Origin of the sequence: Leucobacter sp. CX87, assembly GCF_018682295.1 — a bacterium.
Classification (GTDB): Bacteria; Actinomycetota; Actinomycetes; order Actinomycetales; family Microbacteriaceae; genus Cx-87.
On the sequence record NZ_JAFIRI010000005.1, the window covers coordinates 56684 to 114354 of the forward strand.

Below are 57671 nucleotides of genomic sequence, written 5' to 3' on the forward strand. Positions count from 1 at the left end.
CCAATGTTGTCGCATTCAGGCCTCCTTGACTCATGCGCTGAGTGCCACAATAACGGAAACATAATTTCATGTCCACAAACAAACTGTGCGGAAGTGGTTGAAGTTCCCGCTTTGTGTCGATAGCCTTTCGTAATATTGGAAGTACTTTTCCATTTGACGGAGGTGTCTGGATGAACGAGATTGCTCGAGCCGAGCAGCGGTTGGCTGGTCGCTTAGCGCTCGATGACGCACGCGTGGGAGCTGAGCGTCGCGCAGAGCGCCTGCCACGTATTTCGCCGCACGTCGCGTACGTGCCGGCTGATCAGTTTCACTCGCGAATCTCACACGAATGGGCTGCAACTGCTCACGCTGCAGTGCAAAGAGCCGGCGGCTATGAACGACTGGGCGAGGCGTTGGGATCATGTGAACGCGCACGCGCAGGTGTCGCTGCGCGCGTGGAAGCCAAGATGCTGGCGGGGGGAATCGAAGATCTGCGAGTCGACTTCGAAGACGGATACGGGACACGTCTCGACGAAACAGAAGACCTCCACGCGCAGCAAGCCGGGGCTGAAGCGGCGAAACTGGAGGACTATCAGCATCAGGTTGGTCTGCGGATCAAATCAATGGAACCGGATACGCGCGCGCGGGGTATCCGGACACTCACGTTGTTCCTCCGTAGCCTGACGAGTGAGGTCGTACCGCGTGGGCCCGTATTGATCACGCTGCCCAAAGTCACTTCGATGAATCAGGCGGATGCGTTCTGCGAGTTCGTCGAGGTACTCGAGGGCGACCTGGGGCTTCCAGCGCGGGCGCTACTCGTTGAAATTCAAGTTGAGGCTCCTCGGATAATCTCGCAGCTGCTCACCGAGGGAGCTTTCAATTCCAGTCAGTCAGTGAGAAGCGGTCGCATCTCAGGGTTGCACTTCGGGACCTACGACTATGGCGCCGCGCTGAAGATTGACCCATTTCATCAGCGGCTGGACCACCCGTCTGCGGATTTTGCCAAGTTAGTTATGCAGCTTGCCGTCTCTGAAACGGACGTCAGGTTGAGTGATGGATCTTCAAATCGAATCCCTGTTCCAGCGGATAATTTTGGTGCCTGGACAGAGCACGCCTCGCTCGTACAGAGATCGCTTCGGCGCGGAATTACTCAGGGGTGGGATATTCATCCGTTACAGCTTCCGAGCAGATACTTTGCCGTCTACGACTACTACCGTTCGGGACTTCAAGAAGCAATTGCGCGAATCAATGACTACCTTGCGGTGCAATCATTGGCGGTGCTCGACGAGCCCGCTTCGGCCCGAGCTCTAGCTGCGTTCTTGCTCGCGGGAGTGCAGCTCGGTGCAGTCGACGCGGAGGAAATCACCTCTCAACTTGAAGCCGATTGGTCTCAACTTCTTGCGCTTGCCGCTCCCGCATTCCAACAGACGATTGAAGGCACTGAATGACCTACTTCTTGCCCGCTGGGGGACATCCCGGCCAGCACGAGCTTCTGACCGGCCGCGCGGTTGTAAAGGATGCCTACACCGTGATCCCGAAAGGGGTGTTGCAAGACATTGTCACGAGCAATCTGCCCGGATTTGAACAGACCCGAGCCTGGATTCTTGCGCGACCGATTGCGGGATTCTCCACCACGTTTTCTCAGCTGATTGTCGAAGTTCAGCCGGGAGGCGGAGCTGCACGGCCGGAGACAGAGCCGGGCGTGCAGGGCGTCCTCTTTGTGGTGAGCGGAGAGATGACGCTTGACCTTGAAGGGCAGCGGCACGAACTTCGCGCAGGTTCCTATGCGTATTGCGCTGCTGGGAGTGAGTGGTCTTTCGCCAATAACGGTGACGGCGTGGTCGTCTTCCACTGGATTCGGAAGGCGTACTCGCCACTTGGGGATTCCCCTGAGTCCTTCGTGACGCACGATGATGATGTTGAGAGAGTGCCTATGCCCGGCACAAATGGAGCCTGGGCGACGAGCCGGTTTGTCTCGCCTGATGATCTTCGTCACGATATGAACGTGAACATCGTCACTTTTCAGCCGGGAGGATCGATTCCATTCGCTGAAACCCATGTGATGGAGCACGGACTCTATGTGCTGCAGGGCAAGGCCGTGTACCGCTTGAACGACGACTGGGTGGAAGTTGAGGCCGGCGACTTCATCTGGCTCCGCGCGTTCTGCCCCCAGGCTTGCTACGCCGGAGGACCAGAGCCGTTCCGCTATCTGTTGTATAAGGACGTAAACCGGCAGATTCAGTTGACCTAGCAGGCTCTTCTCCCGCGAGGGAGAAACCGCATGCGTCCGAAACCACGCTGACTGATCTTCTGCCCTGCCGCAAACGCAGTATGGATCAAACACCAGTCAGACGTGGCTGGAATCAGTGCGGAAGCGTGCTGAACTCCGGGCGACGCCCTCGTGCGTTCCCGGGGGAGATGAAAACCACTCTGCCCCGTTCTGGATGCATCGCCCACCTGACATGCCCGAAGTCTGCTGACAATGATGGAGCCCCGCCGGCAGCTGCCGATGGGGCTCCATCATTGTCAGACCCCGCAGGGTATCTGGTCGCCAGGCTAGGGTGCGACGGCCTCGCCCGCTCCGAGTGTTGCTGCCCACGGCACATTGTGCTGGATCGCCGCGGTCGGCACCCCGGTCAGACCCGTTCCGAGGAAGACCGAGTTGAACGGCTGGAAGAACGGGATCCAAGTCGGGTCCTCGTTCGCGATGGACTGCGCCTGGATCAGCAGTTCCGCGCGCGCGTCGTTGTCGGCCGTCTGGCGAGCCTCGCTGATCAGCGCGTCGAACTCGTCGTTCTTCCACCCAGCAAAGTTATAGAAATTGTCGCTCTGCAGGTAGGTGTAGACCGACACCGGGTCCGGGTAGTAGGTCTGCCACACCGAGAAGATCATGTCGATGCCCTCGCGCGCTGCGGCGTCCGCATAGAGCGCGTTGTAGGAGTCCTCGGGGATCGTCTTGATCTCAATGTCCAGACCAATCTCCTTGCCGGCCCGCTGAATCTCGGCCGCGACGATCGGGATCTCGGGCTGAGCAGACGTCGCCGCGATGGTGATCGTCGGCTGGGGGCCGGCGTCCGCGACAAGCTGTTTTGCGGCCTCGAGCGATCGAGGCATGTCCTCGATCTCTGTTGCGGCAGCTGCGAACTGGTCTTTGGCGTAGCCCCAGCTCCCCGAGGAAGCGACCGTGTACAGCGGCGCTGCGGCGCCGCCGGCCGCGGCCTTGACGATGCCCTCGCGATCGACCGCCATGGCGAGTGCCTGGCGAACACGCGTGTCTTTGAGGCCGCCGTCGAGGTTGGTCACCATGCCGATGAATCCACCTGAGGTCTCACCGAAGAAGACGTTGCCTGCGGGTGACTGTGCCAGCTTGGTGAACCCGGCTGAGGGTACCTGCCACATGCCTTGGATTTCGCCGCTCAACATGCCGTTCACGCGCGCTGCCGCGTCTCGCACGAACACAAACTCGAGCTGATCAGTCTGGGCAGCACCTGCGTTATCCCAGTACCCGTCGAACTTGTTCAACTCGATATTCTCGCCAGGGTTCCACTTTGAGAGTTCAAACGGCCCCGTGCAGTCGGGGAGCGCGTTCGGCGTTCCCACCTGGTCGCCCTGCGCCTCGGTCGTCGCTTTGCTGACGATGCGACCGGTGTTGGTCGCCATCTCCTGGTGGAAGGTGACGTCGGGGGTCTTCAACGTCACGGTGATCTCGAGCGGTCCGGTCGGCTCGATCGTTTCAACGACGTCGTACGCGCCAGCGACCATCGAGCCGAGATCGTAGTTCGCCGCGCGGTTCAAGCTGTAGGCAACATCCTCAGCTGTCATCTCTCCGCCACCGTGAAAGGTCACTCCGGGGCGAAGCTGGTAGACCCATTGGGTAGGTGCCGGGTTTTCCCACGAGAGCGCGAGGTTGGGCTCGATGGTCATATCGGGGGTGAGCTTGAGGAGGCTCTCGCACACGTTCGTGACGACCTGCTGGGGCGGGAAATCGCTCGGCTTGATCGGGTCGAGAGAGGACGGCTCGTTGGTGAGTCCCCAGACGACCTTGTCAGCTTGGCCGGTCGCCGCGGGGAGCGCCGAGGTGATGGTGGGCGCCGCTGCGCTGCTGCCAGCGGAGGCACCGCCGCCGCCCGCGCAGCCGGTAAGGACGAGAGCGAGCGCCGCGGAGCCGGCCAACAGCAGGCGGCCCGTCGTGCGAGTGACAGGTGGGTGAAAGTGCATCCTGGACTCCTTTGTGTAGGGATGTACGGGTAAGTAGGGATGTACGGGTAAACAGAGCGAGAAACGTGTTGCAGTGATGCGGCAGTCGGAATGGACTAGTGCGCCTCGATGAAGGCCCGCCGAGCGTCGGCGGCTTTTCGCGGGTCCCAGTCCAGCGACGGGACGCTCGCGAGGAGCAAGCGGGTGTAGGCATGCTGCGGATTGTTCAGGACCTGGGTCGTGGGTCCGTGCTCGAGATTGTTCCCATGGAACATTACGAGCACCTCCTCCGTGATCCACCGCACGACCTCGAGATCGTGGCTCACGAAGAGCAACGCAACGTCGAGCTCGCGCCGAATCTCGTCGAGCAGCCGCAGTACCTGGGCCTGAATGGAGACGTCGAGCGCGGCGACGGCCTCGTCGAGGATGAGCAGCTGCGGCTCGGCCGCAAGGGCTCGAGCGATCGCCACACGCTGCCGCTGGCCACCCGAAAGGTCTCGCGGACGCCGAGACGCGGCGCGGGCATCGATGCTGACCTGGTCGAGCAACTCGGTCACGCGTTGTTGGAGGGCCGAACCGCGACGAGGGGTGTGCAGCGCGACGATCTCGGTGAGCGCCTCCCGGGGCGTCTGGCGGGGGTCCAAGCTTTGGTAAGGATCTTGGAACACCATCTGCATGACCTTCGCGCGGGCGAGACGTTTCTGATGGCTTCGTCCCTCCTCGGCGAGTTGACCGCTGAGGAACACCTCGCCCGAATCGGCGTGTTCGAGGCCTGCGACAATGCGCGCGATCGTCGTCTTGCCGGATCCTGACTCGCCGACGATCCCGAGTGAGCCACCCCGCTGCAGGGTGAATGAAATATCGTTCGCTGCGACAACGGATCCATGTAGGAACCGCTTGTTGATGTTGCGAACTTCGAGTAGGGGCGCGTGGTCGGTGTGCAGGCTCATGAGGCGTTCCTTGGCTCGGAGTGTGCAGGCGAGGTTCCGGGACGGGGCAGGCGGGCCGGCATCGACGCGAGCAGGTCTTGCGTGTACGGGTGCGTCGGGTTCGTCCACAGGGAACGAGAGTCGGCCTGTTCCACGATCTCACCGGTACGCATGACCGAAATTCGGTCGCAGGATCCGGCTGCGAGATCGAGGTCGTGGGTGACGAGCACGATGGCCAGGCCCCGCGAGGCCCGCAGGTCTTGCAGGATCGCGATGATCTCCGCCTGCGTCGTCACGTCGAGGGCGGTGGTGGGTTCGTCAGCGAGCAGCAGCTCGGGGTCGTTCGCGAGCGCGGAGGCGATCATCACCCGCTGCAGCATGCCCCCCGAGAGTTCGTGAGGATGCTTGCGCATCTGCGACTCGGGGCGCGGAAGCCCCACCTCGCCGAGGAGTCTGACGGCGATGCGGTTCGCTTCGGAGGCGCTCATCATTTGGTAGGTGCGCAGGCCCTCCGTGAGGAAGGCCCCGATGCGCTGGTACGGGTTGATGTGTGCGCGGGGATCCTGAAAGATCATCGAGACGCGCGTGCGGCGCAAGTTCAGGAGCTCGGGCTGCGGCGCGCTGAGCACGTCCATCCCGTCGAACAGCACTTCGCCGAAGAGGGTTGACCGGGCCGGTGTGAGACCGACAATCGTGCGCAGTGTCATGGACTTGCCCGAACCGGACTCTCCGACGAGCGCGATGAACTCGCCCTTCCCGCAGGTGAGTGAGACGTCGCGCAAGATCGTGCGAGCCTCGCCGTCCGGGTGGACCGTCATCGTCAGGTTTCGGATATCGAGCAGCGGTGTGTGCATATCGGAGGCTTTCGTCATTTTTCGCTCTTTACGATTCGTTCGGCGATACCCTCGCCGATCAGACTGAAACTCACGACGGCGACGACGATCAGCGCGCTCGGAGCAAGTGCGGGAAGCGGCAGGCCCTGGATGAGAGCCGATTGCCCAGCGGCCGCCATTGCGCCCCAGTCGGCCTGAGGCGGCTGCACGCCGAAGCCCAGGAACGACAACGCAGCGAGGTCGATCATCGCGTAGCCGAACAGCAGGGTGGCCTGGGCGATCACAAACGGCATGATGTTCGGGAGGAGATGCCGAATCACAATTTGCCACGCACGCATGCCCTGCGTCTCGAGAGCCTGGATATACGCCGTACCCCGCTCCGTGAGTGCCACGCTGCGGGTCACTCGAGCCATATACGGGATGTAGGCGATCGCCAACGCAATCACGATCGAGTTCAGCCCAGGGCCCGCGATCGCCACGACGAGGATGGCCAGGAGCACTGCAGGGAACGCGAACAGGATCTCAACGACCCGCGAGAGCAGGCCGTCCACGACGCCTCCGCGCCACGCGGAGACGATGCCGATGGTGACGCCGAGCAGGGTCGAACCGATCACGACGGCAAGTGGGCCGAGCAGCGAGATCCTGGCCGCGTAGATCGTGCGTGAGAGGACGTCGCGCCCAGCGTCGTCCGTGCCCAACGGGAACTCGCCCGACGGCGGGAGCAGCGCATTGATGAGTGACACTTCGTTGGGGTCGTGCGGCGCGATGAGCGGGGCGAAGATCGCCATCAACACGAGCAACCCGAGGGTGATTCCCGCTGAGAGGGTGATCCAGGAGCTTCGGCTCTTCATGCTCAACCACGTGCGCCGGGTGAGGAGGTTGGTCGTGCGGGTGTGGGTGGTCTGGATGGTCATTACGATCCCGCTCTCATACGCGCGCGCGGCTCAAGTTTTGGATACAGGAGATCGACGATCAGGTTCGACAGGACGAACACCGTGACGATCACCAGCACGATGGCCTGCACGACCGGCATGTCCTTTACGTTGACCGCCTGCACGAGCAGCGAACCGATCCCGTTGAGGCCAAAGATGGTCTCGACAATGGTCGTCGTGACGAGGAGTCCGGAGATCACCAGGCCGGTGAGCGTGACCACCGGCACGATCGCACCGCGGAAGGCGTGGCGCCAGATCACCCGCTGTGGCCCAAACCCGCGAACGCGAGCAGTCTCGACGTACTCCTTGTTCAAGGTGGCGATCATCGAGGTTCGCGTCGTGCGCATCACGAGCGCGGTCGAGGAGAGCGCGAGTGCAATGGCCGGGAGCGTCAGGTGCCAGATCCGATCGAGCACCCCGTCACCGCCCGGCCCGAAGGCCGGAAAGATGCCGAGCGTGACGGCGAAGAGCGAGGTGAGCGCCATCGCAACAACGAACGACGGGGCAGCCATACTGACGGTGCTCATGATGACCGCGGTGGCGTCGATTCCACCGCGCTTGACCGCTGCGAGTACACCGAGCAGCACGCCCCCACCGAGGATCAGGATCGCCGAATAGGCGACGAGCCAAAGTGTGGTGGGAAGCCGGCTTGCCAGCAGGTCAGCAACGGGCTGACGGAATTGCAGGCTCTGGCCGAAGTCACCCTGTGTCACCCCGCCGACCCAACGGAAATACTGCACGAGGAAGGGATCATCGAGGTGATACTGGGCGCGCAACGCGGCGAGGGTCTCGGCCGTCACGTTGTTTCCGCGCGCCAGGAAGCTCTCGGTCGATCCAGGGGCGAGGTGCATGCCGGCGAAGACGATGAACGACGTCACGAAGAGGACGAGGAGCAGGGAACCGATCCGGCTGAGGACGGTGAATGCGAATGGCTTCATGGGAATAGGCTCACTAATTCGGCGTCAGGGGCGCTCAGGACGCCGCGCCGATAGCGGCTGCCCAGGGGCGGTGCAGCTGCATGTAAGAGGCGGGGGTGCCAGTAATTCGCTGGTTCAGGAAGAGCGTATTGCGTGGCGCGTAGATCGGGATCCACAGGGCCTCGTCTACGACGATTTGTTGCGCGGCAATGACTGACTGCGCTCGCTCAGCGGGGTCGTCCGTTGCTGCCGCCGACGCGAGTAGTTCGTCGAGAGCGGGATTGGCGTAGTCGGTGAAGTTGTAGATGTTTCCCGCGGTGAAGTACTGATAGATCTGGGTGGGGTCGGCGAAGTCGGTGCCCCACGAGGTCAGGTAGAGATCAATGCCCTCGCGCGCTTCCTTCGAGGTGTACACCGAGTAGTACTGGTCAGCAGGGATTGAGCGAATCTCCGCAGTGAGCCCCAGCTTCTGGGCGGCCGACTGGATTTCGGCAGCGATGGTCGGAGTCTGGGCCTCCGCGGTGGTCGACGCGATCACGATGGTGTCGGTGGGTGCGGTAGTCGAGCTGAGCAGCTGCTTCGCTGCCTCGAGATCGGTGCTCCCGAGCTCGATGTCGTCCCACGCGGCGGCAAATGCCTCTTGCTCGTACCCCCAAGTGCCGGGAACCGCCGGGGCGCATTGTTCGTCGGCGGCACCCGCCACCGCAGCGGAGATGATCGCGTCGCGATCAATCGCGCGAGAGAGGGCCTGGCGAACGATCGGGTCGCCGAGCGGGCCGTCGGCGTTCATGACGATCGCGTTGTAGCCCTGAGTGCTGGGACCCTGGTAGACCGAGCCCGTGCCGCCCTGCGTCAAGCGAGTAATGGCAGCCGGGGGCAGTTCCCAAGAGCCTTCGATCGACCCTGCCAGTAGGCCGTTCGTGAGGGCCGCAGGATCACGTACGAACTGAAACTCAACGGTTTCGGCGTGGGCACGTAGTGCGTCGTTGAAGTAGTTCGGGTCGCGCTTGAGCGTCATCGACTGGCCGGCGTCCCACGACTCGAGGGAGAAGGGGCCGACGCAGTTGATTCCGCCCTGTGGGGTGCCGTAGCTCTCGCCGAGCGACTCGACGGTGGCCTGGCTTTCGACGATGCCCGCGGGTGAGCTGAGATAGGCATCGAGGAGGGCATCGGGTTCGCTCAGGCGAATAGTGACTTCGAGGTCACCGGTAGCGACGATCTCCGTGACCTTCGAGAACGGGCCTGACCAGTAGGAGCCGGCATCTGGATCGAGATGCCGGTTAAGGCTGAACACCACATCTGCCGCGGTCAGCGGCGTGCCGTCGTGAAATGTGACGCCCTCGCGCAGCGTGTAGACACGCGTGGTGGGGTTCGGCGTCGCGACGCTCTCGGCCAACGCTGGTTCCGGGGTCATGTTCACGTCGAGGCGGAAGAGGCCCTCGCACACGTTGGCCATGATCTGCCCGGTGGAGCTGTCGGCGTTGTAGATCCAGTCCATGCTCGCGGGCTCAGAGGGCACCGCCCACGTGAACGAGTCAATGTCGCCCGCGGGGGCCGGGGTTTCCGTCACGAGCGTTGCTGACTTCGGCTGTGCGTCTGCGCTGCCTGCACCCGAGCCGCCGCATGCGGCGAGGGAAAAGGCGGTTCCGATTGCGACAAGCGCGACGGCGCTTCTCTTGATCACTGGGGTCGTCATTGTCGGTTTCCTCACGGCTATGTGGGGCTCAGGGAGCGGGTGTGTACCAGGCGTTGGGTGAGTGCCGGCCCGCGATATCGGGCTGGGCTCTGAGGATGAGTGAAGCGGGTCTCGATCCACTTGTCAAGAAAAATGTAACGTTCTTTTTTAAAAAGTAACGTTCCTTTTTTGGAAACTGTGCGCTAGCTTGAATCGCGAACCGTTGTCCGCTGTACCGCTTTGCGGAGACCCCACCAAGTTTTGAGGAGTGCCACATGACCGTTGACGCAAGCCCCTGGATCCTCGTCACGGGGAACGGGGGATTCGGCGACACCGCGCATCGCAAGGACCTCGCCTACGTCGACAATCCGACCAGCGCGATAGCGCTCAGTCTTGATGGTGAAGAGATCGCCGGCATGCGGGTGCGGGGGGTGTCCCTCGACTGGGCTGCACACCCCGTCGAAGCGCTCGACGGGCTCATCTCCGCTGATCACCCACCCGTTGCGGTGCTCTCGCTCGGCGTGTTTTCTGGCCGCACGACGGTCACGGTCGAGCGGCTCGCGGCGAACGTGCAGGACTTCCAGTTCGCCGAAAATGACGGGCGTCGCCCCGCAGGGGAGCCGGTGTTTGACGATGGACCAGCGGCGTACCTGGCCACCCTGCCGATTAAGGGCATCGTGCACGCGGTGCGGGCCGCCGGAATTCCGGCGCTCGTCTCGAACAGCGCGTCGACCCACGGGTGCAACTCGGTGATGTATACCGCGCTGCACCTGATCGCTCAGCGTGGCCTGCCAACGCTCGCTGGCTTCGTCCATTTGCCGGATCCGCCCGAGCACGTCGCCGCGCTCGCGAGTAACGGCCCGAGCATGTCCGTCGACCTGCAGACCCGAGCGATTCGGGTCGCGATTGAGGCGATCGGGACCTACGGGGACCGCGACCTCGTGGCTCCCGTAGGCGAGTGGGAGTGGTGATCGTGAGCGAGAACTGGGTCATTCGAAATGCCTCCCTGCACGGGCGGGAGGGCCGTTGGAATGTTCATATTGATGGCCAGATGATCACTGACCTTACCCCTGCGCGTGAGAGCGACGTGTATTCAACGAGCGATGAGGACGCTCGCGGAGGGCTTGTCTCTCGGGCGTTCGTCGAACCACACGTTCACCCGGACAAGTCGTACAGCCTGAGCGATCTCCCCGAGGGGCTTGAAGCCTCGGTGCGTTCCGAGGAAGACTCGTTTGCGCGCGCCGCCCAGATCAAGGCCGGGTTCACCGCGGACAATGTGGAGCGTCGCGCCCTTCGGGCGTTTGAGCTTGCTGCCTCGAACGGAGTGACCAAGCTTCGCGCGACCGCCGATGTCGACACGCTTGCCGGACTTCGTGGCTTGGAGGGCCTCCTCCGCGCCCGAGATCGCGCCGAGCACCTCCTTGACGTTGAGATCGTGGCGTTCCCGCAGGAGGGTCTCTCACGCGACCCCGGGGCAGCAGCGCTCCTGGAGCAAGCGATCGAGATGGGCGCTGACTTCATTGGAGGCTGGCCAAACGTCGAAGCGACACGGCAAGCGCAGGAAGACCACGTCCGCACGGTTTTCGATCTCGCCCAGCGGTTCGACGTGGGCGTCGACATCCACGCGGACTGCTTCCTCGACACCGACGAACAGATGCTCGAGTTCATCGCGGACGAGACGCTGCGACGCGGCTTCCCAGGCCGCGTGCTCGCGAGCCACTGTGTGGCCCTGGAGCTCTACGACGACGCGACCGCGGCCCGGGTCATAGAGAAGGTCGCCGCCGCGGGCATCACGGTAGCGGTGATCCCTCTCAACCTCGCCGATGGTGGGCCGCGCGGGCTCTCTCGGCCCCAAGAGCTCCTGGCCGCCGGCGTCAATGTTGTCGCAGGAAGCGACAACATGAACGACGGGTGGTACCCGCTCGGCACGCTGAACCCTCTCGACCGCGCAAACATGACGTTCTTCGGCGGATCCTTTGACGGTGAAGGCGACGTCGACACGGTCTGGGACATGATCTCCGGCGCCGCGTGGCAGGCGCTCGGAGACCCCGCAGGCGAACTTCGCCCGGGGCTTCCCGCCGAGCTCGTCATCCTCGACGCGCCCACACGGGCTGCCGCCCTCGAGCGACCGCTCGGCGGACTCGTGACGGTGCACCGCGGACGGGTCGTGGCGCGGCGCGCGGTGCGGACCACCTGGGGCGCCGCCGTCACGAATGAGGGGAGCCACTCATGAGCGAGCCAGAGTTCGTCGTACGCGGCGAGCGTGTGCTCATCGGTGGGGCGTTTCGCCCAGCTGACGTCGTGGTCAAAGCCGGCCGGATCACGCGCATCAGCGCCCTCGGCAGCGAGACCGCGAGCGCGCGTCTGCTTGACGCCCAGGACGGTGCTGTGCTTCCCGGCCTGATCGATCTCCATGTGCACTTCGACAACCCCGGCGACTCCATCTCGGAGGACTTCAGGGTAGGAAGCGCGAACGCGGCGCTGGGGGGCATCACCTGCCTCGTGGACCACCCGTTCTCGACCCCGCTCACGGTGACCGCCGAGGCGCTGGCGGCGAAAATCGTGGACGCGGAGGCCGGCAGCCACGTGGACTTCGGGCTGTGGGGCGGGCTCACCGCGCCACACCTCGATGAACTGCCGGGCATGATGCGCGCAGGTGTCTCGGGGTTTAAGGCCTTTCTCCCCGAAAACGACATGGGAGTGGTCGCTGCGCGTCGGGAACACGTGCGCCGGGGACTCGAGATCTCCCGCGATCGCGGCGGGATGGTGCTGGTGCACGCGGAGGACCGCGTCGCGCTGCTCGAGCTCGATGAGCGCGCCAGGCAGGCAGGCCTGCCACGGGACTACGCGCGATTTGCCGCGGAGCGCGGCCCAGAGATCGAGCTGATTGCGGTGCGCGAGGTGCTCGAGCTGGTGCAGGAGACCGGCGGTGCCGCGCACTTTGTGCACCTGTCAGTCCCCGAAGCAGTGGACCTGGTGACCGCGGCTCGGGCTGCAGGGCACTCGGTGACCTGCGAGGTCGCGGCTCACCACCTCATGCTCACCGCGGAAGACCTGCGAGTCCAAGGCTGGCCTGCGCTCTGCGCCCCGCCGCTGCGTGAAGAGCAGCTGGTGGAGGGCATGTGGGACCGGCTGCGCGACGGTGCGATCCAGGCAGTCGTATCGGACCACTGCCCGTATGACCCTGAGGAGAAGGCTGCGGCCGACCGTGACCCGTTTGCGGGCCCCTTCGGGATTCAGGGAGTGAAGGAATTCGGGCCACTGTTCCTCAGCGAGGCACAGGCACGCGGCTGGACACTTGAGGACGCGGCGCAACTGCTCACCAGCGGCCCCGCTGCCCTGTGCGCGCTCGGCCAGACAAAGGGGGATATCGCGGTTGGCGCAGATGCCGACTTCTGCATCCTCGACACCCAGACGCCGACCGTCGTCGATGTCACCACGCAGGTGGGGGACTGGCGCTGGACGCCGTATGACGGGCGCAGCTCCTCGGTGAGCGTGCGGCACACCGTCGTCCGTGGCCGCGAGGTTGTCCGGGACGGGGTGCTCGTCGGAGAGCCGGGGCTCGGCCAATTTCAGCCCATGTGGGGGAGAGACCGATGATCGACGCTTCGATGCTCGCAGCCGGCGCGACTGAGCTCATTCAGGGCTGCCTGGAGGTGCGGCCGGACGAGACCGTGCTCGTGCTCACGGATGCGCACACGGCGTCGCTGGCACGCCATATTCATGAGGCCGCGGCCTCGGTCGCCTGCGCGACGACAGCGCTCCTGCCGAGCCTCAACGACGACTACGAACTCGCCTTCGGTCGGCTCGAACAGGCGCTGCTGGAGCGTCGCCCGAACGTGGTCGTCTTTGCGGCGAGAGATGACCAGGACCACCTGGCGTGGGACGACCGCTACTGGAAGTTGCTCGAGGCGGTTGGGGCGCGAAGCGCGCAGATGCCCGCGCTCGACGCGCAGTCGTTGGGCCCCGGAATGTCGATGGATTATCGTGCCGTTGGCAGGCACACGGAGCTGGTGACCAGCGTGGCGACCGGCACGAGCATCATCACGGTACTGAACGCCCTCGGCACCGACATCGAGCTGCGATGCGACCCCGAGCGCCCGTGGACGCCGTTCACCGGGCACTACCCGCGCCCCGGAGACGGCGGGCGACTGCCGCAGGGCGAGACCTTTTGCAGTCCGATCGACGCGAGCGGCGTCATCGCCGCCTCCGTGATCGGCTACCCGTTCAACGCGGCGACCGGGCTACTCCGTGAGCCGGCACTGTTTGAGATTGAGGACGGGCGATTGCGTCGAGTGACTCATCCGGACGGCCAGCTGCAGCAACAGCTTCGAGACTGGTTCGGGCGGGACGCGCAAGCTGGCCGCGTCGGCGAGTTTGCGCTGGGTACCAATCCCTGGTGCACGGAAATCACCGGGAACCTATTGTTCGACGAGAACGTGCCCGGCTGCCATATCGCGCTCGGTCATCCCTTCGGGGACTACACCGGGGCGGACTGGACCTCGGGGGTGCACGTCGACCTCGTCGTGAAACAGCCAACCATCCGCCTCGATGGCAAGACAATCTTGCGCGACGGCGAGTACCAAGATCTGGCGTCATTCGTGGTGCCGCACACGAACACAGAACGGAGCCGATAGATGGCGCGCGTAGAAACTGCACCGAACCCCTTTGCGCTCGGCACGAGCAGGGGCAGCGTGGGGGACCGGTACTACCTGATGAGTCCGGACACGATGGTGGAAAACTCGTTGCCTTTTCTGCCGCCGTATTCTGCGGTGGTCCTCGCAGCCCCGCAGGGGACGCCCGCAAGGTTCGGGGAGGTGCTCCTCACGTTTGACGCCGGTCAGGGGTCAACGGCACCGCTCGGTCGCGGGTTCGAAAACTTCCTCTTCGTGATCGAGGGGGCAATCTCGGTCCGTTCCGACTCCGATTCGTGGGACCTGTCGGACGGGGGCTACGTGTTCCTGCCCGAGGGACGCACTTTTGAGCTGGCCGCGGGAACAGACGCGCGCCTGCTATGGGTGAAAAAACGCTACGAACGAGTTGAGGGGCTGGGGGACCCGGAGCTCGTGACCGGGACCATCGTCGACATTGTGGGCACCGAGGACGACTGGATTGACGGCAGTTACGGGCAGCTTCTGCCCGACGATTCCCGCTACGACATGGCGATGAACATCATGCGCTTCGACGCCGGTGCGCGGTTCAAGATGATCGAGATTCATCACCAGGAGCACGGTCTGTACATGCTGAACGGCGGGGGAATCTACCACCTCGATGGGGAACACCTCGAAGTGGCGCAGGACGATTTCATCTACATGGCTCCGTACTGCACCCAGGCATTCACCGTTGCCGGATCCGGGCCGAGCGCCTACCTGCTCTACAAGGATGTGAACCGCGATGGCTTCTAAGTACCTGCTCGTCCAAAACGTCTCGATTGACGGTACTGAGCAGCCGCTCGTCGATGTGCGCTCTCGCGACGGAATCATCGTTGAGATCACCCCGGCTGCGCTCGCCGCGACTCAAGAGACGCCAGCGCAAGACAGGATCGATGCGCGGGGAGGTCTGATACTCCGTCCGTTTGCTGAGCCGCATAGCCACCCCGACAAGGTCTACAGTCGAGAGCGAATCGCGCAGCTCGAGATGCCGCCGATCCGAGACCGCGAGGACATGATGGAACGCCAGCGCCGGCTGAAGGCGCAATTCACGGTCGAGGATGTCGAGCGTCGTGCCACTCGGTTCTTGCAGGACTGCGCAGCTGAGGGCATCGGCGTGCTGGCTGGTCAGGCGGACATCGACTCGGTGACCGAGCTGCGTTCGATCGAAGGGCTGCTTGCTGCCCGTGAACGGAGCAGTGATTGGGTGGACCTGGTTGTGACTGCGTTCCCCCAAGAGGGGATTGTGGCGGACCCGCGTGCGGAACAGTTGCTGCGCGAGGGCTTGCGCATGGGCGCGGACCGGGTGGGCGGATGGCCGAACAACGAACCGTCGCACGAGGCGAGCCTCGAGCACCTGCGCACGGTCTTTGTGCTCGCCGAGGAATTCTCGGTGCCCATCGACATCAACATTGACTACTTCACCGACCCCACCGAGCGGCTGCTCGAGCACCTCGCCGAGATGACAATCGCCGCGGGGATGCAGGGGCGTGTGAACGCCAACCATGTCGGCGCCTTGGAGACATACTCTGACGACGACGCGGCGCGCGTGATCGGAAAGGCGGCTGCCGCCGGAATCTCGGTTACGGTGTGTCCGACCAACCTTGCGGGGACGCGTCCGTACCGCGGGGTCTCGCGGCCCCTCGAACTGTTGGCCGCGGGGGTGGATGTCACCATCGGCATCGGCAACTACGAGGACAACTGGGAGTACCTCGGGACACTCGACCCGCTCGAGCGCGCGCGCCTTTCCTGGCATGCGCTGGCTCTGGGGCGCCTTCCCGGCGAGGGGATCGATGCTGCCTGGGGGCTCATCACGTCGTCCGCGCGCGCCGCGGTCGGACGGCCAGCCGACCCTATAGTGGTCGGAAGCCCGGCGGATTTTGTGGTGTTGTCCGCGGGCGATCGGGTGCAGGCTCTCCGAAACGAAGCCGCATCCCGTTGGCACGTGCGCGGCGGAACGCTCGTCGCGCAGCGTATCGTCGAGACCACACTGCGCTACTGAAGACCGGAGGAATACCGAAATGGTGAACGCCGATCGGACGTCAAAGCGCGCCACAATTCGTGACGTCGCAGCACGGGTGGGGCTGTCCACAAGCACCGTTTCTGCCGCGTTGAATGGCGGCGGAGTGCTGAAGGAGTCCACTCGAGAGCGCGTCAGGTTGGCGGCGGCCGAGCTCGACTACCGCCCCAGCCGCACTGCGCTCGCCTTCCGGTTGGGGCGAACCGGGAGTATCGCCTACTCCCTGCCGGTCGTGGACGAGGGTTCGGTTTCGCTGCTGGGCGTCGAGGCCTACATGGTCGGCGCGCGGGCTGCCGCAAGCGCGGCGTTCGACTCCGGTTATGCGCTCACACTCACGCCCCCGCAGCTGCGCGGTGACGCGGCCTGGAACATGCTGGGCGTCGATGGCGTGGTGCTCTGCGACCCCGAGTTCAACGATGAACGGCTGAATACCCTCGAACGGCTGGGCGTGCCGGTCGTGACGATTGAACGTGACGCCTCGAGGCCCGACTCGCCGTACGTGGTTGCCGGGGACTATCGCGGCAATGCGGTCAAGGTGCTCGACCACTTGCGTGCCGAGGGGGCGCGCACCATCGCACTTCTGCTGCCAGACGCCAGCTGGTCATCGACCGAGGACAGCCGCCGCGGTTACGAGGAGTGGGCGAACGCGCACGGCATGGAGCCCATCATTCGGCGAGTCCCTACGGATCGAGCACACAACGACGCCTACGGTGCTACCCTCGACCTCATCTCCGGCAGCGAGCGGCCGGACGCGATTTTCGCGACAGTCGAGCAATACCGAGCCCGCGTATTTTCGGCCTGCCGCGACTCGGGCATCCGGGTTCCCGAGGACATGCTGATCGCCATGGGCGGCGACAGTCAGGCGGCCGAGTTCGGCAATCCGAGCGTGACGGCAATTGACCAGCAGTCTGCACTCAACTCTGAACTCGCGGTCCAGATGCTGCTGCGGCGCATCAATGGCGAAGAAGTGGCGGGAGCGATTGTCACCGAAGGGGCCCTCAGGGTCCGCCAAAGCACCCTTCGGGAGGCGCCGTGAACTCGCCGCTAGTGGTGGCCGAGGCGGGGGCCGAGGAACGCATCGCCGCTGCCCTCGCGCAGCTCGCAGGACTCGAGACCGACTTCGAGCCAACGCCGCTCTGGATCGGGCAGCCGCTGCACACCGTCTATATCCCGGCGGATCGGCTCGAACCGGACATCGTTCGCCAGTGGGGTGACGCAGCTGCGCAGGCGGCGCGCGAAGCCGGCGGCCTCGTAGCGATCGCCCACGCAATGGGGGTGGAGTCGGGCAACTCCACCACCTTGAGCGCCCGTGTCGCCCAGAAGCTGGCGGAACAGCCGATCGAGGACCTCCGCGTCGATTTTGAAGACGGCTACGGATATCGCTCGGACGAGGAGGAGGACGCCGCAGCGCTGCGGGCAGGCGAAGTGCTCGCCGCGATCCTGGCCGGGCCGGTGGCACCCGACCGAGTGGGGCTGCGTGTGAAGCCGCTTGACCGTCGCGGCGCGCAGCGCGGAGCACGCACGTTGCGGCTGTTCCTTCGCTCGTTCCTCGCTGCGTCGGGGACGAGCGCGGAGATGTCGCGGGTCCGGGTGACTCTCGCCAAGGTCATGAACCAGTCTCAGGTGCGTGTGCTGGGCGAGGTATGTCTGGCGATCGAGTCCGAGCACGACCTTGCGCCGGGTGCGCTGGGGGTCGAGCTCCAAGTGGAAGTGCCCCACGTGATTGGCGGGGTCACACCGGAGGACGCGCTGGTGACGCTTTCCCGGCATCCGAGGGTGCGGGCGCTGCACTTTGGCACCTACGACTACACGAGCGCGCAGGGTATTATTCCGAGCCAGCAGCGCTCGACCCACCCGGTGGCGCGCCACGCGACGCGCGTGATGCAGGTCGCGGCGGCGGTCAACGTGATCGAAGTATGCGATGGCTCGCTCAACCGGCTTCCGGTGGGAGACGCCGAACAGCGCATTGCGGCCTGGAACGCCCACGCCGAGATGGTGCGCGACGGATTGCAGACCGGGCTTCCCCAGGGCTGGGATCTGCACCCCGCGCAGCTGATCACCCGATATCTCGCGGCCTTCGATGTCCTGCGCGCGGAAGCTCCTGACGCTCAGCGCCGGCTGCGCGCTGCGCTGGGCCTCGGGCACGAGGATGCCGCGGGAGCCGTTCTGGACGAGCCCGCGACGTTACGCATGCTCGGGGCGCTGCTCGCACGCGCCATCCGGAGGGGCGCGCTCGCCGCAGACGAGCTCGCCCCCGGGCTGAGCCTGGAACTGGTGGAACGGGTGGCCCGGACGGGGCGAGCTGACTAGCGCTCGCCAGCCTTCTTTCTCCGGCGAAGCGCGTGGAGCAGCGGCTCTGTGTAGCCGTTGGGCTGGCGCGCCCCATCAACGATCAGCGCTCGCGCGGCCGCGAACGCGACCGTGCCGGGCGTGAGCGTCTCGTAGCTCGGGTCGCCGGCGTTCTGCTCGTCCACCACTCTGGCCAGGCGGGAAAGGCTCTCGTCCACCTGCGCGATCGTGATGACGTCGTGCGCAAGCCAGTTTGCGAGTAGCTGGCTGGAGATACGCAGCGTCGCGCGGTCCTCCATGAGCGCGACGCCATGAATGTCCGGGACCTTCGAACAGCCGATTCCCTGGTCAACCCAGCGGACGACGTATCCCAGGATCGACTGCACGTTGGTGTTGAGCTCGGTCGCCACCGTCTGGGGGTCGAGGTCGCCGGCGCGACCGAGCGGGATCTGCAGGAGGTCCGCGAGGCTGTGCTCGGGGAGCGGGGGCAGGGACGCCCGGGCCGCGAACGCGTCCACCGAGTGATAGTGCAGAGCATGCAGGGTGGCGGCCGTGGGCGACGGCACCCAGGCGGTCGAGGCGCCGGAACGCACGTGCGCGATCTTCTGGGCGAGCATGTCGTGCATGAGATCGGGCATCGCCCACATGCCCTTGCCGATCTGAGCACGGTTGCTGAGTCCGCAGGCAACGCCGATGGCGACATTGCGGTCTTCGTAGCTCGACAGCCACGGCAGGGCGCGAATCTCGGCCTTCGGCGGCATCGGGCCGGCCTGGAGCGACGTATGGATCTCGTCGCCCGTGCGATCCAGGAAGCCCGTGTTGATGAACACGATGCGGTCGCGTGCGGCATGTATGCAGGCAGCAAGGTTGACCGAAGTCCGACGTTCCTCGTCCATAATGCCGACCTTAAGCGTGCGCTCGGGAAGGCCGAGCAGCGATTCAACGCGGCCGAATAGCTCGACAGTGAACGCGACCTCCTCGGGGCCGTGCATCTTTGGTTTCACGATATACATCGAAGGGGTGCGAGAGTTCCCGCCCCGGTGCGATCCGGTGAGGTCGGGCAAGCTGCCGAGGGCCGTCATGATCGCGTCGACGATGCCCTCGTACGTCTCGTTCCCCTCGCGGTCGAGTATGGAGTCGCCGCGCATGAGGTGGCCGACGTTTCTGACGAGGAGAACCGCGCGCCCGGGCACGGTCGTTTGCGCGCCAGTCGGGGTCGTGTACTGCCGATCGGTATGCATGGCTCGCGTGCTGACGCGCCCGTTCTTGGTGATGGACTCCGTCAGAGTGCCAGACATGAGGCCGCGCCAGTTGCGGTAACCCAGCGCCTTGTCCTCGGCGTCGACCGCCGCGACCGAGTCCTCGAGGTCCATGATCGTGGTGAGCGCCGATTCGAGCACGATGTCCTGCACTCCGGCGAGGTCTCGCTGGCCGATGCTGCCCGAGCGGTCGATGTTGATCTCAATACCGAGGCCGTGCTGCCGCAGGAGCATCGCGGAAGGTGCCGCGGCCGACCCCTGGAAGCCGACGAACTGTGCAGGGTCAGCGAGCCGGGCCTCTTGGCCGGCGCCGAGCCGTGCCACGAACGCCCCGTCCAGGACCGTGTAGCCGGTGGCGTCGGCGTGCGAGCCCTCCGCAAGCGGCGCGGCCGAGTCGAGGAACTCGCGACCCCGCGTGATGACCGCCCGACCGCGCAGCTCGTTATAGGTCTCTCCGGGCGCGAGCTCTCCCTCACGCGCGATCGCGTCGGTGCCGTAGAGCGCGTCGTACAGCGACCCCCAACGGGCATTCGCCGCATTGAGCGCAAATCGGGCGTTGAGCAGTGGCACCACCAGTTGAGGCCCCGCGAGTCGGGCGATTTCGGGCGCAACGTTCTCGGTGTTCACCGTGAAGGGTGCCGGCTCGGGAACGATATAGCCGATCTGCGTGAGAAAGCCGCGATACGTCGCAGCGTCGGGCGTTCCGGGGTGTTTCCGGTGGAACTCGTCGATCTGCGCTTGCAGCGCATCCCGCTTCGCGAGCAGGTCGGTGTTGCGCGGCCCCAACTCGTGCAGGATCCCGCTCACGCCGTCCCAGAACTCGTCATGCGCGAGCCCAGCCTCGGTCAGCGACTGCTCGGCAAATTCAACGATCGGGAGGGCGACCTCGAGGTCGGCTCGGCGGGCGTACTGGGTCACGTGGGGCCTCCCGGCAATGTCTGGTGTTGATCGCTACCGTATGAGGGAAGAAGCAAGAATGAAACATCTATTCCGTATGATGGAATCATGACGAAAACGGGTGCAGGGTCGCCGGCGTTGCCCGCGGGTGTGCAATCGGTCGAGCGTGCTTTCGCGCTGCTTGAAGCGCTGGCTTCGGCGGAAGGGGAACTGGCCCTGGCGAACGCGGCGGCCGCGGCCGGGCTCGCGTTGCCGACCGCTCACCGGTTGCTGAAAACGATGCAGTCACTGGGGTACGTGCGTCAGGTTGAGTCGCGAAGCTACGGACTCGGCCCGGGGCTCGTCCATCTCGGGCTGAGAGCCACGCCGAGCCGGGCGAGAATCGCGATGCCGATCATGCAGGAGCTTGAGGAGATCTCGCAAGAGACCGTGAACCTGGCTGAGCTGAACGGCGACTACGTCGCCTACATTGGCCAGGTTCCATCCCGACACCAGATGCGCATGTTCACGGAGGTTGGGCGTGAGGTGCTGCCCCACGCGTCCGGGGTCGGCAAGGCGATCCTGTCCACGCTCAGCGAGGCAACCGTTCGGCGGATCCTCGATTCGGTAGGAATGCCGCGGTACACCGACGCAACCGTTACCGAGGTCGAAGCGTTGCTCGAGCAGCTGCGCATGACCCAGAGCAGGGGCTTCGCGATTGACGATGGGGAACGTGAAGTAGGAGTTCGGTGCATTGCGGTGCCGATCCCGCACTCGCGCAGTGCGATCTCGATCTCGGGCCCCGCGGCGAGAATCACCGACGCAGAGGCGCGAATCTGCGTGGAGGCATTGCAGCGAGCTGCAGTCACCCTCGCCGAACTGTTTGCGGGGTCGCGCTAGACGGGCTATGCTTATGTAGTTTGCGGCCGGACTCGTTTCGGTGGCAACAGCACCGCGTACTGGAACCGCCAGCTATGCGGGAGAACGAACGGCCACGTTCGCTCGAGGAGAGGAATCATTATGGCAAAGTCAAAGAAGGTCACGGGTCTGATTAAGCTTCAGATCCAGGCCGGCGCTGCAAACCCCGCACCGCCCGTTGGTCCGGCTCTCGGCCAGCACGGCGTGAACATCATGGAGTTCTGCAAGGCGTACAACGCAGCAACCGAGTCGCAGCGCGGCAACGTTGTCCCCGTTGAGATCACCGTCTATGAGGATCGTTCGTTCACGTTCATCCTGAAGACCCCGCCCGCAGCTGAGCTCATCAAGAAGGCTGCCGGCGTCCAGAAGGGCTCGGGCACCCCGCACACCGTCAAGGTTGCGAAGATTACCCGCGAGCAGGTTCGTCAGATCGCAGAGCAGAAGCGCGCCGATCTGAACTCGAACGACCTGGACGCTGCAGAGAAGATCATCGCGGGCACCGCCCGTTCGATGGGCATTACGGTCGAATAGGCGAGAGGCGAAAAAGATTATGGCTCAGAAATCAAAGGCATACCGCGCCGCCGCCGAGAAGATCGAGGCTGGCAAGTTCTACACCCCGAGCGAAGCTGTCGCTCTCGCGAAGGAGACGGGCTCAGCGAAGTTCGACTCCACCGTCGAGGTCGCTCTCAAGCTCGGCGTTGACCCCCGCAAGGCGGACCAGATGGTTCGCGGCACGGTCAGCCTCCCCCACGGCACTGGCAAGACCGCCCGCGTCATCGTCTTCGCAGTCGGCGCAGCTGCTGAGGCAGCTATCGCTGCAGGCGCTGACGAGGTCGGCGGCGACGAGCTCATCGAGAAGGTGGCCGCTGGCTACACCGCTTTCGATTCGGCTGTCGCTACCCCCGACATGATGGGCAAGGTCGGTCGCCTCGGTAAGGTACTTGGTCCCCGTGGCCTCATGCCGAACCCGAAGACCGGCACCGTTACCCCGAACGCGGCTCAGGCCGTGATCGACATCAAGGGTGGCAAGATCGAGTTCCGCGTCGACAAGCACGCCAACGTTCACTTCATCGTGGGCAAGGCGTCGTTCTCGCAGGAGCAGCTCAACGACAACATCACGGCCGCCCTCGACGAGGTCATCCGTTTGAAGCCGTCGTCCTCGAAGGGCAAGTACGTCCTCAAGGGTGCAGTTTCGACCACGTTCGGCCCGGGCATCCCGCTCGAGGTGAACAGCTTCTAGTCGCTTCTCGACTGGAAAACGACCCCCGCTCGCCACGTGCGATCGGGGGTCGTTTGTTTTCAGTTCGAGCATTGCCACGCATGCTCGTAGGATAAAGGACAGTGCGGTCGCCCGCCCGACAGGGGCGGTCGAGCGAACCCGGGGGCGACGGGACACTGAGCAAAGGTGGATGCATGTACGCAGATGAGAGCAGCATGACGATATTTCTGGTGCTGTGGGGTGTCTGGGCCATAGTCGGCCTTGGCCTCTACCTCTGGTATCTCGCTGCGCTCTCGTCGCTCTTTCCTCGCATCGGCCTCCCCGGTGGCGAGGGCTGGATCCCGGTTTGGAACGAGTCTCGGATCCTGCAGCGGGGCGGCTTCTCGCCCTGGTTCGTGTTGCTCATGTTCGTGCCCGGCGTCTCGATCGTTTTCGTCGTATTGCGGGCGTTGGCGATCCATCGGATCCACACCGAGTTCGGCAAGGGCGCGGGCCTCACCGTGCTCGCTGTGCTCATCCCGCCACTCTGGGCGACCATGCTCGGCGGACAGCTGCGCGCCGAGGGCTATGGCGCCCCCGCCTACGCGCAGGCCGCGGCCCCTGCCGCCCCCGCCGCAGTACCCGGCGGGTACCTTCCACCGCAGCCCCCCGCCTCGTCGCTGCCAGTCGAGCCGTCCCCTTGGGCCGCCCCTCCGGCGGTTCCGATGCGTGACGAGGCGCCAGCGTATGGTGCTCCCGCTCAGTACTCAGCTCCGGTCCAGCCGGACCCGGGCTACCCCGCCGCGCCCGCTCCCGCGTACGAGGCTCCGACCTATCAGCACCCCGCGGCCGTGACGCCGGAGCATCAGCCGCTCCCAGACTCGCCCGCGTTTGAGACGCTCGGCTTTGATTCCCTGATGGCGCAGGCCGCGCAGTCGGCCGGTGCCCCGCCAGCGGCTCCCGAGCAGGCGCCTGGCCCCCCGGCGTTCTCTGACCCCGCGCCCGACGCCCAGTGGGGCTTCGGGCGTGAGACCGAGGAGGCGTACCAGCAGCTGTCGACCCAGGAGATCCAGCCGCTGTCCCTGCCCTTCTCCGCGGAGGCTCAGCCGGTCGAGCCGTTCACCTGGCCCGGCACCGTCGCCGACATGCCCCCGGCCCCGCGGTCGGCCGAGCCGTTCGCGGTGCCCGAGAGCGCCTGGGCTGCCCCGACTCCCGTGGCCGATCCCGCGCCGACGTCCGCTCCCGAACCCGTGCAGGATCCTGCCGCCGCGCCAGTCTCGCCCGCCACCCCGGTGGAGCTTCCCGAGGCAGGCGTGCCCGTCGCGAGCGCCCCGCCCGCTGCCGCCCCTGCCGCTCAGGCCGAGGCCGGTCTCGAGGAGGAACTCGACCACACCGTCTTTGTGAGTCGCGCGCCGCGTGAGCGCTGGGTGCTCGAGCTGCCCGACGGATCCCTGCTGCCGTTGCCGAGCAACGACGTCATCGTGGGGCGCCGCCCGAGCTCGGCCGGCGAGTCGAGCGTGCTCGTCATTCCAGACTCGACGCGCACCCTGTCGAAGTCGCACGTCCGGCTGCACGTGATTGACGGCGCTTGGGTCGTGACTGACCTCGGCTCGACGAACGGACTCGCCGTGATCGACGAGACCGGAGAAGAGCTGGTCGTCGCCTCGGGAGTCTCCGAGCCCGCCACCGAAGAGATGATGTTCGGCACGCTTCGCGTTCGCCTGCGCCTCGTGGCGCTTGACGGATAAGGCGAAGGACCGGAGCGAGTTGACCCGCATGGACTGCACTACGAGCACCGCTTTTAGCGTGCCGCGCGCCCAGACCCGGTCGGGGCGCGCGCATGGCTGACCGTCAGGAGAACCGTCGCCCGGTCATCCCCGGCTTCAGCTACGTCCGGCCCCTCGGCTCGGGGGGCTTCGCCCAGGTGTACCTGTACGAGCAGGACATGCCGCGCCGCGTCGTCGCCGTCAAGGTGCTCGACGGCATGGCCCACGCCGACGCCTCGCTCACCTCGCTGCGCGAGGTGTTTGAGGCCGAGGCGGACGTGATGGCGCGACTCAGCAGCCACCCGTCGATCGTTTCGATCTTCCAGGCGAGTATCTCCCTCGACGGGCTTCCGTACCTGGCGATGGAATATTGCCCCGAATCGATGGGGGCCCGCACGAAGGGCCGCCCGGCGCCGTTGCGCGACGTGCTCGACGCGGGGGTACGCATGGCTGGCGCGCTCGAGACCGCCCACCGGGCCGGCGTGCTGCACCGAGACATCAAGCCCTCGAACGTGCTCGTGACGACGCTCGACCGCCCGGTACTCGCCGACTTCGGCATCGCCCAGGTCGCGGGCGAGCAAATCGGCGGCTCTGAGCAGCTCGCCATGTCGATCCCGTGGTCGGCGCCCGAGGTCGTGCAGATGACCAGCGGCGGCAGCGTCGCGAGTGAAGTGTGGTCGCTGGGCGCGACTCTGTACTCCTTCGCCGCGGGCCGTTCGCCGTTCGAACTTCCCGAGCGCGCGCAGAACACCCGAGCCAAGCTTTCCGACCGCATCTCGAAGGCCGTGTACCCGTCGATCCCCGGCGCGCAGGGGTACGCGCCGCTCGACGAGGTGCTGTCGGGCGCCCTGCGCAAGAACCCTGACGAACGCTTCGCGTCGATGGCTCAGTTTGGCGAGGCGCTCCAGGGGCTGCAGCGGAGCTATGGCTTTGATGTGACCCCCCTGGAGGTCGTCGCTGAAGCGTGGCTCCCGCGCGCAAGCGCGGTGCCCGCCGGGGTGCGCGGCCCCGTGGTGAGCACCGTCGCGGGCCGCATGACGCGCGCCGAGGCGCGCGCCGAGTTGCAGGCGCAGCGTCGCGGCACTGACGCGGACGGACTGATGCTCGACCGACAGACCTCGCCGATGCGTGCCGGCATGATCGGCGCGGGCATCGCGCTCGCCGGCGTCGTCGGCATCGGCGTGCTCGTGTGGGCCCTGGTCGGAGGTGCGGGATGAAGCCGGGAAAGAACCGTGCCGCCCGCTTCGCGCTCGGGAAGACCGCCCGCACCTGGATTGCGGGTGGGATCGCCCTGGCGCTCGTCTCCACCATCGCGGTGATCGCGAGCGGGTACGACGCCCGCGAAGCCCCCCGCGCCGAGCCCGGTGTGTGGGTGTCCCGCGATGCCGGGCAGTACGCGCGGGTGAACACCGACACGGGTGAGCTCGACATCGTGCGCAAGGTACTCGAGCCGAGCGGCCTGGTGCAGGCCGGCGGCCGCGGCGTGCTTTTCTCGCACGGCAACGGGCGGGCATGGCCGATCGATCCTGCCAACCCCATTGATTTTGGCGACGATGCCCCGGCGGGCGACGCTGCGACAGACGAGGCCGCGGGGGTCGACGAGGCCACCCCGGCCTCGAACACCGAAGAGGCAGGATCCCTTGCGGTGCGCATGCCGGAGGGCACCCGTGACGTGTTCGCGGCTGGCCGGTTCGTCGCGGTGCGCACTGAAGCAGGCAAGGTCTTTGTCGGCGAGCTCGCGGCCGCCGAGGACGCCGCCGCGGGCGAGAGCATTGGCGACGGCTCCGTCTCCCAGGCGCAGGTGGCCGACCTCGAGAGCCGCCTGACGGCGCTCACACAGGTGGACCCGCTCGCGGACGTCAAGGCTGATGAGGCCGCCGAGAGCGAGGCGCCGGGTGAGGAAGCCGTGGGGTACCTCGCGAACGCCATCGCAATCGCGGACGACGGCGAGCTCGTCATGTACTCCGCCGCCGAGGGCTCAATGCGACGCTTCAACGCGGCAACCGGCGAGTTCGTGGGCGGCGCGAAGGCGCTCCCGAACACGGCGAAGAGCGCCGAGGCGCCGCAGCTTGCGCTCACCCCGGGCGGCTGGGCGATGCTCGACGCCGAGCGCGGTCGACTCTGGCGCGAGGGTGAGTCAGAGCTCACCCTTGAGTTCGAGGGCGTGGCCAAGCTGCAAGAGAGCAGCGACGATCGTGCGGGGCGCGCAAAATCGGTAGTCATCGCCGACGCCGCGGGTCTCTGGGAGGTGCGCGAGAGCGGTGCACCACGACGCATTACCGATGCCGAGGGCACGCCGGCGCAGCCGATCGAGGTGGACGGCGAGATGTACGCCGCCTGGCTCGGCCAGAGCGGCGGCACCCTGTGGCGGGGCGAAGACACCGTCGCGCTGCAGTTCGATGATTCGATGCGGAACTCGGGCGAGCTTGATCCGGTGATCCGTTCAAACGGTGAGCGCGCGGTGCTCACCGAGGTGCAGACGGGCATGCTGTGGACGCTGCCCGACGGCGCAATGATCCCGCTTTCGCAGTGGAGCATCTCGGACCCGCCCAAGGAAGACCGCGGCACCGTAGTGGTGAACGAGGTCACCGAGCAGATCGCGCCGACGGCGATGGACGACGCGTTCGGCGTTCGCGCCGGGGAACCGGCTCCGCTCTCGATCCTCCTCAACGACTTCGATGCGAACAAGCGCGACGTCCTCACCGTGGTCCCCGAGTCCCTGGGCGAGACTCCGCTTCCCGAGGCATTCGGCGCCCTGCAGCTGTTGCCCGGCGGGCAACAGCTCGTGGTGCAGCCGGCCGAGGGCGCAAGCGGGACGGCGACGTTCCGCTACCGCGTGACGGACGGCACCCTGACTTCTGAACCGGCCACGGTGACGCTTACGGTCGTGGGCGACGAGACCAACACCGGCCCCGAATGGTGCCCGGTCGAGGGCTGCCAGCGCGAGTGGCGCGTGCCCGCCATCGCCCCGGGCGGCACGCTGGTGTACCCCGTACTCGACGACTGGGTCGACCTCGAGGGTGACGTCATGATGCTCGCCTCTGTCGAGGTCGTGCGGTCGGAGGATCCGGTGCGCGCCATCGTGACCTCCGACGGGCGCCTCGCCGTGCGTCACACCGACGCGAACGCCGGCGCTGCCGAGGTGCCGCTGCGCATCACGGTGCGCGACGGCCGCGGCGAGGAGCGCCAGCGCGAGCTGCAGCTCTCGATTCAAGCCGACGCGACCGCCGAATTCGCCTCGACCGCCGCGAATGTGAAGGTCGGCGAGTCGGTTGTGCTCAACCCGATGCTGCGCCTGGCCGGCGGCTCGGGCTCGTTCGCGCTGGTCGACGCCACAGTGCAGAGCGGCAGCGACCAACTGCGCGTGACCCCGCAGACGGGATCCGGCACGGTCGAGCTCGAGGCGAGCGCCCCGGGCACCACCACGGTCTCACTCGCGCTGAAAGACACCATGACGGGCAGCGAGATTACGGGACTGCTGCGTGTGACCGCGACCCCTGCGAACGAGTCGCTGGCGCTGCCGCCGCTACGCGCCTTCGTCCGGCCGCTCTCGGACTCGACGGTCGAGGTGCTCGACGCGATTCCCGGGGCCGGTACCCGCGCGCTCAGCGTCACAAACGCCACGGTCGTCGATGGCGAGCTCCGCGCCGATGTGATCGAGCACTCGCGCGTGCGCGTCGCCGGCAACACTGCTGACGGCGGCCCGGGCCGGATCGGTGCCGTCGATGTGACGGTCGCCGAGGGCAGCTCCGTCGGCCAGGGCCGGCTCACGGTGTTCCAGGTGCCCGAGTCGGGCACGTCAGGCGCCATCGCGGTCGCCGATGCCGCGACCGTGCGCGCCGGATCGATCGTCGATATCCGCGTGCTCGATAACGACGTCTCGGCCCCTGGGGAGCGGCTGCTGCTGCACCCCGAAGTGAGCGGATCGGGCACCAAGGGTGAGCTCGCGTTCGCCTCCGGCAGCGTACTGCGCTACCTTGCACCGCAGGCTCCGGGCACCTATCGCCTGGGATACACGACCTACGGTGCGAGCTCGCCCGAGGCGAGCGACGTGGGCGCGGTGCTCGTCACCGTGCTGCCCAAGGGCTCGAACCGCGACCCACAGCCGCGCGTGCTGACGGCGCGAGTCGCGCCGGGCGAGCAGACCGAGGTGCGCGTGCCGCTCTCGGGCGTCGACCCCGACGGCGACCGGATCCGGCTCTCAGGGGTGGCGAGCCCGGAGGACGCACAACTCACGACCAGCTTGGCGCCGCAGGGTGCCGCGATCACCGTCGCGGCCTCGGTGGCGGCCAGCCCCGGCCTGCACGAGATCGAGTACACCGTGCGCGATGACGCCGGAGCCAAGGGTATGGGCAAGCTCCGCGTGATCGTCACGGACGCCTCCGCCGGCGCGGGTGCGCCCATCGCGGCCACCGACTACGTGCGCCTCGTCCCGGGCACGACCGATCCTGCCATCGTGCTGCCGCTCGAGAACGACATCGATCCTGCCCTCGGCAAGCTCAGCATCGTCTCGGTCGAACCGAACGTTGCGGGTGGCAAAGACAGCCCCGAGTACCAGCGCGTCGCCGAGCGCATCGACCTCTCGCAGATGAAGCAGGGTCGCGTCGCTCTGACCTCAGACGACACCCTGGGAACCGTCTCGTACCGCTACGTTGTCCGTTCGAGCGTGACCAAGAGCACGGCAGACGGCCTGATCGTGGTGCAGACCTCTGAGCGCGTGGGGGCCCAGGCGCCGACCGTGAGCGACACCGTGCTGAACGTGCGCGACCGGGGCCTGCTCTCGTCCACGGGTGTCGACGTGATCTCCGACAAGGTTCGCTGGTCGACCGGTGACGCATCGACGCTCACGCTCGCGCTCTGGGGCGCGAGCGCCGACAAATACCGAGTCGAGGGCGACCGCATCGTCGGGGAGTACAACCCCAAGGGCGACCTCGTGGTGTTTCGACTGAGCGGCACCGATGCCACCGGCAGCGAGGTGTCGACCTACGGGTTCCTCATCGTGCCGCCGCTTGACGAGCTTCGGCTCACGCTCAAACAGGGACTCAAACCGCTCAGTGTCGACGAGGACAAGACGGTCGACGCGCGCCTGAGCGAGCTCGTCGACCTCGGACCGGGCGACCGGGCAGAGTTCCGCCAGGGGAACTTCTCGGTCGGCAGAGCGCAGGCGACGTGTGCGGCGAACTCGGCTGAGGCGCTCAAGTACTCGGCGGGCAAAGAAGCGCCGTGGAGCGATACCTGCCTCATTGACGTGCGGCTGGTGGGCCAGGATTCGTGGACCTCGCTTCCCGTCCCCGTACTCATCGTTCCGAAGGCGCCAGCTGTGCAGCTCAACCAGCTGAGTCGCACGGTCGCGCCCGGCGAAACCGCGACGATCGAGCTCGCCGACATGGTGGACTGGCAGGGCGGCCGCGCGGGCGACCTCTCGAAGCTGCGGTTTGAGGTGAGCGGCGGCGGATCGCTGTTCGCCATCAAGCCCGGCGGGGCCAGCGTGACGGTCGATGCCCGCGCCGATGCGGTTCCCGGCAGCCAGGAGATTCTGTCGATCGCTGTGAGCGGGGCGGGCGAGTCTCGTGCGCCGCTGACGCTGCGCGTCGGCGAGGCGCCTCGAGATGTCCCGCGCGGCGGTACGGTCGCGCTTCGCTGCACCGTGGGAGGCAGCTGCAGCACTACGGTCGTCGGCGTTGGCGGCGAGCACGACCCGTTTGCGGGCAAGGCGGGCGGTGGCCTGAAGCTCGAGTCGGTGCGCGGCGACAGCTGCCAGGTTGGCTCGTTCTCCCGCGTGGGCGACAGCGGCGTCGCGGTGAGCTGGCCGGGCGGCCGCATCACCGGCGGCACCTGCACCGTCAGCTTCACCGTGCGCGATGCGCAGGGCCGCACGGGCGAGGGCTCGATCGAGTTCGACGCGCAGGGCCTGCCCGAGGCGCCGGCGAGCATCTCGCAGTCCTCGTTCAGCGAGAACAGCGCCACCTTCGATGTCTCGCTGGGCGGCCAGCAGGCGCACCCGGCAGTGACCGGGGTGACCCTTTCAGGCGCAGGCTCAACGAGTTGCGAGCCGGTGGGTCCCGCGATGTACAAGTGCGTCGCCACGGGGCTCGAGAACGGATCAAAGGCCAGCTTCTCGGCTCGCGCAGTGAACGCCGTTGGCCAGTCAGCGCCATCGACCGCGGTCACGGCATGGGCGTACCGCCCGCCGAAGGCGCCGACGGTGACGGCTGTGCCGCTGGAGAACCCGGACAACACGGACCAGGGTCGCGGTGGCATCACGGTCACCGTGGCCGCGGGCTCGTCAGACACCAGCGCGTACAAGCTCACGATCGGTGGGACCGAGGTGGCGGCCCCAGGCGGCGCGGACTTCACCCAGGAATACGCAGGTCTACCGGTTGGCCAACTGACCGTTGCCGCGATCCCCATCACGAGCCTTGAGGTGCCCAATATCGGCGGCGGGGGTTCGCCGACCGGAAACCCGGGCACGGCGACGGTCCAGGTATTTGGGGCGCCCCTGCTCACAGGCGCGACCCTCGTCAGTGTGCCGCCCACCAGCGGGCTCGCTGCGGCAGTGGGCGGGTCGAATCGTCCCGGTGAGAACCGGGTCTTGACCTACGGCATCGCACGTGGGGCGTTCGGGAACCCGAGCTGTGACAGCAGCAACCCGCAGTTCGACAGCCTGCAGGCACGATGGAGATACAGCGCGAAGGTGTGCATCGCGAGCCAGTACGGCAAGAGTGAGGCGGTATCGCCGAAGGTGCGCATCGGCGGTGATCTTGGCGCCCCGACGGTGAACTACACGATCTCTCAAGGGGCGACCTCGGATGGTGGGAACGGCTTCGTGTACCAGCAAGTTGGCGATCCGACGGTGTCCGGGCAGGTGACCGGCTTCGCGCTCGTCTACAGCAACTCGGGGAGCGACGTACTCAACGTCTCCGGCCAGGAGGACCTCGCCGAGATTCGCGTCAAGCAGTGTGCCGAGGACGATTGCTCAAGCGAGTCCGTGGTGACCTGGAACAACGCCCCGCGCATCGTCACGGTCAAGCCCAACGGTGTGTGCGTCACCCCGGACATGACGGGAAACCAGTTGCGCGCGGTTCTCGCCGTTGGCGGAGCCACGATCGACAACGCAAATGTCTCGATCGCTGCCCCGCCGGCAGCCGGGGCCACGACGGTCAGCCTGACCGTGGGCTGGTCAGGTCCGTTCGCAGCGCTCACCCCTGTGACGCTGAACTCCTGCTACACGCCGCCGGTCGCACCTCCCGTCACGCCACCCACCACCCCCTAAGCCCCGGCCCGCCCGCCCCATGACTTACCGACACTCAGCAGAGGACTCACGCGAATGAATGTTCAGAACACGCAGGCACCGCAGGCGGCGGCCCCCGCCCGTCCCGAGGCGCTCTCGCCCGACCAGGCGCAGTGGGTCGCGCAGGTCTTCGGCGCGACGGCGACCGCGATGGAGCAGGCCATCCACGGCAAGCGCCGCGTGCTCGAGCTCGTGCTCGCGAGCGTGCTCGCCGGCGGCCACGTGCTGCTCGAGGACGTGCCGGGCACCGGGAAGACGGCGCTCGCCCGCGCCCTCGCGCAGGTGGTGCAGGGCACCTCGTCGCGCATCCAGTTCACCCCCGACCTGCTGCCGGGTGACGTCACGGGCATCTCGATCTTCGACCAGAAGGCGGGCGCCTTCGAGTTCCACGCCGGCCCGATCTTCGCAAACGTCGTGCTTGCCGACGAGATCAACCGCGCGAGCCCGAAGACCCAGTCGGCGCTGCTCGAGGTCATGGAGGAGGGCCAGGTCACGGTCGACGGAGAGACCCACCTCGTGGGCTCGCCATTCCTCGTCATCGCGACACAGAACCCGATCGAACAGGCCGGCACCTACCGCCTGCCCGAGGCACAGCTCGACCGCTTCATGATCAAGACCTCCATCGGCTACCCCGACGAGGCCGCGATGATCCGGATCCTGCAGGGCGACCGCACGAGCCGCGTGCCGCTGCAGCCCGTCGTGACCACAAACATGATCACGCAGGCGCAGGACTTCGTCCGCAACGTCCACGTCAGCCCGCTCGTCGCCGACTACGCCGTGCGCCTGGTCGAGGCGACCCGCCGCGCGAGCGAGGTGCGCCTCGGCGCCAGCGTCCGTGGCACCCTCGCCCTCGTGCGCCTGGCCTCGGCCTGGGCCGCGGGCAACGGCCGCCACTACGTCACCCCCGACGACATCCGCGACCTCGCGCTTCCCGTGCTCGCTCACCGCCTCGTGCTCGAGCCCGAGGCGGAGTTCGACGGCGTCACGGCGACGCAGATCGTCGGCCAGATCCTGCTCGACGTCGCGATGCCGCAGGAGAACGGCGCGGCGTGAACATCGACACGTCCCGTGCCCCGATCTCGCAGACGGGCACCCGCAGTCGCACGTTCGGCACGACGTGGCTGAACGACACTGAGCGTACCCGCGCTCGGTCTCGCGGGCGACGGCTCAAGCGCTGGTGGCGCCGCAATCGCCGCCAGTTCAAGCGGACGTGGCGCCGGACCACGCAGACGATCACGCCGGTCGGCTGGTTCGTGTTCGCGGCGACGCTGCTCTCGGCGATCCTGGGCGGAACCCTCGGGTGGGTCGAGGCCTGGTTCGTCGCCATCGTCGGCGCTGTGCTGTTCATCATCGGACTCCCCTTCCTCATCGGCAGCCGGGCATATCTGATCAGGATCGCGCTCGACCGGCAACGAGTGGTGGCTGGCGGCGAGGTGCACCTCGGCATCGACGTCGAGAACGCGTCCGCGCGGCCGACGCTGCCGGCGACCGCCGAGCTTCCGGTGGGCGAGGCGCTGCGCGAGGTCCCGATTCCCTTCATTGGCCCGCACGGCAGGATTGCCGTGCCCGTCGCCATCCCCGCCCAGCACCGCGGCGTGATCGAGGTCGGCCCGGTGACGCTGTCGCGCCGCGATCCGCTCGGACTGCTGCGCCGCGAGGTGACCTGGCGCGACAAGCATCGCGTGCACGTGCACCCCCAGACCGTCTTCCTGCCGCCGGGCTCTGCGGGCCTCGTGCGCGACCTCGACGGCGCCGCGAGTCGCCGCCTGACCGACTCGGATCTGTCGTTTCACGCCGTCCGCGACTACGTGCACGGCGACGCGATGCGCCATGTGCACTGGCGCTCGACCGCGAAGACGGGCGCGCTCATGGTGCGCCAGTACGAGGAGTCGCAGACCGCGCGCTCCGCGATCCTGTTCGACGCGAATCGCGCCGAGTACGTCAGCGACGAGGAGTTCGAGCTGGGCGTCAGCGTCGCGGCTTCCCTCGCGCTGCAGGCCGTCCGCGAGGGCCGCGAGCGCTTCGTCGCCTCGCAGTGGGCCCCCGGGCGCATGCGGCCCAGCATCGACGGGCTCGAAGAGCTTCCCTCGCAGACGCCGACCCAGGTGCTCGACGCCTGGGCCGAGCTCGAGGCTGCCGAAGAGGCGCGCTCCATCGAATGGCTCTCGCGCGGCCTCGCTGAGTCGCGCCGGCCGCTCTCCGTCGTCATGATCGTGACGGGCTCGGTCCCGGATCCGACCCGGCTTCGCCGCGCCGCGGTGTCGTTCACGGCGGACGTGACCGTCATCGTGATCCGCTGCGACCTGCTCGCCGACCCCGGGGCGAACCTGTTTGACGTGTGCACCCTCCTCACCGTGGGCGCGATCGGCGACCTGCCACAGATGATGCTGCGGAGTGGCAAGTCATGAGCCGGGCGACCGAACGAAACACTCGCCGTCGCCCCGCGTCGGCGCCGAAGCCGAGCGCGCTGGTCGGCGCGCTGCTGCTCGCTGTCGCCGCCATTATTCTGGGCGGCCTCGCAGCTGACCCGATCTATCAAAGCGAACGCCTCTGGCTCGTGCTCGGGGTCGCGGGCGCGGTCACCTTCGCGATCGTCGTCGCCGGCGCGCGCTGGCGCTGGGGTTCCCTGACGATCGCCGCGATCCTGCTGGCGTTCGTGCTCTTGGTCGTGCCGCTGGCTGTGCCCGATTCGCTCGGCGCGGGCCTCGGCGGCCTGGTGCGCGGGCTCGGCGACGGCCTCGCCGCGGTTGCGCTCGGCTGGAAGCAGTTGCTCACGCTGACGCTCCCCGTCGGCTCGTATCAGACGGTGCTCGTGCCGGCCCTCGTCACGATCATGGCGTCGGTGGGCGCGAGCACGGCGCTCGCGCTGCGTGGGGGACGCCTGGCGCCCCTGGCCGCGCTGCCGCTGCTGCTGCCCGTTTTGTTCGGCACCATCTTCGGTTCTTCCTCGGTCAGCTCTCCCGTCAGGATCGGCGCGGTGACCGTCGTGGCCCCGCGCGAGCTCGCGCTGTGGCTCTGCGCGTTCGCGCTCGGGGCGGCCTGGGTGGCCTGGGCTGCCGGAGCGAAGCGTCGTGCCGCGCTGCGCTTGGGACGCGACCCCTCGGCCCCCGCCGGCTCCGCCCGCCGCGGCGTGGTCGTGCGCGCCGGGCTCGCGAGCGCTACCGTGGCCGTGGCGCTCGTGGGCGGCCTCGCAGTCGCTCCCGCCATCGGCGGTGACGCACGCACCGTGCCCCGAGACCGCATCGACCCCGAGCTTGTCGTGCGCGAGCAGACGAGCCCGCTGGCCTCGTACCGTTCGTGGAAGCGGGACGCGGCGTTTGACGCCCCGACGATCGCGGTCGAAAGCGACGGGAAGCTGCCGCACCGCCTGCGCTTCGCGGTGCTCGACACTTACGACGGCGTCGATTTCTCGGTCGGCGCCGGCGCGAGCGGTCGCTTCACCCGCTTCCCGAGCGGCGAGCGTTTGGCCGAGTCGAGCCGCGTGCGCGTCTCGGTCGAAGCCGGGTATCGCGGCATCTGGGTGCCGCTCGCGAGCCCGATCGGCGGCCCTCCAGCCTTCGCCGGGCAGCGTTCGGGCGAGCTCGCAGAGAGCTTCTACCTGAACCGCGAGACCGGTGGCGCGGTCGCCGTGCCGACCGCGGCCGGCCTGCGCGAGGGCGACGGCTATGCCGCCCACATGAACCTGGCCACCGACGCGAAGCTCTCTGACGACCCCGCGAGTGACGAGCCGTTGGTCGATCTCGAGACCATGCCCGAGCTGGCGCGCTGGCTCGAGATGCAGCAGTTGCCGGCGAATGGTGAGGGAGTGCAGACCGCCATCGAGCGCCTGCGCGAGCGCGGCTACCTCAGCCATTCCCTCACCGACGGCGAGGGCGAACGCGACTGGATCACCGCGCTCTCGGACGAGTACGGCACGCGGTTCGTGACGAGCCCGGGCGGGCACTCGATCGCCCGCCTCGAGATCCTGTTTGCGCAGCTCAGCGATCAACAGCGCGCGGCGGGCGAGCAAGCGACCGAGAGCATGCTCGTTGCGGGCATCGGCGACGACGAGCAGTTCGCGGCCGCGGCCGCCCTGGTTGCGCGCGCGATGGGCTTCGACTCGCAGGTCGTGCTCGGCATGCGCCTCGGCGGCGACACCGACGGGGTGCCCGGCATCCCCGCCTGCGCGGCCGAGTGCACGGGCCAGAACATGTCGGCCTGGGTCGAGGTGAGCGGCGCCGACGGCGTGTGGGCTCCGCTCGACGTGACCCCGCAGGTCGCAACCCCGCCGACCACACTTGAAGAGGGCGAGCAGCTTCCCGAGTACCCGACGACGCCCGAAACGCGCGACGCGTCTGAGAGCGACCCGCCGGTGGGCATGAGCGAGTCGGACAGCGCCGAGAGCGACGACAACCCGGAGAACTCATTGAGCGCGCTCTGGCCGGTGCTGCGCGTGATCGGACTGAGCCTCGGCGCGCTGGCGCTGCTCGCGCTGCTGCTGTTGTTCATCCCGTTCGTCAAGCGGCTGCGCATCAAGCGCCGCCGCGAGGCTGTTGTCCCCGAGGTCTGGGCGCTGGGCGCCTGGGACGAACTCCTCGACTCCTACGCCGACGCCGGGGTGCCGGTGCCCCGCGGGGGCAGCCGGCGCGACATCGCCGAGCAGCTCGCCATCCCCGGGGGCGAGTGGATCGCCTGGAACGTCGACCGCGCAGTGTTCTCGCGCGAGAGCATTCGGACGGAAGACGCCGAGCAGCTCTGGCAGGTCGTCGACGCGCGCATCGGCGAGCGTCGGGCCGAGATGAGCGCGTGGGCGCGGTTCCGGGCGGCGCACTCGCTCGCGTCGTTCGGCTTGCCGACGGTCGCTGAGCTGCGACGCTCGTGGACGAAGTGGCGCGGAGATTCCGCGGCACGGCAAAGCGGCACCGCTGCAAGAGGAGAATCGTGATGCACCGGCTCGAACTGAGCTCGGCCATGCGCACTGACGCTGGTCAGAAGCGTGCCGTGAACGAGGACTCGGCGCTCGCGGCATCGCCCTGCTTCCTGGTCGCCGACGGTATGGGCGGCCACGAGGCCGGCGACCTCGCTAGCCAGGCCGCGATCGGGGCGTTCGCCGCCGCGATCCCTGCCGGGGCGCGGCCTAGCATCCGCGACGTGGCCGAGGCGCTGGACGCCGCCCGCAGCGCAGTTTCCCGCGTGGCCTCCGGCCGCCTGCACGGCGCCGGGTGCACCCTCACCGGGGTGGTGCTCGTCGAGCACGACGATGCGCCGCACTGGCTGGTGCTCAACATCGGGGACTCGCGCGTCTATCTGCACCGGGGTTCGGAGCTGCACCAGCTCACCCAGGATCACTCGCTGCGCGAGGAGATCCTGCTCGGTGGCGGGGTCGTGCAGGGCGATCTGCCCGGCCGTAACGTGATCACCCGCGCCCTCGGCTCGGCAGACACGACCGCCGACACCTGGCTGTTGCCGGTCGAGACCGGCGCCCGCCTGCTGATCTGTTCGGACGGGCTCACGACCGAGCTGGCCGACGCCGAGCTGCGCGCGACGCTGACCATGGGCGGGCAGGCCGAGGCGGTGGCCGAGGAGCTCGTGCGGCGCGCGAACGAGGCGGGCGGCCGCGATAACATCACCGTCGTCGTGGTCGACACGATCTCGGGTGGCCGCGCTTGGCACGTCGGCTCGGACACCTCGTCGCGCAGCGTCTCGTTGATCGACGACACCTTGACCGTGACGATGCCGCAAAGGAGGCCCCGATGAGCGCCGAGAACGGGTCGCTCTTCCCAGAGCCGGGCGCCGATGCGGCCGAGGGCGCGGAAGCCGCCGAAGCCCTCGATGAAACCATCGTGGTCGCGCAGCCCGTGGCTGACGACACCGTGGTGATTGCGCAGCCGGCCCTCGACGAGACGATCGTGGTCGCGCTTCCCGCGGCTGTCGAGGACGAGACCATCGTGGTGGCGCAGCCCGTCGCACAGGATCTGCCCGATGCCGACGAGCAAGCCGCGATCGTGCAGGAATCCGCCGCCGATGCGCAGCCAGCCGCCGACGATGCCACGATCTTTGTGGCGAAGCCGGGTGCGGTGGCGCAGCCGGGTGCTGTTGAGCACCCCGCCGTCGAAGACGCCACCATCGTCGTGTCGAAGCCAGCGGTTGAGGACGCGACGATCGTCCGCCCGCGCCGCGCGCGCCGGGCCGAGCCCGCAGCGGAGCCCGTGTCGGAGCCCGCGCTCGTGCTTGTGCCCGAGCCCGAGCCAGCACCGTCACCCGAGCCCGCGGTGCCCCGGCTTCGTGCAGATCTCAAGCGACCCACCCCGCAGCCCGACCACGAGGCCACGATGATTTCGGTGCGCACGAGCAGCCGGGATCCTGCCCCGCCGGTCGAAGAACCCGATGCCGAGCTGTCGGACCGAGCGCTCGCGAAGCTGCTCTTCAAGCCGCCGCTCGACCCGCGCCGCCGGGTCAAGGAGTCGCCGTTCCCGCAGCTCGAGCACACGCTTCCCAAGCGCGGCGTGAGCCAGAGCATGCCGGTCGTCTATGGCGCGCGTTCCGAGGAGCTCGCGGCACAACCCGCAGGCAAGCTCGACCTCGAACAGCGCATCGGGGCGCCGCCCACGACGCTCGCGCCACCCCCCGTGCCGCGCGAGGGCTTGCCCTCGTCGGCGCAGCTCAACCGGAAGTTCCGGCTGCTGGCGCTGCTGGGCGGGGCCGGCGTTGTCGTTGTCGTGGCGACCGGCCTCTGGGGGATCGCGGCGCTCGCCTTCTGAGCCGCTACTCCGCTACCTCGGCAGCCACCTCGGCGCCTCGGCCCCTCCGCCACCTCGGCCGCTCCACCGCCTCTACCCCCTCAACCGAGGCGTCGCAATGTGCTGCTTCAACTCACGGGAAGCAGCATATTGCGACGTCTCGACGAAGGTTCTCGGCGGCGAGACGGGTCAGGCACGAGGTTGCCGGACCATCGAGGCCCAGGCCCCTACTCGCTGCGTCGGCGCCGCAACCCGGCCGCGAGCGCGAGCACCAGGACGATCCCGCCCAGCCCAACGGCAACGGCGGTGATCGCGTTCGACTCGCTCGCCTCGGCGGCGCCGGGCTGCACGCGCACGGGCTGCACCGAGATTGCCGAGTTCCCGTTGCCCGCAAAGGGGCTCAGCGGGCCGCGCGTGCTGCGGTCCGGGCGCAGATCGAGGGCAGCGGCCGGCCGAATGACGCCCCAGCCGATCTTGTCGTCCCGCTGGTCGGGGTTTGGCCGATCCGCCGAGGCCTGCAGCCGGTACGCCCAGCCCTCGGGACCCTCATCCGGGTACGCCTCGGCCAGCAGGGCCGCGGCGCCGGCGACGTAGCCGACGGCGAAGCTCGCCGCGGGCGCGTCGGCGGAATACACGCAGTCGCCCGCGCCGGTGGCCGTCGTCAGCACCTCCTGCGCGGGGGCGGCGACCTCGACGTGCTCGCCGTGAATCGAGTCCTGGGTCGGCAGTCCTTCAAGCGTCACCGCGGTCACCGAGAGCGCCTCGGGGTAGGCCGCGGGGTAGCGCGGGCTGTCCTCGGTGTTGGTCGTCGTGGCCCGGTTGCCCGCGCTCGCCACGACGAGCGCACCGCGCTCAGACGCATAGGCAGTGGCATCGCGCAGCGCCTGACTGTCGGCGTCGTCGCTCAACGCGACCGCGATGATCTTCGCCCCGAGATCGGCGCTGAGGCGGATCCCGTCTGCCATGCGCCCCGCCTCGGGCCCGAACCCGGCGTCCTTGCTCTGCTGGTCCTGGTCGCGCAAGACGCGAATTGAGATGATGTTCGCGTCGGGCGCGATTCCGGTCACGCCGGATCCGGGGGTCGGACGTGCCGCAATGATTCCGGCGATGGCGGTGCCGTGCCCCATCGGGTCGCCCAGGCCGTCGGGTCGCTCACCGTCGACGACGAGCGAGACGCTGCCGGGGGCGATGGCGTCGGCGAGCTGGGGGCGGGATGCATCCACGCCCGAATCGACAACCGCGACGGTGACGCCGGCGCCGGTAACCGGGAGCCTCCCCGGCACCGCATCGATGGCCTCAAGCACGGGTGGGGGGCCGGCGATGCGGGCCATGACACCCGGAGTGCACGCGTCGTCGGCGATGGCGGGAGCCGGCGAAAACGGCGACGTGGACGAAACCGGCAGCGGGGCCGCGACGAACGCGATGCCGGCCAGGGCCGCCCCGACGAACGTGAGCGCGAGCGTGGACCGCGACGTAAACGTGCGCGGCGACCCGAACGTTCCGCGGCCACTCCTCATTTCGCGGCCGTCGGCGAGGTGCCCGCCGCCTCGGGGGTCAGCTCGGGCCCGGCGGGCAGCAGGTGCAGCCAGCGGGCTGGCACGACGGCGACGTCGCCGCCGGTGTAGCCGAGCCGCTTCACCCCGGTGCCGACCGCGCCGGGAATTGCGTAGGAGGTGCCGGTCGAATCGATGAGCGTGAGCGTGCCCTTCGGGCCGCCGCGCACGAGGGCGCCCACGTTGTCGGGGAGGTGCACATTGACGCCGGTCTCGGCCGCCGCGGGGTCGACCGAAGCCTGTCCCGTGAAGGTCTGAGCCGCGAGCACCGTGCGCTGGTCCTTCTTGCTCCCGGCGAGGGTGGCACACGGCGACCCCGTCGCGGCCAGCGGGCTAAGGGTGTCGGTCGGCCAGTCGGTGCCGCCGGCGGGCTCCGTCGTCGGCAGATCGGCGATCTCGGAGGGGGTCAACTCGACGGGCACGCCCAGTCCGTCCGCGCCGTCGCCCAGCATGTAGAGGCGGTGTGCGAGGGGGTCGAGCGGGGCGAGCTCGCCCGAGGCGGTGAGCAGGTAGCGCTCGAGCTCGGGGCTGCCGGTCGGGTGAATGACGGTGCCGGCGGGCAGATCGACGCCAGCGACCTCGCCCGTGCCGCCGGTGATCGTCAAAGGTGCGAGGTCGGTACCGGTCGCGAACAGCGCGAGCCAGTCGCCGCGCACCTCGTGTGGCTGCACCGTGTCGAGGCCGACGGCGCGCAGGACGGCCGTCTCGCTGCCCTCAGGCACCGCGAAGCTCGTTCCGTCCGAGACGACGAAGGTCTCGCCGTCGCGCACGACGACGGTGCCGGCGCCGTCCGGCGCGGCGGTGCGGCGCTGCTCGCCGATCCAGAACTCGGTGGTCTCGGGGGCCGCGCAGGCCTGCCAGTGCGTGCCGTCCAGATCAGCCGCCTTGGGTAGCGTGTCGGGGCCGCCCAAGATGCCGATGGTGCCGCCGATAGGGATGCCACTGAGGGAGGACTGGTCGACGCTGACGACCTTGAACTCGCCGGCCGGAATGAGCATGCGCGCGCTCACCGTGTTGATGACGGGGTGCAGCTCCGCATTGACGCTCAGGTACCGGGCGCCGGTATCGCGCGCGACGATGAGGCGGTTGTTCTCCCACCCGCCGGGCAGGCCGGGCTTGAGCAGCCCGACGAAGACGCCGGCCAGGATCACCATGGCGGTGAGGGCAACGCCGCCGAAGACCGCGCGCATCGGCTTCGCGGGCTCGAGCTCCTTGCCGCCGGGGGCGCCGCCGGTGAACGCGGAGAGCAGCCGGTTGCGGCTAAAGCTCTGCGCCTCGATCAGGTCTTTCTTTGATGCCACGGGTTACGCGAGCCCTGCCGTGATGACGCTGAGCGGCAAGAGCAGCGCGAGCGCGATCACCTCGATCGTGTCGCCGAGGGTGCTCAGTCGCAGGCGCACGCGATCACTGAGCAGGGTGAGCCCGGTCACGACGCCGGTCGCTACGAGCAGGGCGGTGAGCAGGATCGGGGCCTCGTCTGGGTGTGACAGGATCGCCGCGAGGCCGCTGAGCGCCAGGATGGCGGTGCCGCCAGTGAGCAGCACGAGCACCGAAGCGCGCCGGGCCGACTGGCGTGACTGGAACATGAGCGTCGCGCCGGCGAGCGTCGTCAGGATCGTGCCCGTCCAGCTGGCCGAGGCGACGAGCGGCGTCGCGAGCAGGACGGCGAGGGCGAATGCGACGCGCAGTGCGACGAGCATGCGATGCCCGGCGTCGACGCGGGCGGTGACCTTCGCCGGGTCAACGGGCGGCGGCGGGTCAAACATCTCGAGGTCGCTCATGGGGGAAACGACCGTGATCCGGGTACTGCTGAGCGTCAGCCAGGGTAGCGCGCCCGCGGCGAGGCCGGCGACCGCAACCATGGTGGCGTACGGGCCGGCGGGGTCGATCTCGGTGAGGCCGACGATGCCGGCGGGTATGCCGATGGCGACGCCAAACGCGACGGGCAGGGTGAGGAGCTCGACCGGCTTCGTCGTCACGAGCATGGCGGCGCCGCCGACGAGAATGGCGCCGGCGCCCGCCGCAGCGAGCGGGAAGCCCCAGATCGAGTCAGCCGGCACCAGCAGGTACCCGCAGAGCGCGCCGAACGCGGCGGCCGCGAAGCCGAACGAGATTCCCGCGTCGTGGTGGCGAATGCGGCTGAGGGTCGCCGCGAGGGCGAGCAGCACCGCGGCGCCCGCGCCGGCAATGACGGCGGGCAGCAGGCTTCCGGGGGGCTGCATTCCGAGCAGGATCCCGCTGAGGGCCAGGAGCGTCAGGCTGATTGCGGTCGCCGTGCGGGCCGCATCTTCGGGGCGCCAGGCTCCGTGGTGCGCGGAGGTCGCGTCGATGACGGCCTCGACGACGTCGTCGTAGCGCTTGGGCACGGCGATGAGTCCGCCGCGGGCAAGCGTGAGGATCTCGCCCTGGTCGATCGACTGCACGATCGCGCCACGAGTGGGGTCGAGCTCTGCGCCGTCCGCGCGGGTGAGCTTGTACCCGCCGTGCAAGAGCGTCGGGTCGAGTACGCCGAGGCCGCGCGCGATGCCGGGCAATACCTCGACGAGCGGCAGCCGGCCGGGGATCGCGAGGTCAATGCGGCGTTCTGCATGGACGACCGAGATGCGCACAATGGCGTCGAGGTCGGGCGCGGAACTGGTCACAGTGTTCTCCCGTATGTATGGCTGCGCGGAGGGGTAAGACTCCCACCGATCCTAACGTGGCGCAAGAATTCTTGAGCGCGAGTACCGCCTGCGCTTGTCACAGACGTAGATGACTCGTAGGTTTAAGGGGTGAAAGGTTTTTACCCCCAAGGGTGAATTCTTGAACGTTCATTGATTTCGCGTGCTTTTCAGGGTACGCGCAAACTGAAGGAGGCCGAGTTGGCTGAAGTAATCTCCGCAGAAGAGGGTGCCCTACGCAAGGGGCAGCAGGCCGTCGCGGAAGCGAAGGCCGGCATCGATCAGCGCACCAAGAAGGTTCGCGGCGAGATCGAACAGCTGGGCGGCTTCTGGAAGGGCGCGGCGGCAGTCTCGTTCACGCAGCTCATGCAGCGTTGGGACGCCGAGACCGTCAACCTGAACAACGTGCTCATCGAGCTTGAGAACGCACTGCGCGGCACTGAGCAGGATCAGGCCGCCACCGAAGAGTCGCACCAGCAGGCCATCAGTGGCCTCGGCGCGATGATGGGCTCCTAGTAGTTTCCGTTCTTTAAGTATCGAACGAGTTAAGGATTTAGATATGCAGTCAATGTCAGTACAGACCGCACAGGTCAGCGCCCTCTCCGGCCAGATCCGCAGCGGCGCACAGGGTCTTCGCGCCGAGATTGAGCGCCTCGAGTCTGAGGTCGGCAAGCTTCGTGCAGCATGGAGTGGCGAGTCGCAGGCGGCCTACGACACCGCGCAGCGCAAGTGGACGAAGTCGCTGACCGAGATGCAGATGCTCCTTGAGCGCATCGCCGGCAGCACCGAGGAAATCTCGCAGCAGTACAACCAGAGCGACTCGCGCAATGCGGGCCGCTTCTCGGCGTAAGTTTCACCGATGAAGGGCCCTCGGGATGCTCCCGTGGGCCCTTTTGGCGTCTCTGCGACAGCGATCTGCACGGGAGACCGGCGCGAACCACAGTCGGTAAGCTGAGACAGTGAACTCCGCCGCGACCCAGCTTCGGCGCATCGCGCTGCGCGCAGCCGGTAAACAGCACGACCTCGTCGTCCCGCGGGGCGACGCCCTCGCGCACGTGCTCGCGACCGCAGGCGTTCACCTCGGACCGCACGATCAGGTGCTCGGTCCAGACGGAACTGTGATCGATCCCGCGACCACCGCAGCCGTGCTGCGCGAGGGTGGCCTGTATTCGGTCACGCACTCCGCCCACGTCGCTGATCGTGCGCGTAGTCGCGCTGACCAGGCAGGAAGCGTGCGCACGCTGCCCTGGGTGCTCGTCGCGTGCGCGCTCGCCGCTGCCCTCGTCGCCGTTGCCGCGGGCGACGCGGCTTCGCGCTGGGTCGCCGCTGGCGTCATCGCGCTGGCCGCTGTGCTCACTACCCTTGCCTGGGCGCAGCAGGCGGCAAAGAACAACAACTTCCTCACCCTCGCGACGCCCCTGGCGCTCGGCGTGCTGGCCGGCGTGCTGAGCGTGCCCGCGGGCGTCGACGACGCGGCTTCGTTTGCGATCGCGATTGGTGCGGCCGGTGCGGCCACGCTCGCGGCCCTGCTCGCGGTCGCGACGAAGCACTCGCGCATTCGCGCCGGGGCGTCCGCAGTCGTCGTGATCGCGATGCTGGTGGCGGCGCTCGCGCTCGCGAGCCCCTCGCTGCGGTGGAGCCCGGCCCAGCTGGCCGTCGTGCTCGCCGCGGCCTCGGTGCTCGCGCTGCGCGCGCTGCCGAGCCTGCTGGTCAACGTCGATGAGGGCTACTTCATCGACTACGGCAAATTCATGGTGCTGCGTTGGACGGTAAGGGGGCGCGTGCCCGAGTACATCCCGTTGGTCGAGGCGGACCGGGTGCGCCAGCTCGTCAGCAACGCGGAGGCGCGGCTGCGGGTCTCGACCCTATTACTCTCGCTGCTGGTGGCGATTGGCCTCCCCGCGGCGGCGATTCTGCTCGCAGGCGGCGACCTGCTCGTACAGATCTCGGCGATCGCCTTCCTGGTGCTTGCGCCGCTCGGCATGGTGCTGACCTCGAGACGCACGGTCTCGCCCGAGCTGCGAAACCCGCCCAGGATCGCGGTGCTCGTCGGTCTCTTACTGTGTGCGCTGGGCATCGGCTCGGGGCTCATCGGCCTGACCGCATCGGTCGCAGCCGGGGCGCTGCTGTTCGCCGCGTGTGTGGCGGCCGTGCTCAGCGTTTCCGCCGCGCGCGGCAGCCGTTCGCTCGGCTGGTCGCGCACGGCCGATATTGTGGACAGCATGGCGGTCGCGCTCGTGCTCCCAGCCGGGTTCTTGGCCGCAGGAACCTTTGATCTGCTTCGAGGAGCGCTTGCCGGATGACCTACCCACCGCAGCAGCAGCCTCCGATGGCGCCGATGGCTCCGCCCATGGCCCCCCGCGCCGGGGTGCCGCAGACCCCGCCCGCCCGCGCCGCCCGGCCTACGACCCCGACGTCCGCGCGTCTCGCCGCTGCGCTTGCGCGGTCCCGCGCCTGGGCCCGGCCGGCTGGCGCAGGCGCCCGCGTCGCCGCATTCACGATTGATCTGCTGGTCGTACTGCTCATCGCCGCGCTCACCTGGGTGTTTACGAAGAGCCTCCTCATTGGCGTGGTCGCGCTGCTCGAGGCGGCCGTCATCTTGGCGGTGCTCGAGGCGCGCACCGGAGTGACGATCGGCAACCTGCTGCTGCGCATGCGCACAGTGCGCGACGACGCCCCCTTCTCGCCGGGGGTGGCCCGCGGTGCGGTGCGCGCTCTGTTGCAGGGCGCCGGCAGCCTGGTTGGCTTCGTCGGCGGCATCGCAGTTGCTGCAACGAGCGCGGCTGATCCGATGCGGATGGGGCGCAGCGTCGCCGACCGCGCCGGCCGCACCCTCGTGGTGAAGGTGCCGAGCAACGCCGAGCGCCAGGCATGGGTGCAGGGTGCCGAGGCGTGGGCTGCCAGTGCGCAGGCGATGGGCGCGGCGCAGGCTCCGGCCGTCGCGCACCAGGCCAGTGCCCGGCAGCAGCCCGCGCAGCCGCAGCGCGTCGCGCCGTCGGTCGCGCCGATGCAGCACGTGGCGCCGGCCGCGCAGGTGCCGCAGCAGGTCCAGCCGCAGCAGCGTCCGCAAGCCCAGCCGCAGCCGCAGGCTCACGCGCAGCCGCAGCCGCAGCAGCGCCCCCAAGTTCAATCGCCCCCGCAGCCCGCGGCTCAGGCTCAGCAGCCGGCCGTTTCCATGGCCCAGGCGCCTGCAGGGCAGGCTGTCCCGCCGATCCTGCGCGCCCCGGCGCCCGCGCGCGGCCCAGCGACTGGCACGGTGCCGCCCGCAGCGGGCAACGCACACGCAATGCCCGCCGGAGTCGTGCCCGTGGACGCCCCGATTGCGACGCCGCCGCAGCCTGTGCGGCACGTCGAGGTGGGCGAGCAGCTGCTGCTGACCTTCGACACCGGGCAGCGCGCTCAGCTGTCCATCCCGGTGGCGGTGAACTTGGGGCGCAAGCCCGACCGCACCGAACAGGACGACCAGCTCGTGGTGGTGCAGGACTCGGAGGGCACGGTCTCGAAGACTCACTTGCGGCTCGACTACCGGGGCGACAGCGTCTGGCTGACGGACCTCGGGTCTACCAACGGCTCAGAGATCCTTGACGACACTGGCGAGGGTTCGCTGCTCGCAAAGGGGTCGCGCGTGCGGCTCGAAGACGGCTCGCGCGTGCGCATCGGCAACCGCAGCTTTACGGTCGCGACGGTGCGCGGGCAGGGTTAGGAAGCGAAGAGATGCGGTCACGACTTCGACTTGCTGCGGGTGCAATGCTGGTGGCGTTTATTGTTGCCGTGCCCACGGTGGCATCGGCGCTCGCTGTTCGCGCCGAACTAACGCCTGACGAGCGCGCTGCGGGGCTTTGGTATGCCGATCGGATGAAGTTTGATCAGATTCGCGAGCAAGGGTTGACGGGTAAGGGCATCACAATCGCGGTCATTGATTCCGCGATCAACCTCGAGGCCCCGGAGCTACAAGGCGCTGACATTGAGGTCCGCGGACAGTTTTGCAAGAACAAGGAAACGGGTGAAGAACCTCCTGCGGTCAGCACGGACCTTGCGCGAAGCCACGGAACGGACGTCGTCTCCATGCTTGTCGGCAATGGCGTCGCTGGTGATGGCGGGGTTGGTACTAGGGGGATCGTCCCCGATGCCAAGATCCTCTTCTACGCTGTTGGCCTCCCGATGGAAGCCCAAGCAAAGGATGGATCTGCTGCGTGTGAGGCCTACAACCCGGTTACCGGCACTTTTGAATCCGATGACCCAAGAGAATCGAGCGATACGGCGGAATGGCCAATACTCGACCCTGATGCACTGGCAGCGCGGCAAGCGGTCGAAGACGGTGTGGATGTAATTAGCATTTCGCGAGCGGCATCCGTATTTACGTCCGGCTGGGAACTGGCTCAGATACATGCGATGCGTGCGGGCATCCCAATTGTCGCCTCAACCCCGAACCCCACGGGCGAAGAGACGTATGAACTCAAACTCCCCTTCGGCATGAACGGAGTTGTCGCCGTGGGCGGGGTCGATGCTGACGGCAACGTGATTCGTGGACTCAACATGTTTGGCGAGGTCGCAGACGCAGAGGGGTCTTCCAACCTGGCCGTGAGTGGACCAGCATTTGAACTGCTGAGCCCCTCGGGTTCAGAGGGCTGGGGCCCATCCTTGGCCAGTGGCACTTCCATCGCCACGCCGTTGATTGCAGGAACTATCGCATTGGGATTGGAAAAGTATCCGGACGCAACGGCTTTTCAAGTACTGCAATCGTTGATTCGCAATACGGGCAAGGTTGTCGACGCTGAGCCAGTTTGGTCGGGGCGAGAATACGGCTATGGCATTGTGAATCCCGTTTCAATGCTCGCAGTTGATCCGACACAGTATCCGGATGAGAACCCGCTCTTTGTGGTGAGCCTTGATGACCCCCGTTGCGGCGTCAACCCGGCAGATTACGACGATTGCGATTGGGCCCTGATGCTGCCAGTGGCTGAAGATGTCTGGCCTACGGACTCAGAAGCGTTATCTCCCGGAACTAAACCGGGTGCTGAATCAGGCGCAGGGATATTAGTACTGGGTGCCGCGGTTGTGGCCGGGTTGGGAATCCTCGCCACCGCCGTCATTGTCCCGATTGTGGTGGTGCGCTCGAAGAAGCGTCGCGCCGCCGAGATGCTGGCGGACGAGCCGACCCAGCAGGTTTGATCCCAAACAGGCTGGTCGAGATCCGGGCCATAGTTGCGCGGTCGGGCAGAGCACGCGGACGTGCGTTCGTGCGCGGCTGACTTCGCCGGTTGGGAGCTTGGCGTTCCTCCGGTTTCTTTGCCGCAGTGAGTGACTTGAAACTGGAAGTGGCGAGTGCGATGCCGTTCAACGCAATGTGGGTGCCAACTACGACAAGTATCGCCATGAGTGCTCAAGCGGGGGCGTGTGCGGCTCGGTCGATGAGATGCAGGCATGTGTTCAATTTGGCAACGGCGAGGAGACGCTTTCCTTCCGGAGAGACTGGGCGATAGACACGGTCAGCTGGCTCGAATTGAATCGGGTTGGTCGCGATCCTTGCCACAGTTACGTAGAGTGGAATCAGACATAGATTCGCACACTGGGGAACTGTAAGGACAAGCAGTATGGCTGAAGGCAAGAATCTGAAGGCGACTGGCGACGCTGCCGATGTGGTGAGGGGAATTCGAACCTCGAACCACGGCGCGCCATCGCAGTCAGAGATGACGCAAGTGAGCGGCGTGAAAGTCGGTCCAGCGGAGGGATATACCTCTTTTCTCAGTAAAATGGGGTCGAGGCTTGAAGTCGAGTTTCAGAATCTGCTGAAGGTTGTCCTGACCGATTGCGAACGTTCAGAACAGTCAATTGAACAGATGCAGGCACTCGACGAGGAGATCGCTGGAGTCTTGAACCAGATGTCCGTCGATACCGGTGCTGCGGGGAATCCTTCCGGTGGGGGCAGCAAAGCTACGTCGTGGTAGGCGCAAAGTCGCGATACATCGCGGCGCTCGCTTCAGCTGTAGTGCTGATGCTGACTGCACCAACCGCCGCTTTGGCGCTTCCCGCGAAAACAGAGCTGTCAGGTGAGGAACGTACTGCCGGGCTGTGGTACGCGGAGCGAATGGACTTTGGCCAGATTCGCGAGCAGGGCCTCACAGGCAAGGGCGTGACGATCGCGGTAGTCGATGACGCGATCAACCTCGACGCTGCGGAGCTGCGCGGTGCAGACATCGAGGTCCGCGGTCAATTTTGCGAGAACACCGATACAGGCGAGTCGCTCCCCGCGACTTCGAATGACCTCGAACGCAGCCACGGAACAAGCGTGGTGGCAATGCTCGTGGGCAATGGCGTGGCCGCCGATGGGGGGCCAGGCACGCTGGGTATTGTGCCCGACGCCAAGATTCTCTTTTACTCCGCCGACTCGAAGCAGGTAAATAAGAACGGCGTCACTGTATGTGAAGCAGTGGACCCAGACACCGGTGAACTCCAGAAGGATTTCACTGCGTTGCCAGATGATCCGATGGAGGCTCCCATCACAGATGGGTCCGCGTTCGCGGCAAGCCAGGCTGTGGAAGATGGTGCTGACATCGTCAGTATTTCCCTTGTAGCTTCGATTTGGCAAGGTTCCACTTGGGCTCTGGTCCAGGCGCAGGCGTTGCGAGCCGGGGTGCCGATCGTGGCGGGCACTCCGAATCCACGGATGGGCCGTTCGGTGGAGGAAGCTATGCCGTACGCGCTGAACGGCGTCGTTGCGGTCGGCGGCGTCGACAACGATGGGAATGTAATCCGAGGTCAGAATACGTACGGTACCGACATCGAGGATGCCCCCGGGTCAGAAAACCTGGCATTTGCTGCGCCAGGGTATGAGATTCTGGCCCCTGTAGGGAACGAGGGCTGGGGGCCGTCGCTCGCTAGTGGCACCTCGCTCGCCACGCCCCTCGTCGCTGGAGTGATCGCGCTGGGGATCGAGAAGTATCCGGGCACAAGCGCGTTTCAGGTCCTGCAAGCGATGATCCGAACGACGGGCGGCGAAGGTATTTCTGAGCCCGAGTGGAACGGGCCAACGTATGGCTACGGCATTGTGAAGCCCGTCGCAATGCTCGCTGTCGATCCGTCCCAATTCCCTGACGAGAACCCGCTGTTTGTGACGAGCCTCACCGACCCGAGGTGCGGGAGCAACGCGAGCACCTTTGACGAATGTGCGTGGGCGATAATGATGCCGCATCCGGACGAAGTGTGGCCGCCCAATGCGGTTCCAGGCTCCGTGGACACTCCGTCTGAGGGAACCGGGATCAACGCTGTGCTGCTTCTAGCCGCCGTGATCATACTGCTGCTCCTTATCGCTGCCGTTGTGACAATCGTGATCGTACGCTCCCGGAAAAGACACCCCAATACTTCTGAATTCAGTGCAACAAACGAGAGGAACTAACTCGTGAATGAGGCAAACCCGGAACGGGTGCTCGAGCAGCTCGCGCATGGCGAGAACTGGAAACTTGACAACATCGGCCGATTGATCGCTGCCGTCGACAGCGTTCAGTCGAAAGTGCAAGGGCTTATTGACGCCCTGCCTCAAAAGTGGGAGGGAGAGACGGCCGAGCTTGCAGTCGCTCGCTTCCGTGTACACCAGACAAATCTCGGAAAGTATCGAGACGTTCTCAACCAGGTTCAGGTGCTGGTAACGGGAACGGGTGAGTCCTTTTGCGCGGCAACGTGCGCGAACACTGTTCGTGCTACTGAGGCGCAGCGACTGTTGAGCACCCTCCCCAGCGGTGTTGTTCCGAGCTGGGTACATGACAAAGTGAATCAGGGCGCGAAGGCGACGATTCCTGGATTCGGCGAGGTTGACCTGAATAGCGGTTTCGAAGGAGTGAGCAATTTCTTCGGGGCAGGCCGAGAGGACGCTGCCCGGAAGGCCCTGGGCGAAATGAGTCAAATCATTCAGACTGAGGCAACGCGCCTTTCGGAGCTCTCAGTAACTTACGACCCCGTGCCTCTCGCAAATGGAGATTCTGCTGCGCCCCTGCCTCCATTTACAGGGCCGAGCCTGCCTGCAACGCCAGGAGGAGGGTTTGGCTTCCCCGGCGGCCAGGGCGGGTTTTCCCCCTCAGGGGTGACTGGCGGTCCCTTGACCACAGGCGGCTCCAGCTGGCCTGACGGCTCTGGCGGAGGCAACGGTAGTGGCTCTGGCGGCGGCAGTGGCTCGGGAAACGGGCCCGGCAGCGGTTCCGGAGGCGGCGAAGGCTCCGGCGGCAACGGTTCCGGCGGATCCGGCTCGGGTTCCGGCGGCAACGGCGGCGGGTCCGGTACGCGCGGACCGAGCGTCGATAGCAACCTCGACGGGAGCGCCGGCGGTGGCGGGCTGCGCCCCGCACTCGGTGCGGCGGGCCTCGGCGCTGTCGGCCTCGCGGCTGGCGCAAAGATTGCTTCCGGGTCCGGCTCAGGCCTCAGCGGCCTAGGTGGCGCATTCGGCGGTGCCGGTGGTGCCGGCGGCGTGGGTGCTGGCGGCGGCGGGCTGCGCGGCGCGGCAGCGGCAGCGGGAGGCGGCGGGGCAGGATCCGGTGCCGCGGGAGCGAACGCCGCTGCCGGCGCGGCCAAGGGCGGTCGCCCGGGCGGCATGATGATGGGCGGCGGCGGTGCCGGCGGCTCGAACGACAAGAAGGGGAAGCGCGTGGGCCTCGGCTACATCGCGCCGACCCTCGAGGACGAGGGCGACGGGGGCCCGGCGGCGAACGCTTCGCGCGGCGGCAGTCGCGGCGGGACCGAGTAGATCAAATGGCGCTTCTCACGTTTGACACTGGTGAAATCGCGGAGATCGGGAACAACCTCGACCTCGCCGCGATGGGGATTGACCAGGAGTTGATGCGGCTCGAACTCGAGGTGCTGAAACTTGCCGGCAGCTGGAGTGGTGACGCGCAGGCGGCGTACGACCAGGCGCAACTGAAATGGGCGACTTCAATGCAAAAACTCCAGCGCTTAGTGTTGGCCGCTTCCCAGCTCTGCGACTCCGCGGTAGTGACATACGAATCGGCAGAAAAGTCAATCGAGCAGCAGTTCGGCTAACTGCTGAACCGAGAGGGTTGTGTAATGCAGGGCATTGACGAGAGCTTCCGTCGCAAGCGTGTCGAGCTCGACGAGCTCGACGAGGGCCTCCGGGCGAGTGCGCTCGCGGGCAATCCGCGCGCCGTAGGGTCCGACCCCCGTAGGGCCGCCACCGTCGTTCTCGAGGGGGATCGGTTCCAACTTGAGCTTGCCCCAGACTGGGAGCGAAAGGTCGGGGCGATTGGCATTACGGCGAGCGTGGAAGCTGCACTGAGCGCCGCGTTGACCGCGCGCTTCGAGCGACAAGACGTGAGCTGGAATGCGCCCGAGGCGGCAGAGGTCACGCCTCCCAACTCCCAAGTTGACGCCTCAATAGTGCAGAGATTTGTCGCCGAGAATTCGGCGGCCACGGAATCGGAGTTCAGCATCGCGCTTGACGCGCTCGTCGAGCGGGCCCGCATTGCCGCCCGAGAGCGGATGTTACATCGCGGTCCCGACGCGCTCGCAACCGTGCTGCTCGCGCCGGACGGCTCCGTCAACCAAATTTCGTTCGATGAGGACGCCGTGCGAGACCGATCGGCGGCCGACCTTTCAGCCGACGTCATGGCGGCGCTCGCCGCAGGGCAGCGCTCGCTCGCTGCACCGCTACTGTCTTAGACCGCCCGGACTGCCGTTGCCTTGTATTTCGCTGGGTAGATACGAGGAGAACAGAGGAAGAGTATGAGTATCGAAGTTGAAGTTGAGTTTGCAGACCTCCGCACTGACGCGTCAAATTGGCAGTCCGCCTCGGGGCAGTTGAAGTCTCTTGCGCAAGGCGCTGGCTCCCGCGACTTGCCGGACTCGGCCTTCATGATGGCGGGATACTCATTTGCTCAGATCTACCGGCGATACCTCACGACAGTGTCAAAGCACCTCTCTGAGGGTGCGGCACAGAGCGAAGCGCTTTCCCGCTTATTGGGAGACGCCGTGCAGATCTATGGCGAGGCGGAAGAGTCGATCAAAGAAGAAGTGCGCGCGCTCTTGGCTGAAATCGACGGAAACTAGGGGAACAGCATGACCGCACAGGCCTTCCAAGCAGTCCAGACACTCGACAAGTGCTCGGATGAGATTGCGAAACTTACCGGGGCCGTGAACTCCGCCCTGCAGCTGGTTCCCGCGTTCCTGAGGGATTTGCTGGGCGATGTGTACAAGAAGTGGAACGAATTCTGCGACGTGGCTCAGGCGTTCTTCGACCGTTGCGCCGAAGTCTTTGGTTATGGCCTTGGTGACCCCGGGGCACTGCGTGAGCTTGCTGAGACGTGGAGTACCAAGACCGTCGAGCTACTCGAGGAGTCTTCGAAAGTCGTGAGTGCCGCGCAGCTGCGTGCAGACTCGACGTGGGTCGGCCCGTCTGCTACCCAGTATGCGCAGGCCATCTCCGATCAGAGCGAAGCGATCGCCCAGGTCAAATCCAGCGCCAAACTGATGGGTCGAGCGCTTGAGGATCACGCCGGAGCCATCGATAATTTCTGGGGCAACATCATCAATGGCTTCGTCAACTTCCTGCTGTCGCTGGCTGGCGCGGTCGTGAGCGCTCTCGCTTTGGTGCCGCCGCTCACCCCTCTCGGGATTATCGGGTTGATTATCTCGGTGATTGGGGCGGTGAAGAGCGTTTGGGATCTGTTTGCGACCGAGATCTCTGATCTCGAGCAGTTCGCCGAGGACGCGAAGCGGCTCGCGGAAGACGTCCATGAGAGTCTGGCCGACCCCTGGCCAGTGCTCGTCAAGTAGCACCCCACCTTCGCGTAGCGCGCGGTGAACGAGAATGAATGTTTCCAAGGAGCACCAGTGAACCCTGATCCGGATATCGCCAAAGTCAAGCGCGTGCTCGACCTCGCAGCAGTCTTCGCGTGGGTATTGCTCGGTGTTGCAGGCCTCGGGTTGCTGGCGTATTTGACCTTCTCGGGGATGTACGGCACGGGCTGGGGTGCCAGAGTACCGATTATTCTTGGCTTCCTCGGTGTACTCCTCTCCGCCGTGATGCAGGTGATCTTCACGAACTCGGCGGTACGAGCGTTTCCGATGGAACGCAACTTGCGGGTCAAAGCGCTCGTCGGCATTGTTGCTCCCGGCGTGCTGGCGTTCATTGGTGCAGCGATCCTTTCTCTGATTATTCAGGTGGTGACCGGAGACAGAGACCCGATCGGATCGAGTTTTCTCTTCGGGTGCACGGTGCTGGTGTGCGCGCCCCTCGCCGGGTTCCTGTTCGACGCGGGGCGCAAGCTGTCCATCGTCGAACGGAAGTATGGCGCGGCCGGTGCCGTGCAGCTCTACCAGTACCAGCTCGCAGCTACGACAGTGCAGCGATGAGTTGAAGGGCCAGTTGAGCCTCACTTTGATGCGAGGAACGTGCTGCTACCGGAGAGCCTGACCCTGCGTCGACGGATTCCACCCCCGCATTAGGATTGACCTACGTCAGCGCCGCACCAACGAGCGCGAGAGGGAGTCACATCGATGAGTAGTCGTCTTGCGCCACCTCGCGTGCCCTCGGGCAACGTCGCCGTCCAGGCGCCGCCCGAGATCGAGGCGGCAGACGGCGGCAGCAGCATGCTCACCTCGATGCTGCCCATGCTCGGCAGCGTCGGCGCCATCATCATGGTCTCGGTCAGCAACGCCGGCCCCACGGGCTGGCTGACCGGTGGCATGTTCCTCGTCTCGGCGCTCGGCTTCGTCTTTGTGAACGGCTGGCGCCAGCGCGCCCAGCGCCAGGCCACCATTCTCGGCAACCGCCGCGAGTATCTCGCCTACCTGACCGAGCTGCGCCAGACCGTGCGCACCGCGGCCAAGGCCCAGCGCCGTGAGCGCAACTGGCGCTACCCCGCCCCCGAAACCCTGAGCTACCTCGTCGAGGACGGCACGCGCGTCTGGGAGCGCGACGTTTCGGACGACGACCACCTCACAGTGCGCGTCGGCACGAGCGAGCAGCCGCTGTGCCTGCGCCTCGAGGCGCCCGAGCTGCCGCCCATCGCCCAGCTCGACCCGGTCGCGACGACCGCCGCGCACCGCTTCATCGCCACCCACGAGAACCAGCCCGAACTGCCGACGTTCCTGCGCCTCTCGAGCCACACGAGCGTGCAGATCGTCGGCGACGACCTCGAGCACATTCGCGGACTGGCCCGCAGCCTCGTCACCCACCTCGCGACGATGCAGAGCCCCGAAGAGCTGCTGATCGTCGTGGCCGCGAGCCCCGACTCGCTGCCTCACTGGGAGTGGGCGAAGTGGCTGCCGCACGCGCAGTCGCCGCGCCTGCGCGATTCGCTCGGCCCCGCCCGCATGATCGGCTCGGACACGGCCACCCTGCTCGGCATGCTGCCCGCCAGCCTGCGCGAGCGCCCCCGCTTCGTACTCGACGCCCCCGTCACTACCCCGCACGTGCTCGTCATCGTTGACGGCGCGAAGGTCTCTCCCACCGATCCTGTGTTTGCCGGCGGGCTGCAGGGTGTGACCGTGCTCGACCTGCCGTCGAGCTGGGACGACAACGACGACCCCTCGGTCGTGCGCATCTCGCTCGGCGCCGGCACCGCTGAGGTCGCCGAGGGCTCTCGCCACCAGCAGACTATCACCCCGGATCACATGACCGTCGTCGAGGCCGAGGCCGTCGCCCGGCGCCTCGCGCCGCTGCACCGCGAGGTCGGTGGCAACGGCCCCGTCAGCCGCGCGAGCAACAAGCAGATGGAGCTCACCGAGCTGCTCGGTCTGCCCGACGTGCGAGACCTCGACTTCACGCAGCAGTGGCGCTATCTGCCCGAGCGCGACCGCCTGCGCGTGCCGATCGGCCAAGACACGAACGGCGCTCCGCTGATCCTGGACTTGAAAGAGTCGGCCTCGCAGGGAATGGGCCCCCACGGCCTCATCATCGGCGCGACCGGCTCGGGCAAGTCCGAGGTGCTGCGCACCCTCGTGCTCTCTCTCGCCCTCACCCACTCTCCCGAGCAGCTGAACTTCGTGCTCGTCGACTTCAAGGGCGGCGCGACGTTCGCCGGCATGGCCGACATGCCCCACGTCTCGGCGATCATCACCAACCTCGGCGACGAGATCAGCCTCGTCGACCGCATGCAGGACGCCCTGCAGGGCGAGATGGTGCGCCGCCAGGAGCTGCTGCGCTCGGCCGGCAACTTCGTCAACGTCGGTGAGTACGAGAAGGCCCGCCGCGGCGGCCGTACCGACCTCGCGCCGCTGCCCGCGCTGCTGATCGTTGCCGACGAGTTCTCCGAGCTCTTGAGCGCGAAGCCCGAGTTCGTCGAGTCGTTCGTCGCCATCGGCCGCCTCGGCCGCTCGCTGCACGTCCACCTGCTGCTCGCGTCACAGCGCCTCGAAGAGTCGCGCCTCAAGGGCCTCGACACGCACCTCTCGTACCGGATTGGCCTGCGCACCTTCTCCGCCGCCGAGTCGCGCACCGTCATCGGCGTACCCGACGCGTACCACCTGCCTCAAGAGCCCGGTGGCGGCCTGCTCAAGGTCGGCAGCGACGAAAACCTCACGCAGTTCCGCGCCGCCTACGTCTCGGGTCCGCCGCCCGCACGACGTGCAGTCACCGCAGGATCCGGCGCCTCCGGCGCACTCGCCGCCACCAGGATCACGCAGTTCACCGCGGCGCCGCAGGGCCTCACTGATCCTGAAGAAGAGGGCGCAGCAGCGTCGGCCGCCGCGGAACGTGCCGCGGCCGAGGCCGCCGCGCAGCAGCCGGAAGAGAAGCGCAGCGTCTTCGAGCTCGCCGTGTCGAGCATGGCCGGCCTCGGCCCCGCCGCCCACCAGGTGTGGCTGCCGCCGCTCGAGACGCCCGCGACCCTCGACCAGCTGCTCGGCGAGCTCAGCGTCAGCTACGACCTCGGCCTGCACGCGCCGCGCTGGCGCGCGCACCGCCGCCTCACCGTGCCCATCGGCATGGTCGACGTCCCGGCGCAGCAGCGTCGCGACCTGCTCACCCTCGACCTCTCGGGTGCGGCCGGCCACGTCGCGATCGTCGGCGCTCCGCTCGCGGGCAAGAGCACGGCCGCGCGCACGCTCGTCGCGGCTCTCGCGCTCACGCACACCCCGCACGAGGTGCAGGTCTTCGCGATCGACTTCGGCGGCAGCTTTGCTGGTCTGCGCAACCTGCCGCACCTCGCGGGCCTCGCGACCCGCGGCGAGCCCGAGGTCATTCGCCGCACCGTCGCCGAGATCACCTCGCTGCTCAACGCGCGAGAGGCGTACTTCCGTGAGCAGGGCATCGACTCGATCGACACGTACCGCACCCGTCGCGCGCAGGGCGTCGTCGACGACGGCTACGGCGATATTTTCCTCGTCGTCGACGGCTGGGCCACGATGCGGGCGGACTACGAAAGCCTCGAGGTTGCGGTGCAAGAGATCGCGGCCCGGGGCCTGAGCTTCGGCATTCACGTGATCATCACCGCGAACCGCTGGCTCGAGATTCGCCCCGCGATGAAAGACCTCATGGGCGGCAAGATCGAGCTGCGCCTCGGCGACGCCGGCGATTCCGAGATCGGCCGCAAGGCCGCCGGCAACGTCAGCGCCCTGCCCGGCCGCGGCCTCGACCCGAGCGGCCTGCAGATGCTCACCGCCCTGCCCCGCATCGACGGCGAAACCACGCCCGAGACACTGGTCGACGGCGTCGACGACCTCGTCGAGAAGGTCATCAGCGCGTGGCAGCGCGAGCCCGGCCCCAAGCTGCGCCTCCTGCCCCAGGTGCTGCCGCTCGCCGAGCTGCAGGCCCACCCCGCCGCCAACCCGAACCAGCTGCTGCTCGGCCTCGACGAGGCAGAGCTCGCGCCCGTCGGCATCGACCCGACGCTCGAACAGCACCTCTTCCTCTACGGCGACTCCGGCTCGGGCAAGTCCTCGATGCTGCGCGGCCTCGTCCACGAAATTACGCGCCGCTACGAGCCAGGCCAGGCCCGCATCTTCATGATCGACTACCGTCGCGCGCACCTCGGCGAGATCCCGGAAGATTACCTCGGCGCGTACGT

General features: G+C 67.0%; 46 protein-coding genes (2 of these 46 running past the window's edge). 35 read left to right on the forward strand and 11 right to left on the reverse strand.

Annotated elements, in window-relative coordinates; all coding sequences use genetic code 11:
* Positions 1–15, reverse strand: partial view of an ABC transporter permease gene (locus tag KOE53_RS07465; protein WP_188057990.1) — the start only. Its footprint begins 855 nt before the window's first position; only the first 15 of its 870 coding nucleotides appear in the window; its start codon is at positions 13–15; its stop codon lies off the left edge, out of view.
* A 155-nt stretch (positions 16–170) separates the two neighbouring features.
* Here KOE53_RS07465 and KOE53_RS07470 point away from each other — a divergent pair, with 155 nt between their 5' ends.
* The gene (locus KOE53_RS07470; RefSeq protein ID WP_188057991.1) at positions 171–1427 is read left to right on the forward strand and encodes a DUF6986 family protein; all 1257 of its coding nucleotides are present in this window, start codon (positions 171–173) and stop codon (positions 1425–1427) included.
* Positions 1424–2230: a bifunctional allantoicase/(S)-ureidoglycine aminohydrolase gene (locus KOE53_RS07475; RefSeq protein WP_188057992.1), complete on the forward strand. Its 807-nt coding sequence runs from the start codon at positions 1424–1426 to the stop codon at positions 2228–2230. Before KOE53_RS07470 ends, KOE53_RS07475 begins: the two co-directional genes overlap by 4 nt.
* A 305-nt stretch (positions 2231–2535) precedes the next feature.
* On the opposite strand, the gene KOE53_RS07480 is transcribed toward KOE53_RS07475, so the two are convergent.
* From KOE53_RS07480 to KOE53_RS07505, 6 genes are all read right to left on the reverse strand, one after another.
* Complete coding sequence (locus KOE53_RS07480; protein WP_188057993.1) at positions 2536–4197, reverse strand: ABC transporter substrate-binding protein; 1662 nt, start codon at positions 4195–4197, stop codon at positions 2536–2538.
* A gap of 95 nt (positions 4198–4292) precedes the next feature.
* Positions 4293–5126 carry an ABC transporter ATP-binding protein gene (locus KOE53_RS07485; protein WP_188057994.1) on the reverse strand — a complete coding sequence of 278 codons (834 nt, stop codon included), beginning with the start codon at positions 5124–5126 and terminating at the stop codon, positions 4293–4295.
* On the reverse strand, positions 5123–5977 hold the full coding sequence (locus tag KOE53_RS07490) for an ABC transporter ATP-binding protein (protein ID WP_188057995.1): 855 nt from the start codon (positions 5975–5977) through the stop codon (positions 5123–5125). The genes KOE53_RS07485 and KOE53_RS07490 overlap by 4 nt, the downstream gene beginning before the upstream one ends.
* On the reverse strand, positions 5974–6852 hold the full coding sequence (locus KOE53_RS07495) for an ABC transporter permease (protein ID WP_251364223.1): 879 nt from the start codon (positions 6850–6852) through the stop codon (positions 5974–5976). Before KOE53_RS07495 ends, KOE53_RS07490 begins: the two co-directional genes overlap by 4 nt.
* The gene (locus KOE53_RS07500) at positions 6852–7808 is read right to left on the reverse strand and encodes an ABC transporter permease (protein ID WP_188057996.1); all 957 of its coding nucleotides are present in this window, start codon (positions 7806–7808) and stop codon (positions 6852–6854) included. Before KOE53_RS07500 ends, KOE53_RS07495 begins: the two co-directional genes overlap by 1 nt.
* 34 nt (positions 7809–7842) lie before the next feature.
* Positions 7843–9483 carry an ABC transporter substrate-binding protein gene (locus KOE53_RS07505; protein ID WP_188057997.1) on the reverse strand — a complete coding sequence of 547 codons (1641 nt, stop codon included), beginning with the start codon at positions 9481–9483 and terminating at the stop codon, positions 7843–7845.
* 254 nt (positions 9484–9737) lie between these two features.
* On the opposite strand from KOE53_RS07505, the gene KOE53_RS07510 reads away from it, so the two are divergent.
* The 8 genes from KOE53_RS07510 to KOE53_RS07545 are packed head-to-tail and all read left to right on the forward strand — an operon-like array spanning position 9738 to position 18441.
* Positions 9738–10433 (forward strand): pyroglutamyl-peptidase I, encoded by a 696-nt coding sequence (locus KOE53_RS07510; RefSeq protein ID WP_188057998.1) that lies wholly within the window; start codon positions 9738–9740, stop codon positions 10431–10433.
* A gap of 2 nt (positions 10434–10435) precedes the next feature.
* Complete coding sequence (locus KOE53_RS07515) at positions 10436–11695, forward strand: amidohydrolase family protein (protein WP_188057999.1); 1260 nt, start codon at positions 10436–10438, stop codon at positions 11693–11695.
* Positions 11692–13062: a dihydroorotase gene (locus KOE53_RS07520; RefSeq protein WP_188058000.1), complete on the forward strand. Its 1371-nt coding sequence runs from the start codon at positions 11692–11694 to the stop codon at positions 13060–13062. Before KOE53_RS07515 ends, KOE53_RS07520 begins: the two co-directional genes overlap by 4 nt.
* Positions 13059–14099, forward strand: coding sequence for an aminopeptidase (locus tag KOE53_RS07525; RefSeq protein WP_188058001.1), 1041 nt, complete (start codon positions 13059–13061; stop codon positions 14097–14099). The genes KOE53_RS07520 and KOE53_RS07525 overlap by 4 nt, the downstream gene beginning before the upstream one ends.
* Positions 14100–14867: a (S)-ureidoglycine aminohydrolase gene (allE, locus tag KOE53_RS07530; protein ID WP_188058002.1), complete on the forward strand. Its 768-nt coding sequence runs from the start codon at positions 14100–14102 to the stop codon at positions 14865–14867.
* The gene (locus KOE53_RS07535) at positions 14857–16113 is read left to right on the forward strand and encodes an amidohydrolase family protein (RefSeq protein ID WP_188058003.1); all 1257 of its coding nucleotides are present in this window, start codon (positions 14857–14859) and stop codon (positions 16111–16113) included. The genes allE and KOE53_RS07535 overlap by 11 nt, the downstream gene beginning before the upstream one ends.
* 19 nt (positions 16114–16132) lie before the next feature.
* Entirely contained in the window at positions 16133–17167 is a 1035-nt protein-coding gene (locus KOE53_RS07540; RefSeq protein ID WP_188058004.1) for a LacI family DNA-binding transcriptional regulator, read from the forward strand.
* Positions 17164–18441, forward strand: coding sequence for a DUF6986 family protein (locus KOE53_RS07545; RefSeq protein ID WP_188058005.1), 1278 nt, complete (start codon positions 17164–17166; stop codon positions 18439–18441). Before KOE53_RS07540 ends, KOE53_RS07545 begins: the two co-directional genes overlap by 4 nt.
* On the opposite strand, the gene KOE53_RS07550 is transcribed toward KOE53_RS07545, so the two are convergent.
* Positions 18438–20597 (reverse strand): malate synthase G, encoded by a 2160-nt coding sequence (locus tag KOE53_RS07550; protein ID WP_188058006.1) that lies wholly within the window; start codon positions 20595–20597, stop codon positions 18438–18440. The genes KOE53_RS07545 and KOE53_RS07550 overlap by 4 nt on opposite strands.
* An 87-nt stretch (positions 20598–20684) precedes the next feature.
* Here KOE53_RS07550 and KOE53_RS07555 point away from each other — a divergent pair, with 87 nt between their 5' ends.
* The 11 genes from KOE53_RS07555 (at position 20685) to KOE53_RS07605 (ending at position 38468) form a co-directional block, all read left to right on the forward strand.
* A complete protein-coding gene (locus KOE53_RS07555; RefSeq protein WP_188058007.1) occupies positions 20685–21455 on the forward strand; it encodes an IclR family transcriptional regulator in 771 nt (256 codons plus the stop codon).
* A 120-nt stretch (positions 21456–21575) separates the two neighbouring features.
* Complete coding sequence (gene rplK, locus KOE53_RS07560; RefSeq protein ID WP_188045566.1) at positions 21576–22004, forward strand: 50S ribosomal protein L11; 429 nt, start codon at positions 21576–21578, stop codon at positions 22002–22004.
* A gap of 19 nt (positions 22005–22023) precedes the next feature.
* Positions 22024–22713 (forward strand): 50S ribosomal protein L1, encoded by a 690-nt coding sequence (gene rplA, locus KOE53_RS07565; RefSeq protein ID WP_188045567.1) that lies wholly within the window; start codon positions 22024–22026, stop codon positions 22711–22713.
* A gap of 194 nt (positions 22714–22907) precedes the next feature.
* Complete coding sequence (locus KOE53_RS07570) at positions 22908–24419, forward strand: DUF5684 domain-containing protein (protein WP_188058008.1); 1512 nt, start codon at positions 22908–22910, stop codon at positions 24417–24419.
* Between the two features lie 92 nt (positions 24420–24511).
* Positions 24512–25654: a serine/threonine-protein kinase gene (locus KOE53_RS07575; RefSeq protein ID WP_188045569.1), complete on the forward strand. Its 1143-nt coding sequence runs from the start codon at positions 24512–24514 to the stop codon at positions 25652–25654.
* Complete coding sequence (locus KOE53_RS07580; RefSeq protein WP_188058009.1) at positions 25651–31710, forward strand: Ig-like domain-containing protein; 6060 nt, start codon at positions 25651–25653, stop codon at positions 31708–31710. The genes KOE53_RS07575 and KOE53_RS07580 overlap by 4 nt, the downstream gene beginning before the upstream one ends.
* Positions 31711–31764: 54 nt before the next feature.
* The gene (locus KOE53_RS07585; RefSeq protein WP_188045571.1) at positions 31765–32781 is read left to right on the forward strand and encodes an AAA family ATPase; all 1017 of its coding nucleotides are present in this window, start codon (positions 31765–31767) and stop codon (positions 32779–32781) included.
* A complete protein-coding gene (locus KOE53_RS13845; protein ID WP_188045572.1) occupies positions 32778–34136 on the forward strand; it encodes a DUF58 domain-containing protein in 1359 nt (452 codons plus the stop codon). Before KOE53_RS07585 ends, KOE53_RS13845 begins: the two co-directional genes overlap by 4 nt.
* Complete coding sequence (locus KOE53_RS07595; protein ID WP_188058010.1) at positions 34133–36652, forward strand: transglutaminase domain-containing protein; 2520 nt, start codon at positions 34133–34135, stop codon at positions 36650–36652. Before KOE53_RS13845 ends, KOE53_RS07595 begins: the two co-directional genes overlap by 4 nt.
* Positions 36652–37464, forward strand: coding sequence for a PP2C family protein-serine/threonine phosphatase (locus KOE53_RS07600; protein WP_188058011.1), 813 nt, complete (start codon positions 36652–36654; stop codon positions 37462–37464). Before KOE53_RS07595 ends, KOE53_RS07600 begins: the two co-directional genes overlap by 1 nt.
* Complete coding sequence (locus tag KOE53_RS07605; protein ID WP_188058012.1) at positions 37461–38468, forward strand: hypothetical protein; 1008 nt, start codon at positions 37461–37463, stop codon at positions 38466–38468. The genes KOE53_RS07600 and KOE53_RS07605 overlap by 4 nt, the downstream gene beginning before the upstream one ends.
* Positions 38469–38674: 206 nt before the next feature.
* Here the strand turns inward: KOE53_RS07605 and KOE53_RS07610 are convergent, their stop codons facing one another.
* The 3 genes from KOE53_RS07610 to eccD are packed head-to-tail and all read right to left on the reverse strand — an operon-like array spanning position 38675 to position 42642.
* Positions 38675–39964: a S8 family serine peptidase gene (locus tag KOE53_RS07610; RefSeq protein WP_188058013.1), complete on the reverse strand. Its 1290-nt coding sequence runs from the start codon at positions 39962–39964 to the stop codon at positions 38675–38677.
* The gene (eccB, locus tag KOE53_RS07615) at positions 39961–41301 is read right to left on the reverse strand and encodes a type VII secretion protein EccB (protein WP_188058014.1); all 1341 of its coding nucleotides are present in this window, start codon (positions 41299–41301) and stop codon (positions 39961–39963) included. Before eccB ends, KOE53_RS07610 begins: the two co-directional genes overlap by 4 nt.
* A 3-nt stretch (positions 41302–41304) precedes the next feature.
* Complete coding sequence (eccD, locus tag KOE53_RS07620; RefSeq protein ID WP_188058015.1) at positions 41305–42642, reverse strand: type VII secretion integral membrane protein EccD; 1338 nt, start codon at positions 42640–42642, stop codon at positions 41305–41307.
* Positions 42643–42861: 219 nt separating this feature from the next.
* Here eccD and KOE53_RS07625 point away from each other — a divergent pair, with 219 nt between their 5' ends.
* The 14 genes from KOE53_RS07625 to eccCa form a co-directional block, all read left to right on the forward strand.
* Positions 42862–43176, forward strand: a complete 315-nt coding sequence (locus KOE53_RS07625) for a WXG100 family type VII secretion target (protein ID WP_188045579.1) — start codon at positions 42862–42864, stop codon at positions 43174–43176.
* Positions 43177–43219: 43 nt separating this feature from the next.
* On the forward strand, positions 43220–43510 hold the full coding sequence (locus KOE53_RS07630) for a WXG100 family type VII secretion target (protein WP_241095457.1): 291 nt from the start codon (positions 43220–43222) through the stop codon (positions 43508–43510).
* Positions 43511–43619: 109 nt separating this feature from the next.
* On the forward strand, positions 43620–44963 hold the full coding sequence (locus tag KOE53_RS07635; protein WP_188058016.1) for a hypothetical protein: 1344 nt from the start codon (positions 43620–43622) through the stop codon (positions 44961–44963).
* A complete protein-coding gene (locus KOE53_RS07640) occupies positions 44960–46363 on the forward strand; it encodes an RDD family protein (protein WP_188058017.1) in 1404 nt (467 codons plus the stop codon). Before KOE53_RS07635 ends, KOE53_RS07640 begins: the two co-directional genes overlap by 4 nt.
* A gap of 11 nt (positions 46364–46374) precedes the next feature.
* Complete coding sequence (locus KOE53_RS07645) at positions 46375–47832, forward strand: S8 family peptidase (RefSeq protein ID WP_188058018.1); 1458 nt, start codon at positions 46375–46377, stop codon at positions 47830–47832.
* Positions 47833–48254: 422 nt separating this feature from the next.
* Complete coding sequence (locus KOE53_RS07650; RefSeq protein ID WP_188058019.1) at positions 48255–48608, forward strand: hypothetical protein; 354 nt, start codon at positions 48255–48257, stop codon at positions 48606–48608.
* Positions 48602–50056, forward strand: a complete 1455-nt coding sequence (locus tag KOE53_RS07655) for a S8 family peptidase (RefSeq protein ID WP_188058020.1) — start codon at positions 48602–48604, stop codon at positions 50054–50056. Before KOE53_RS07650 ends, KOE53_RS07655 begins: the two co-directional genes overlap by 7 nt.
* Positions 50057–50752: 696 nt before the next feature.
* Positions 50753–51394: a hypothetical protein gene (locus KOE53_RS07660; RefSeq protein ID WP_188058021.1), complete on the forward strand. Its 642-nt coding sequence runs from the start codon at positions 50753–50755 to the stop codon at positions 51392–51394.
* Positions 51395–51399: 5 nt separating this feature from the next.
* Positions 51400–51687 carry a WXG100 family type VII secretion target gene (locus KOE53_RS07665; protein WP_188058022.1) on the forward strand — a complete coding sequence of 96 codons (288 nt, stop codon included), beginning with the start codon at positions 51400–51402 and terminating at the stop codon, positions 51685–51687.
* 24 nt (positions 51688–51711) lie between these two features.
* Positions 51712–52323: a hypothetical protein gene (locus KOE53_RS07670; protein WP_188058023.1), complete on the forward strand. Its 612-nt coding sequence runs from the start codon at positions 51712–51714 to the stop codon at positions 52321–52323.
* Positions 52324–52386: 63 nt separating this feature from the next.
* The gene (locus KOE53_RS07675) at positions 52387–52710 is read left to right on the forward strand and encodes a hypothetical protein (RefSeq protein ID WP_188058024.1); all 324 of its coding nucleotides are present in this window, start codon (positions 52387–52389) and stop codon (positions 52708–52710) included.
* Positions 52711–52719: 9 nt separating this feature from the next.
* The gene (locus KOE53_RS07680) at positions 52720–53436 is read left to right on the forward strand and encodes a hypothetical protein (RefSeq protein ID WP_188058025.1); all 717 of its coding nucleotides are present in this window, start codon (positions 52720–52722) and stop codon (positions 53434–53436) included.
* A 57-nt stretch (positions 53437–53493) separates the two neighbouring features.
* Positions 53494–54015 (forward strand): hypothetical protein, encoded by a 522-nt coding sequence (locus tag KOE53_RS07685; RefSeq protein WP_188058026.1) that lies wholly within the window; start codon positions 53494–53496, stop codon positions 54013–54015.
* A gap of 144 nt (positions 54016–54159) precedes the next feature.
* A protein-coding gene (eccCa, locus tag KOE53_RS07690; RefSeq protein ID WP_188058027.1) for a type VII secretion protein EccCa crosses the window boundary here: on the forward strand, positions 54160–57671 show its 5' portion. It continues 472 nt past the right edge of the window; only the first 3512 of its 3984 coding nucleotides appear in the window; its start codon is at positions 54160–54162; its stop codon lies off the right edge, out of view.

What these genes read in the sequence shown, in the direction of transcription:
- KOE53_RS07470 (WP_188057991.1), top strand. Translation starts at nt 171, where the DNA reads ATGAACGAGATTGCTCGAGCCGAGCAGCGGTTGGCTGGTCGCTTAGCG.
- KOE53_RS07475 (WP_188057992.1), top strand. Translation starts at nt 1,424, where the DNA reads ATGACCTACTTCTTGCCCGCTGGGGGACATCCCGGCCAGCACGAGCTT.
- KOE53_RS07480 (WP_188057993.1), bottom strand. Translation starts at nt 4,197, where the DNA reads ATGCACTTTCACCCACCTGTCACTCGCACGACGGGCCGCCTGCTGTTG.
- KOE53_RS07485 (WP_188057994.1), bottom strand. Translation starts at nt 5,126, where the DNA reads ATGAGCCTGCACACCGACCACGCGCCCCTACTCGAAGTTCGCAACATC.
- KOE53_RS07490 (WP_188057995.1), bottom strand. Translation starts at nt 5,977, where the DNA reads ATGACGAAAGCCTCCGATATGCACACACCGCTGCTCGATATCCGAAAC.
- KOE53_RS07495 (WP_251364223.1), bottom strand. Translation starts at nt 6,852, where the DNA reads ATGACCATCCAGACCACCCACACCCGCACGACCAACCTCCTCACCCGG.
- KOE53_RS07500 (WP_188057996.1), bottom strand. Translation starts at nt 7,808, where the DNA reads ATGAAGCCATTCGCATTCACCGTCCTCAGCCGGATCGGTTCCCTGCTC.
- KOE53_RS07505 (WP_188057997.1), bottom strand. Translation starts at nt 9,483, where the DNA reads ATGACGACCCCAGTGATCAAGAGAAGCGCCGTCGCGCTTGTCGCAATC.
- KOE53_RS07510 (WP_188057998.1), top strand. Translation starts at nt 9,738, where the DNA reads ATGACCGTTGACGCAAGCCCCTGGATCCTCGTCACGGGGAACGGGGGA.
- KOE53_RS07520 (WP_188058000.1), top strand. Translation starts at nt 11,692, where the DNA reads ATGAGCGAGCCAGAGTTCGTCGTACGCGGCGAGCGTGTGCTCATCGGT.
- KOE53_RS07525 (WP_188058001.1), top strand. Translation starts at nt 13,059, where the DNA reads ATGATCGACGCTTCGATGCTCGCAGCCGGCGCGACTGAGCTCATTCAG.
- allE (WP_188058002.1), top strand. Translation starts at nt 14,100, where the DNA reads ATGGCGCGCGTAGAAACTGCACCGAACCCCTTTGCGCTCGGCACGAGC.
- KOE53_RS07535 (WP_188058003.1), top strand. Translation starts at nt 14,857, where the DNA reads ATGGCTTCTAAGTACCTGCTCGTCCAAAACGTCTCGATTGACGGTACT.
- KOE53_RS07540 (WP_188058004.1), top strand. Translation starts at nt 16,133, where the DNA reads ATGGTGAACGCCGATCGGACGTCAAAGCGCGCCACAATTCGTGACGTC.
- KOE53_RS07555 (WP_188058007.1), top strand. Translation starts at nt 20,685, where the DNA reads ATGACGAAAACGGGTGCAGGGTCGCCGGCGTTGCCCGCGGGTGTGCAA.
- rplK (WP_188045566.1), top strand. Translation starts at nt 21,576, where the DNA reads ATGGCAAAGTCAAAGAAGGTCACGGGTCTGATTAAGCTTCAGATCCAG.
- rplA (WP_188045567.1), top strand. Translation starts at nt 22,024, where the DNA reads ATGGCTCAGAAATCAAAGGCATACCGCGCCGCCGCCGAGAAGATCGAG.
- KOE53_RS07570 (WP_188058008.1), top strand. Translation starts at nt 22,908, where the DNA reads ATGACGATATTTCTGGTGCTGTGGGGTGTCTGGGCCATAGTCGGCCTT.
- KOE53_RS07575 (WP_188045569.1), top strand. Translation starts at nt 24,512, where the DNA reads ATGGCTGACCGTCAGGAGAACCGTCGCCCGGTCATCCCCGGCTTCAGC.
- KOE53_RS07580 (WP_188058009.1), top strand. Translation starts at nt 25,651, where the DNA reads ATGAAGCCGGGAAAGAACCGTGCCGCCCGCTTCGCGCTCGGGAAGACC.
- KOE53_RS07585 (WP_188045571.1), top strand. Translation starts at nt 31,765, where the DNA reads ATGAATGTTCAGAACACGCAGGCACCGCAGGCGGCGGCCCCCGCCCGT.
- KOE53_RS07595 (WP_188058010.1), top strand. Translation starts at nt 34,133, where the DNA reads ATGAGCCGGGCGACCGAACGAAACACTCGCCGTCGCCCCGCGTCGGCG.
- KOE53_RS07600 (WP_188058011.1), top strand. Translation starts at nt 36,652, where the DNA reads ATGCACCGGCTCGAACTGAGCTCGGCCATGCGCACTGACGCTGGTCAG.
- KOE53_RS07605 (WP_188058012.1), top strand. Translation starts at nt 37,461, where the DNA reads ATGAGCGCCGAGAACGGGTCGCTCTTCCCAGAGCCGGGCGCCGATGCG.
- KOE53_RS07610 (WP_188058013.1), bottom strand. Translation starts at nt 39,964, where the DNA reads ATGAGGAGTGGCCGCGGAACGTTCGGGTCGCCGCGCACGTTTACGTCG.
- KOE53_RS07630 (WP_241095457.1), top strand. Translation starts at nt 43,220, where the DNA reads ATGCAGTCAATGTCAGTACAGACCGCACAGGTCAGCGCCCTCTCCGGC.
- KOE53_RS07640 (WP_188058017.1), top strand. Translation starts at nt 44,960, where the DNA reads ATGACCTACCCACCGCAGCAGCAGCCTCCGATGGCGCCGATGGCTCCG.
- KOE53_RS07645 (WP_188058018.1), top strand. Translation starts at nt 46,375, where the DNA reads ATGCGGTCACGACTTCGACTTGCTGCGGGTGCAATGCTGGTGGCGTTT.
- KOE53_RS07650 (WP_188058019.1), top strand. Translation starts at nt 48,255, where the DNA reads ATGGCTGAAGGCAAGAATCTGAAGGCGACTGGCGACGCTGCCGATGTG.
- KOE53_RS07665 (WP_188058022.1), top strand. Translation starts at nt 51,400, where the DNA reads ATGGCGCTTCTCACGTTTGACACTGGTGAAATCGCGGAGATCGGGAAC.
- KOE53_RS07670 (WP_188058023.1), top strand. Translation starts at nt 51,712, where the DNA reads ATGCAGGGCATTGACGAGAGCTTCCGTCGCAAGCGTGTCGAGCTCGAC.
- KOE53_RS07675 (WP_188058024.1), top strand. Translation starts at nt 52,387, where the DNA reads ATGAGTATCGAAGTTGAAGTTGAGTTTGCAGACCTCCGCACTGACGCG.
- KOE53_RS07680 (WP_188058025.1), top strand. Translation starts at nt 52,720, where the DNA reads ATGACCGCACAGGCCTTCCAAGCAGTCCAGACACTCGACAAGTGCTCG.